This window comes from Aquabacterium sp. OR-4 (assembly GCF_025290835.2).
In the GTDB taxonomy this organism is placed as follows: Bacteria; Pseudomonadota; Gammaproteobacteria; order Burkholderiales; family Burkholderiaceae_C; genus Pseudaquabacterium.
In genome coordinates this window covers 57,672-115,342 of the sequence record NZ_JAOCQD020000001.1, presented here as the reverse complement: position 1 = coordinate 115,342, position 57,671 = coordinate 57,672, and the positions used below count along the sequence as shown (strand labels likewise).

The window sequence follows — 57,671 nt, the reverse complement described above, 5'->3', positions numbered from 1 at the left end:
CGAGTTTGCGCACTGGGCGCTGGCCCTGCTGGCGCCGCTGGACGCCGCGCTGCAGCGCGCCGACGACAAGCCCGGCAAGGGCCGGCGGGCTGCCGCGGGCCTGGGGGCCGACGCATGACCACGCCCATCCTGCAACCGCTGAGCTTTGCGCTGCGCGGCAGCCGCCTCATCGAGGCCAGCGCCGGCACCGGCAAGACCTTCACCATTGCCGCGCTGTACCTGCGCCTGGTGCTGGGCCATGGCGGCGCCGGGCCCGGCGGCTGCGGCTTCACGCGGCCGCTGGTGCCGCCCGAGATCCTGGTGGTGACCTTCACCGAGGCCGCCACGCAGGAGCTGCGCGACCGCATCCGCGCCCGGCTGGCCGAGGCCGCGGTGGCCTTTCTGGCCGATCCGGTCACGGTGCCCGATCAGCCCGCCGGCCGCGACCTGCTGCACGACCTGCGCGCCAGCTACCCCGCTGACCAATGGCCGGCCTGCGCGCGCACGCTGCGCCTGGCGGCCGAGTGGATGGACGAGGCGGCGGTGTCCACCATCCACGGCTGGTGCTACCGCATGCTGCGCGAGCATGCCTTCGACAGCGGCAGCCTGTTCACCCAGACGCTCGAGACCGACCAGCGCGAGCTGCTGGCCGAGGCGCTGCGCGACTACTGGCGCAGCTTCTTCACGCCGCTGCCGGCCGACGATGCCGCCCAGGTGCGGGCCTGGTGGCCCACGCCCGATGCGCTGCGCGCCGAGGTGGCGCCGCTGCTGGCCCGCAGTGCGGCGCTGGGCCCGGGCCAGGCACCGGCCCAGGCGCTGGGCCAGGCCCGCGCGGCGCAGCAGCAGGCGCTGGCCGAGCTGAAGGCGCCGTGGCCGGCCTGGGTGGCCGAGCTGCGCGCCCTGCTCGATGCCGCCGTGGCCGCCAAGCAGGTGGACGGCCGCAAGCTGCAGGCCCGCTACTACGGCCCCTGGCTCGACGCGTTGGCCGCATGGGCCGGCAGCGAGCTGCCCCGCCCCGATCTGGACAGCAGCAGCAGCGCCTGGACCCGCCTCACCCCCGAAGGCCTGGCCGATGCCTGGAAGCTGGGCGCCGCGCCCGAGCATCCCGCCCTGCGGGCCCTGCCCGCGCTGCGCGGCCAGCTCGAGGCCCTGCCCACCGGGCGCGAAGACCTGCTGCGCCACGCCGCCGACTGGACCGCCCGGCGCCTGCAGCGCGAGCAGGCCCAGCGCGCGCTGATGGGCTTTGACGAACTGCTCACCCGGCTGGACGCCGCGCTGCAGGGCCCCAACGGCGCCCGCCTGGCGCAGCGCATCCGCACGCAGTTTCCGGTGGCCCTGATCGACGAGTTCCAGGACACCGACCCGGTGCAGTACCGCATCGTCGACACCATCTACCGCGTGGCCGACAACGATGCGGCCACCGCGCTGGTGCTGATCGGCGACCCCAAGCAGGCCATCTACGCCTTTCGCGGGGCCGACATCCACACCTACCTGGCGGCGCGGCGCGACACCGGCGATCGCCACGCCACGCTGGGCACCAACTTCCGCTCCAGCCAGGCCATGGTGGCGGCGGTGAACCAGGTGTTCCAGCAGGCCGAGGCGCGCGCCGAGGGCGCCGGCGCGTTCCTGTTCCGGCACGGCGGGCACAACCCGCTGCCCTTCCAGCCGGTGGATGCGCGCGGCCGCGGCGAGCAATGGTGGCGTGGCGACGCCCCGGCCCCGGCCCTGGTGCTGTGGCAGCTGCCGGCGGGGCCCGGTGGCGCGGCGCTCAGCGCCACCGCCGCGCTGCAGCAGGCGGCGCAGGCCAGCGCCAGCGAGATCGTGCGCCTGCTGGCCGAGGGCCAGGCCGGCCGCGCCGGCTTTGCCGAGCACGATGCGCTGCAGGGCGTGCAGCCGGGTGATATGGCGGTGCTGGTCAACAACGGCCGCGAAGCCGCCGCGGTGCAGGCCGCGCTGCGCCAGCGCGGTGTGCGCAGCGTGTACCTGTCGGACAAGGGCTCGGTGTTCGACAGCGCGGTGGCCGCCGACCTGCAGCGCTGGCTGGCCGCCTGCGCCGCGCCCGACGACGACCGCACCCTGCGCGCCGCACTCGGCAGCGCCACGCTGGGCCTGGACTGGGCCGCGCTCGACCGCCTCAACCACGACGAGCTGGCCTGGGAGGCGCGCGTGCTGCAGTTTCGCGGCTACCGCCAGATGTGGCGGCGCCAGGGCGTGTTGCCGATGCTGCGCCACCTGCTGCACGACTTTGCCGTGCCGCAGCGCCTGCTGGCCGCGCCTGACGGGCAGGGTGAGCGGCTGCTCACCGACCTGCTGCACCTGGCCGAGCTGCTGCAGCACGCCGCGGTGCAGCTCGACGGCGAACATGCGCTGATCCGCCACCTGGCCGAGCAGCGGGCCGACGCCACCGGCGATGGCGATGCGCGCAAGCTGCGGCTCGAAAGCGATGCCGCGCTGGTGAAGGTGGTCACCGTGCACAAGAGCAAGGGCCTGGAGTACCCGCTGGTGTTCCTGCCCTTCGCCTGCGCGTTCCGCGCCACCCGGCCGGACGACACGCCACTGACCTGGCACGACGACGCCGGCCAGCCGGTGGTGGCACTGCGCGCCGACGCCCAGGCCCTGGCCCGGGTTGACCAGGAGCGCCTGGGCGAAGACCTGCGCAAGCTGTATGTGGCCCTGACCCGCGCCCGCCACGCCACCTGGGTGGGCATGGCGCCCCTGAAGGAGCTGCAGCGCAGCGCCTTCGGCAGCCTGCTGAGCGGCGGCGCGGCGCTGCCGCCCGAGGCCCTGGGCCCGGCGCTGCAGGCCCTGGCCCGCGGCTGCCCCGCCATCGCCGTGCAGCCGCTGCCGCCGGCCGACGACACGCGCCACCGCGCCACCTCGGCCCGCCCTGACTGGGCGCCGCCGCCCGAGCCCCCCGGCCCGCGCGAGCGCTGGTGGATCGCCAGCTACACCGCCCTGCGCGCCGCGCCGGCACTGGCGGCCGAAGGCGGCGTGGCCGACGGTGGCGCCACCGGCGCCGCGGCCTCGGCCGACCCGCCCGCCACGCCGCCGGCCAGTGCCGCCGAGGAGACCTTTGCCGAGGCGCTGGCCGAGCAGGGGGCCACGGGTGCGACGGGCGTTGCCACCGGGCTCGCCACGGGGTTTGCCACAGGTGCTGCCACAGGTGCCGCCACCGGCAGCGCGCCGGCGGCCGTCAGCGGCGCGCTGCACGCCTTTGCGCGGGGTGCCGAGGCCGGCAGCTTTCTGCACGGCGTGCTCGAATGGGCCGGCACCCAGGGCTTTGCCCAGGCCGCGCAGCACGGCGCCACCACCGCCGACTGGCTGGCCCGCCGCTGTGCCAGCGGGCCCTGGCGCGGCTGGGCCGGGCCGCTGGCGCGCTGGCTGTCGGGCTGGCTGGCCACACCGCTCGATCTGACCCGCCTGACGCCCGGCAGCACGCCGCTGGCGCCGGCCCAGCTGGCAGCGGCGCAGATGCAGGTCGAGCTGGAGTTCTGGTTTGCCGCGCAGCGGGTGGACACGGCTGCGCTCGATGCCCTGGTCACCCGCCACACGCTGGGCGGCGCGGCGCGGCCGCCGCTGGCCGCACAGCAGCTCAACGGCATGCTCAAGGGCTTCATCGACTGGGTGTTCGAGCACGAGGGCCGCTGGTACGTGGCCGACCACAAGAGCAACTGGCTCGGCCCGCGCGATGCCGACTACACGCCCGCCGCGCTGCGCGAGGCGGTGCTGCACCACCGCTACGAGCTGCAGTACGCGCTGTACCTGCTGGCCCTGCACCGCCTGCTCAAGTGCCGCCTGCCGGGCTACGACTATGAGCAGCACATCGGTGGCGCGGTCTACCTGTTCCTGCGCGGCCATGCCGCAGCGGGCCAGGGCCTGCACCTCGAGCGGCCGCCGCGGGCGCTGATCGAGGCCCTGGATGCACTGTTCGACGGCGGCGAGGCCTTGGCATGAGCAACACCCTGCACCACCGCGACAGCGCCACCGGCGGTCTGGCGGCCGATCCGGCCACTGATCCGGCCGCTGAGCTGGCCGCTGAGCTGGCCGCTGACATGGCCATCGACGTGGCCGCCCGCGTTCTGGCGCCGCCCCCACCCCGGCATGCCGCGCTGCTGGCCACGCTGGACGCCTGGGTGGCGCAGGGCTGGCTGCGTGCGCTCGACCGCGTGTTTGCCGGCTTTCTGGCCCGGCAGGCGCCCGACGCCGACGAGCTGCTGATCCTGGCCGCCGCGCTGGCCAGCCACCAGCTCGGCCGCGGCCATGCCTGTCTCGACCTGGCGGCCACGCTGGCCGATGCCGCGCTGGCCCTGGCCCTGCCGCCCGATGATCGCGCCGAGCGTGCGCCGTCGGGCGCCGACGATGACCGCGAGGACAGCGCCACCGACAGCGCGCCGGTGGCGCCATCGCCGGCCCGGCTGCTGGCCGACGTGGACCTGCCGCGCTGGCTGGCCACGCTCGCGCACCCGCTGTTGGTGGCGGCCGGCCCCGGCGCCACGCCGCTGGTGCGCGAGGGCCAGCGCCTGTACCTGCGCCGCTACTGGCAGCACGAGCAGGACGTGCGAGCCGCCATCGCGCAGCGCCTGGCCGCGCCCACCGAGGCCGCGCGCCCCGAGCGCCTGGCCGAGCTGCGCCGCGCCATCGAGGTGGTGTTCACGCCGGCCGATGGCGACCCAGGCGCCGCGGCATCCGCCGCCACCCCCACCGCCACGCCCACCGTCACGCCCACCGTCACGCCCGACTGGCAGCGCCTGGCCTGCGCGCTGGCGGCACGCCAGGGTTTTGCCATCGTCACCGGCGGCCCCGGCACCGGCAAGACGACCACCGTGGTGCGCCTGCTGGCCGTGCTGCAGCACCTGGCGCTGGGCGTGCCGGCGGCCGATGGCGGCGCGCCGCGCCCGCTGCGCATCCGCCTGGCCGCACCCACCGGCAAGGCGGCGGCGCGGCTCAATGAGTCCATCGCCAAGGCGGTGGGCGGGCTCAACCTGGCCGGCCTGGGGCCGCCGCGCCACGATCACAGCCACAGCCACGGCCACGGCCACGGCCAGGGCGATGCCGAGGCGCTGCGCGCGGCCATCCCCACTGCGGTGAGCACGGTGCACCGCCTGCTGGGCAGCCGCCCCGACACGCGCCACTTCCGCCACGATGCGCGCCACCCGCTGCCGCTGGATGTGCTGGTGATCGACGAGGCCTCGATGCTCGACCTCGAGATGATGGCCGCCGTGCTGGCCGCGCTGCCGCCGCAGGCCCGCCTGGTGCTGCTGGGCGACAAGGACCAGCTGGCCTCGGTGGAAGCCGGCGCCGTGCTGGGCGACCTGTGCCGCCGTGCCGACGACGGGCACTACCTGCCCGACACCGCCGCCTGGCTGCAGGCCGCCACCGGCCAGGCCATCGAAGACAAGCTGATCGACGCGCAGGGCCATGCGCTCGACCAGGCCGTGGCCCGGCTGCGCCACAGCCACCGCTTCAGCGCCGGCAGCGGCATCGGCCGGCTGGCCGAGGCGGTGAACCGCGGCGACGCCGACGGCGTGCGCCAGGTGCTGGCCGAGCGCCCGGCCGATCTGGCCTGCCTGCCGGCGGGCGACGAGGCGGCCTTTCGCGCCCTGGTGGTGCACGGGGCGCCGGCGGCCTTCGGTCAGACGGCCACGCCCGCCGCGCCAATTGCAGGTTATGCGCGTTTTCTGCGCCTGATGCAGGCGCAGCAGCCGCCGGCCGATGCGCCGGCCGGGGCTTTTGACGACTGGGCGCGGGCGGTGCTGGCCGCGCAGGCCGGCTTTCAGCTGCTGTGCGCGCTGCGCAGCGGGCCGCAGGGCGTGGCCGGGCTCAATGCGCGCATCGTGGCGCTGCTGCGCGACGAGGGCCTGCTGCCGCCCGCCGCCATGGCGCAGCCGGGTGTGCCAGGTGCGGCCGGTGCGCCTGGTGCCGGCGGCGAGTGGTATGCCGGCCGGCCGGTGCTGGTGACGCGCAACGACTACGGCCTGGGCCTGATGAACGGCGACGTGGGCGTCACGCTGGCGCGGCCCGATGCCGCCGGCGGCCGGCCGCGGCTGCGGGTGGCCTTTGCCGCGGGCGATGGCTCGGGCGCCATCCGCTGGGTGCTGCCCAGCCGGCTGCGTGCGGTGGAAACCGTGTTCGCGATGACGGTGCACAAGTCCCAGGGCAGCGAATTTGCGCACGCCGCGTTGGTGCTGCCGGCGCGGCTGAGCCCGGTGCTCACGCGCGAGCTGGTCTACACCGGCATCACGCGGGCGCGCCAGTGGTTCACGCTGGTGCCCGCTGTGCCGGCCGGGCCGGTGGATGTGCTGCGGGCAGCGGTGCAGCGGCGGGTGGAGCGGGTGAGCGGTCTGGTGGATTGAGCGCCGGCGCGGCCGTGGCGGCGTCGCCGGCCGACGCGTCGGCCACGCCGGGCGGCAGCGTCCGCGGCAGATCCACCACCAGCGTGGTGCCCTGGCCGGGGGCCGATTGCACGCCGATGCGCCCGCCCATGGCCTCCACCAGGCCGCGGCACAGGGCCAGGCCCAGGCCGCTGCCCTCGATGCCGCGGCGCTCGGCGCCCAGGCGCGCAAAGGGCACGAACAGCTGGGCCAGCTGCGCCGCGTCCATGCCCGGGCCGCTGTCGTGCACGGCCAGCGTGGCATGGCTGGCGCCGGCCGACAGCTGCAGCCGCACCTGGCCACCGGCCGGCGTGAACTTGAAGGCATTGCCCAGCAGGTTCAGCAGCACCTGGCGCAGGCGCAGCGCGTCGGCCAGCACCCAGCAGGGGCCCTCGGTGTGCACGGTCAGCACCAGCTGCCGCTGCACGGCCACGGCCTGCATCAGGCCATGCGCCTCGTGGGCCGCGGCGGCCAGGTCGAGCGGGGCGCAGTGCACCGCCAGGTGGCCGCCTTCCAGCGCGCCCAGGTCGCCCAGGTCGCGCACCAGGGTCTGCATGTGCTGGCCGGCGCCCAGCACGCGCTCGAGGCGCTCGCGGATGTGGCGCGCCAGCAGCTCGCCATGCTGCAGCAGCAGCTGCACCAGGCCGATCACCGCCACCAGCGGCGTGGCCAGCTCGTGCGCCAGGCGCTGCAGGCTGCCGGCCAGGCCCTGGTGCGCGGCCTGCAGGCGCTGCAGGCGCTGGCTCAGCTCGGCGTGGTCCAGGCGCTCGGTGACATCGTCGATGTAGCCGTACCAGACGGCGCTGCCATCGGTCTGCCGCTCCACCTGCGATTGGCCTTCGTGCCAGCGCCAGTGGCCGTCGTCGCTGTGCACCCGGAAGCGGCCGTGCCACGGCGCGCCGGTGCGGGCCGAGTGGCGCGCGGCGTCGGCCAGCGCCGGCAGATCGTGCGGATGCACGCGTTGCAGCAGCAGCCGGGCATCCTGGCGCACGGTGTCGGGGGCCAGGCCGTAGAGCCGCTGCACGCTGTCGCTCACATAAGGCATGTGCAGGCGGCCGTCGGCCTCCAGCACGCAGGCGTACATCATCCCGGGCACGCGGGCCGACAGGCGGGCCAGCAGCGGATCGGGGCCGAACAGGGCGCGGGTCATGGCAACGGCAGACAGACGGTGGTGCGGCGCGTCACCGGCCGCTCGGGGCTGACGCTGGGCGTGGGCCATGGCACGGCACGCTGCGGCAGCTGGGTGGGGGGGCATCGGTGGCGCCAACCCGGGTCGGTTGGGCCGCCATCAAGGCCGCAGGGGCATCACCTGAAGACAGGGCGGCGACCCGGGGTGGCCGCTGATGATGCGGGTAAACCCGCATTCTGCAATCGATTGACGGCGGCGGCTGTGAGTAAATGTATCGGCCACGCCACGCTTCCCGTGTTTGTCTTGATGTGCCAACGCCGTCTGGACCTGCCGGCCTCCTAGAGTGCGGGGATGTTCGTCCCGCTGGCCCTGACCCTGGCGACGCTGCCCGCCCCAACGTCCGCGTCTCCGTCCGCCTCTCCGTCCGACTCGCCGTCCGACTCTCCGTCCACCCGACCGTCCGCCCGACCCTCCGCCCCATCGCCCGCCCACCCGGCGGCGGCGGCCAGCGGCCGGTGCTGGCCTTTGGTGCCGGGCCGGCGCGCCGCCGTGCCGGGCAGCGTCGCCGCCGTGGCAGCGGCCTGACGCATCGCTGTGGCACAGTCGCCCGCCGTCCATCCCTTGTCTGCCGCCCCGTCCGTGTCTTCGCCACCCATCGTCACGCTGGCCATCGTGCAAGAGCCGCAGTCGCTGGGATTCCTGGCCAGCGATGGCCGCAGCTTCGGCGTGTTCGAGCGCCTGGCGCTGCCCGATGCCGGGCTGGCCGCGGCGCTGGCCCGCTGGGCGCTCGACTGCGCCGAGCTGCCCGACCCGGCCGAACGCGGCGCGCGCTTCAGCCATGCCTGGCTGCCCTTGCCGGTGCAGCACTGGCTGGCGCGCCAGCCCGAGGCGGTGCTGCAGCTGCAGATCACCGAGCCGCTGGCCGCGCTGCCGTGGGAGCTGGCGGTGGTGGCCGGCCGGCCGCTGGACGCCGGCTTCACCGTGGTGCGCCAGCTGATGGGCAGCGCCGGTGCCGCGGCGCCGCCCGGCCAGCGCCCGGCCGGGCCGCGCCTGGCCGTGCTGCGGGTGGATGCCGCCGAGGGCAGCGTCGACGCCCTGCCCGCACCGCCGCGGCCCGCCGCGGTGCAGCTGCAGCGGGTGCCCCGCCCGGCGGCAGCGGCCGGCACCGACGACAGCGCCGCACTGGCCACGCTGGCCGCGCTGGCCGGCCAGGCCGATGTGCTGTGGTGGGCCGCGCCGCTGCCCGACGCGCCGTCCCTGCCCGGCTGGCTGGCGGCGCTGGGCGCCCAGCCGGCCGCGCCGCGCCTGCTGCTGGCCAGCCTGGCGCCGGGCCACGAGGGCCACGCCGCGGCGCAGGCCTGGGTGGCGGCGGCCTGCCGCGCCGGCTTCAGCGCCATGCTGGTGCCGGTGGCGGCGCCGCTGGCCGAGGTGGCGCTGGCGCCGTTCTGGCAGGCCCTGGCCGAGGGCCTGTGCTTTGGCGAGGCGGCGCGCCGGCTGCGCTGCGCGGCCGTCGGCACGCCGGCGCTGGCCAGCGCCGCGCAGGCCTGGTTTCATGGCGACGGCCTGCATGCGCCCTGCGTGCCCGAGGCGCCGCAGGCGCCCGACGACGACGTGCGCCAGTGCACCATGCTCAAGTGCGATCTGGTCGACAGCACGCGCCAGATGGGCCAGCTGGGCGACGAGGCTTACGCCGAGCGCCTGGCCCAGTACCACGCCCGGGTGGCGGCCATCGTGCGCGAGCACGGCGGCCAGGCCGACGACCCGCAGGGCGACGACGGCTTCATGTGCTACTTCGGCCACCCGGTGGCGCGCGAGGACGCGCCGGCCCAGGCCCTGCGCGCCGGCCTGGCGCTGGTGCAGGCGGTGGCCGCGCTGGCCTGGCAGGTGCGCATCGGCATCTCCACCGGCCGCGTGGTGGTCAAGGACGGCCAGCCGGTGGGCAGCGCCATCCACCATGCCGCGCGGCTGCAGGCCCTGGCCGCGCCGGGCACGGTGCTGGTGGCCGCGTCCACCCAGGGCCTCACCACCGAGGGCTACGAGTTCACCCTGGTCGACCCCGACGCGCAGCTCAAGGGCTTCGAGCAGGGCGGCGCGGTGTGGCGGCTCGAGCGCGAGCGCCCGGCCCAGGGCACCGAGCGCTTCGATGCGCGCAGCCAGCTGACGCGCTTTGTCGGCCGCGAAGACGAGCTGGCGCTGCTGCAGCGCAGCTGGCAGGCCACCTCGGCCGGCCGGCCGCAGGCGTTGATGCTCACCGGCGAGGCCGGCATCGGCAAGTCGCGCCTGGTGCGCGAGTTCCGCCGCCAGCTGGCCGAGCGCGGCGTGCCGGTGCTGGAATGCCGCTGCGCGCCCGAACACCGCGGCAGCGCGCTGCAGCCGGTGATCGAGCTGCTGCGCCGCCAGCTGCACCTGGCCGGCGCCGAGAACCCGTCGGCCGCGCTGGAGCGCCTGCGCCGCAGCGGCCTGGCCACGCTGGGCGGTGACGAGGCCCTGGCGCTGGCCGCCGATCTGCTGTCGCTGCCGGCCGACGGCCTGCCGCCGGTGCCGGCCGATGCCGCGCTGCGCCGCCAGCGCACCATGGCGCTGCTGGTGCAGTGGCTGCGCGCCGGCGCCGCCAACCGGCCGATGGTGCTGATCGTCGAGGACGTGCACTGGATCGACCCCTCCACGCGCGAGCTGGTGGCCAGCCTGCTCGATGGCCGCGCCGCCACGCCGCTGCTGCTGCTGCTCACGCTGCGCAGCGGCAGCAGCGGCGGGGTTGACGCCGACGAAAGCGCCGGCTTCGGCCAGGCCGTGCCGCGGCTGGCGCTGGGCGGCCTGCCGCCCGGCCTGGCCTTCGAGCTGATGCGCGATGCCTGCGGCGCCGCGCTGCTCGACGCCGAGGCCGAGCGCTGGCTGGCCATGCGCGCCGATGGCGTGCCGCTGTTCATCGAAGAATCGGCGCGCATGGCCGCGGCGCTGGTCAAGGGCCTGTCGGCGGGCGCGCCGGGCAGCGCCGGCCACGGCCCCGACATCGCGATGACCCTGCGCGAGGCCGTGCCGGCCACGCTGGAAGGCCTGCTCACCGCGCGGCTGGACCAGCTGCCCTCGGCGCGCCGTGCGGCGCAGCTGGGCAGCGCCATCGGCCGCAGCTTCTCGCGCGCGCTGGCCGAGGCGGTGAACGCGCATGCCGAGTCGCCGATCCGCCAGCCCGATCTGGCCCACGAGCTGGGCGTGCTGGTGCAGGCCGGCCTGGTGAGCGTGCAGCAGGACGACGGCCTGGCGATCTACACCTTCAAGCATGCGCTGGTGCGCGACGCGGCGCACCAGTCGCTGCTCGAGCGCGACCGCCGCCGCCTGCACGCGGCCATCGCCGACGTGCTGGCCACGCAGTTCACGGCCCAGGTGGGGGCCCAGCCCGAGCTGCTGGCCCACCACCACGAGCTGGCCGGCCAGGTGACGCCGGCGCTGGCCGGCTGGGAGCGTGCGGCGCGCCATGCCGCCGGGCGCTCGGCGCACGACGAGGCCATCGGCCACCTGCGCCACGCGCTGGCCCTGCTGCTGCGCCAGCCCGACGATGCCGGCCGCAGCCGCACCGAGCTGCGCCTGCAGCTGCTGCTGGCCGGCCGCCTGATCGCCACCGCCGGCTACGGCGCCGATGCGGTGGAGGCGGTCTACGGCCGCGCGCTGGCGCTGTGCGCGGCCACCGGCGACGTGGCCGCGCTGGCCAAGGTGCGCCTGGGCCTGGAGGGCTGGCACTTCATGCGCGGCGATTTCACGCAGGCGCTGGCCATTGCCCAGCAGGTGGACGACGACCTCGGCCCGCCGGTGCCCGGGCAGGACGACCGGCTGGCGCGCATCCAGTCGCGCTGGGCCACCGCCAACATCGTGTTCCACCAGGGCGATCTGCGCCGCGCCGTGGCCATGATGGACGCGTGCCTGGCCGATTACCGCCAGCTTGGCCACCGCGCCATGGCGGTGCAGGACCCCGGCGTGATGTGCCTGTGCTACTCGGCCTGGGGCCTGTGGGAGCTGGGCCGCGCCGACGAGGCGCTGGCCCGCGCGCGCGCCGTGGTCGACCTGGCCGAAGGCCTGAACCACCGCTTCAGCATGGGCGAGGCCTACGGCTTCCTGGCCGTGGTGCACTGGTTTCGCGGCGAGATCACGCCGGGCCTGGTGGCCGCGCGGCGGGCCATCGAGATCTGCGAATCGGGCGGCTTCGCGGTGTGGCTGGCCCATGCCCGCGTGGTGCATGGCCGCCTGGTGGCCGAGCGCGGCGGCGAGGGCGACATCGAGGCCGGCATTGAGGAGATGCGCCAGGGCGATGCCATGTGGGCCGCCACCGGCGCGGTGGTGACGCGGGCCTTCTACCTGAGCCTGCGCGCCGAAGGCCTGGCCCAGGCCGGCCGCCAGGCCGAGGCCCTGGCCCTGCTGCGCGACGCCTGGGCGCTGGTCGAGCGCAGCGGCGAGCGCTACTGGGCGCCCGAACTGGCGCGCGCCATCGGCCAGCTGCTGCTGCAGCGTGCCGATGGGGTGGACGGCGACGACGGTGCCGAGGCCGACAGCGTGGCCGCGTCAGACCCCCAGCGCGCCGCCGACCGCGCCGAAGGCGAGCGCTGGCTGGCCCAGGCCCTGGACGAGGCGCGCGCCAAGGGCCTGGACGCCCTGGCCCTGCGCGCCGCCATGGCGCAGGGCCGCCGGCTGGCGGCGCAGGGCTGCGGCGCGCAGGCCCGCGCCCTGCTGCAGCCGGCGCTGGCCGCACTGGCCGAGGGCCAGGCCACGCGCGACCTGCGCACCGCGCGTGCGCTGCTGGCCAGCTGCTGAGCAGCCGCGCGGGCGGCCAGCGGCGGCCCGGGGCGGCCGGGCGCGCCGCTGGTTGCGCATGCCGCAGCGCCGCAGCAGACGCCTACGCAATGTGGGGGAGGGCCCAGAGGCGCGGGGTTCACGCCGGGCCGGTGGCCACGGCACCATCGCCGCTCCGGTTCGCCGGCCGCCCCGGTTTCTGCCAACGCCAACGCCAACGCCAACGCCAACGCCAACGCCAACGTCCCAGCCACGATGCTCGACCTCGACGCGCCCGGCACGCTCACGCCGTTCCAGTTCAACCAGCGCCTGCTGCAGGTGCTGTCGTGTGACGAGGCGCGCGCCGGGCTGTATGCCCAGCTGCTGCGCGAGCCACGGCTGCTGCAGTTTCAAAGCATGGCCCAGGCCGCGCCCGACCCCGCCGCGCCGGGCGCCGTGCCGGCCTTCCACCAGACGGTCACGCTGCTCACCGCGCGCGAGCACATCGACCAGGCCATGCGCGACGACCGCCACTTCAGCAATGCGCCCTATGCGGCCCTGGGCAGCGGCACCTTCATGCTGGGGCTCGACGGCATGGCCCACGCCATGCAGCGCGGCTTTGCGCAGCGCCTGCTGAAGTACCAGCCGGCCGAGCTGGCCGCGCTGATCGACATTGCCTGGCGCGCTGCCGCGGTGCTGCCGCTCAAGCAACGCCGGTTCGACGCGGCCGCGCTGGCCGAGCAGGTGGGCCTGCGCTTTGCGGCGCTGCTGTTCGGCTTTCCGCTGCACGAGCATCCGTACCTCGAAGCCGCCATGCGCTACGGCTACCAGCATCTGGTCTACCAGATCATCGGCCGGCACTTCAGCTACGACCCCGCGGTGCCGGTGGCGGCGCAGCGGTCGGGCGCGCTGTTTCTGCAGCGCTGCGTGGCGGTGCTGGGCGACTACGCACGCGGCGAGGTGCCCGACGACGTGCGCGAGCTGCAGCACAACCTGGCGGCCATCGGCCAGGCGCGTGGCATCGAGGCGCTCAAGAACTTCCAGCCGGTGTGCGCGCGCCTGGTGGCCGAGCCCAGCGAGCTGTCGGGCACCGAGCAGGCCTCGCTGGTGGGCGGGCTGATCGCCGGCACCATCGGCAATCTGCAGGCCTGCGTCAGCATCGCGCTGCAGGCCCTGATGTCGGCACCGCAGGGCGCGCTCACCGAGGCCATCGCCGAGGCCCATGCCGCGCAGCCCGGCACGCCGCAGCGCAGCCGGCTGCAGCGCCGCATCGTCGACGCGCTGGCCGACAACCCGCCGGCCGCGTTTCTGCCGCGCCAGGTCATCAGCGACCTGCCCCTCAGCCAGGCCGGCCAGCCGCTGGGCACGCTGAAGGCCGGCAGCCTGGTGTTGCTGGCCATCGGCGCCGGCACCCGCGAGGCGCGGCCGCGCGCGGCCGAGTTTGGCGACCGCGGCGATCCGCTGATCTTCGGCGCCGCGGCCAGCGGCGATGCCGGCGCCCAGCATGTGCACGACTGCATCGGCGCCTACCTGGCGCTGCCGCTGGTGCTCGAGACCGTGCGCCGCGTGCTGATGCTGCCCGGCATCACCCGCAGCCTCGACACCGACAGCGGCGAGCCGGCCGCGCTGCAAAAGACCTGGGGCTTTCGCTGCGACAAGCTGATGCTGGAGTACAGCCGCGACCGCGCCATCACCCAGCAGCCGCTGGCCGTGATCATGAAGATCAAGGCGCCGGTGGCCGAAAACGCCGAGAAGCTCAAGGCCACCATCGCCGTGGCCGCGCCGCGCATCGAGATGAAGCTCGACGAAGCCCGGCATGTGCACTTCGCCTGGTTCATGCTGCTCGACAACGACACCCGCCTGGGCCTGTTCACCGCCTTCGACGGCGCCTTCGACGAGTACCTCAAGCACTTCTCGCGCACCGTGGGCCCGCTGTTCGACTCGATCTACCAGTACCTGGAAGATGCGCCACCGCTGCCGGTGGCCGACCATCCCGAGGCCTTCGTGGCCAAGGCGCGGCAGTACAACACCGCGCCGGTGGGTGGCTACTTCTACAGCGCCTACCCGGCCGCGCCGGTGGTCGACATCCACCACGCCCTGAAAGAGAGGGCGCGGTGAACGCGCCGTCCAGGCCGGCGGCGCTGCAGCCGGGCTGGCTGCCGCTGCCGGCCGAGGCCGGCGTGCAGCAGCTGGCGGTGTATGGCTACGGCTACCGCCGCGGCCGCCAGCTGCTGCTGCAGATCAGCGACGGCGCTGCCGCCCGCCGCTGGCTGCAGGCGCTGCTGGCCCAGGGCTGGCTGGGCATCGAGGCGCTGCGCGAGATCGCCTACGCCCCGCGCGAGGCGCAGGGCTTTGCGCTGAACATCGGCCTGAGCTTTGCCGGCCTGCAGGCGCTGGGCCTGCCGGCGCCGCTGCAGACCCTGCTGCGCCAGTACGCGCCGGCCTTCAGCGAAGGCGCCGTGCCGCGCGCCGCGCGCCGCCTGGGCGATACCGGCGACAACGCACCGCCGCACTGGGAGCCGGCCTTCGGCCACCGCACGGCCCACCTGCTGGTGTCGCTGCAGGCCGACACCCTGCACGCGCTGGACGAACGCACCCAGGCGCTGCGCGCGCTCGACGGCGCCGACGGCCTGGGCGGCTGGGACAGCGGCCGCAGCGACGGCCAGCACCTGTTCGACGAGGCCGGCCAGCGCATCGTGCACTTCGGCTATGTGGACGGCATCTCCAACCCGCGCTTCGTGGGCCTGCACCGCGAGAAGCCGCAACAGCCGGCGCGCCATGCACCCGGCGAGCTGCTGCTGGGCCATGCCAACGACGATGGCGCCAACCCCTGGCGCCTGCCCGAGGCGCCCGCGGCAGCGGCCTTCTTCCGCCACGCCAGCTTTGGTGCCTACCGCAAGCTGGCGCAGGACGAAGACGCCTTCCACGCCCAGGCGCAGCAGTTGGCGCAGCAGTTGGGTGAATCGCCCGAGTGGGTGATGGCCAAGTGGTGCGGCCGCTGGCGCGACGGGCGGCTGATGCGCCCGCCTGGCGCGGACGCTGCCGAAGCGAGCCAGCCGGGCGCCCGGCCGTCCGAAGCCGGCTGGCCAACCCGCCCGGCGGGTGGTGCCGGTATCCCGGCGCCGGGTGCCCTGTACAACGGCTTCGACTTCAAGGACGATGCGCGCGGCGAAGGCTGCCCCATGGGCAGCCACCTGCGGCGCATGAACCCGCGCAGCGATCCGCTGGTGCAGAACAAGCGCCGCCCGCTGATGCGCCGCGGCATGCCCTACGGCCCGCGCTGGACGCCCGACGCCGCGCTCACGCCCAGCCCGCGCGACGACCGGCGCAACACCGAGCCGCGCGGCCTGCTGGGCCTGTTCTTCTGCGCCAGCCTCGAAGACCAGTTCGAGCACCTGCTGGGCGCCTGGGCCGACCGCAAGCCGCTGGGCCCCAACGACCGCGGCACCGCCAAAGACCCGCTGATCGGCCAGCACGACGACCCGAACGCCTGGCTCGAAGTGCCCGGCGCGCCGGGCACGCCGGCGCGGCGCATGGCCGGCCTGCGGCCCATGGTGAGCACCCGCGGCACGGTCTACCTGCTGTACCTCACGCAGCCGGCGCTGCAGGCGCTGGCGGCAGGCGACATCAGCGGCGTTTGACCGGCACCGACCGGGCGCCACCAGCGGCCCGCCCGTGTTGCGCGGCCCGCGTGCCGCGGCTCAAAGCCGCTCGCTCTCGCCGCCCCGCGGCTGCCACTTCAGCAGGCGCCGCTCCAGCCGGCCCACGGCGCCGTCGAGCGCCAGCGCAAAGCCGGTGAGCACCACGATGCCGGCCATCACGGTGTTGATGTCGAACACGCCCTCGGCCTGGTGGATCAGGTAGCCCACGCCGCTGGCCGAGCCCAGGTACTCGCCCACCACCGCGCCCACGAAGGCCAGGCCCACGCTGGTGTGCAGGCTCGAGAACACCCAGCTGGTGGCGCTGGGCAGGTACACGCTGCGCAGCAGCTGGCGCGGGCTGGCGCCCAGCATGCGGGCGTTGGCCAGGATCACCGGGCTGACCTCCTTCACGCCCTGGTAGACGTTGAAGAAGACGATGAAGAACACCAGCGTGACGCCCAACGCCACCTTGCTGGCGATGCCCAGCCCGAACCACACCGCGAAGATCGGCGCCAGGATGATGCGCGGCATCGAGTTGGCGGCCTTGATGTAGGGCTCGAGCAGCGCGCTGGCCATGGGCTGCAGCGCCAGCCACAGGCCGCCGCCCAGGCCGGCGGCGGCGCCGATGGCAAAGGCCAGCACGGTCTCGATCAGGGTCACGCCGAGGTGGCCGTAGATGTCGCCATCGGCCACGAACCAGCGCCAGATGCGTTGCGCCACCTTCACCGGCTCGCCGAAGAAGAAGGCCGCCTGCTGGTCGTTGCTGAAGAACAGCGGCGGCAGCAGGCCCGGCGTGGTGAGCACGTGCCAGGCGCCGACGATGGCCAGCAGCAGGGCCACCTGCCAGGCGCGCAGGTTGCGGGGGTTGGGTTTGATCGCGTCCCACATGCTGCGGCTCACTTCACTTGCAATTGCTGCTGGTAGCCCTTGAGCACTTCGTCCCTCAGCACGGCCCAGATGGCCTGGTGCAGGGCGATGAAGGCCGGCGTGGTGCGCACCTCGGCGACATCGCGTGGACGCGCGAGATCGATGGCGAACTCGCCGATCGGCCGGCTGGCCGGGCCGGCGCTCATCACCACCACGCGGTCGCTCATGGCGATGGCTTCGTCCAGGTCATGCGTGATGAAGAGAATGGCTTTCTTCTTCGCCTGCCACAGCGCCAGCACCTCGTTTTCCATCAGCTGCCGGGTCTGCACGTCCAGCGCCGAGAAGGGCTCGTCCATCAGGATGATGTCGGGGTCGAGCACCAGGGTCTGGGCCAGGCTGGCGCGCTTGCGCATGCCGCCGCTCATCTGGTGCGGGTAGCGGTCGCCAAAGGCGCCCAGGCCCACGCGGCGCAGCCAGTCTTCGGCCTGCACGCGGGCCTGATCGGCCGGCACGCCGCGGAACTCGAGCCCCGCCATCACATTGCCCAGGGCGCTGCGCCAGGGCATCAGGCTCTCGGCCTGGAACATGTAGCCGGCGCGCGCGTTGATGCCCGCGAGCGGCTGGCCGAACACCTGCACCGTGCCGGTGGACGGCGCCAGCAGCCCGGCGGCCAGGTTCAGCAGCGTGCTCTTGCCGCAGCCGGTGGGGCCCACCACCGAGACGAACTCGCCCGCGCCCACGGCCAGCGAGACGCCCTGCACCGCGGTGTAGCGCTGGCCGGGTTGCTCGCGCGAGACGAAGGTGACGCTGGCGTCGGCCAGCTGCAGGGCCGGCGGTGTGGAGGCTTCGGTCAAGGCAGGCCGCTCACTTGGGCGGGTACTTGGCCAGCGCGGCCTTCACGAAATCATTGGTGTAGACGGCCTTCAGGTCGATCGTGGCCTTGCCGATCTCGGGGTCGATGCTGGCCAGTGCGCGCAGCGCCGTCTCGGGGCCCTTGTCGGGAAACAGGCCGTCGGGCGACAGCGCGCCCTTGGCGGCCAGGAAGGCGTCGAGGTAGACCGCGCGGTCGCCCAGCAGATAGCTCTCGGGCACGGCCTTGATGATGTCGCCGGGGCCGGCCTTCTGGATCCACTGGTTGGCGCGCACGATGGCATTGGCCAGCGCCTGCACGGTGCGCGGGTTCTTGTCGACGAAGGCCTGCGGCACGTACAGGCAGCCGGCCGGCATCGGGCCGCCGAACACGCGCTCGGCCTCGGCCACGATGCGCGTGTCGCTGACGATGCGGATGTCGTTGCCGCGGCTGAGCAGCGAGATCACCGGGTCGAGGTTGGCAATCGCGTCGACCTGGCCGCTGCGCACCGCCGCCACCGCGCCGTTGCCGGCACCCACGCCGATGATGCTCACGTCGCCGGGCTTCAGGCCCGCCTTGGCGAGCACGAAGTTGGTCATCACGTTGGTGCTGCTGCCCGGCGCGGTGACGCCGATCTTCTTGCCCTTCAGGTCGGCCACGGTCTTGAAGCCGGGCAGGCTCTTGGGGTTGATGGCCAGCACGATCTGCGGCGCGCGGCCCATCAGTGCGATGGCGCGCAGCTTCTGCCCCTTGGGCTGCATGTTGACCGTGTGCTCGAAGGCACCGCTCACCACATCGGCACTGCCGCCCACCAGCGCCCGCAGCGCCTGGCTGCCGCCGGCGAAGTCGACGATCTTGATCTCCAGGCCCTCGGCCTTGAAGTAGCCCAGCTGCTCGGCGATGGTCAGCGGCAGGTAGTACAGCAGGTTCTTGCCGCCCACGGCCAGCGTGAGCTGGGGCTTCTCGAGCGCCGGTCCGGGCGCCTGGGCCCGGGCGGCGGGCACGGCGCCCAGCAGCGGCGCCGCGGCCAGCGGCAGGGCGAGGACATGGCGGCGCAGGATCTTGGACATCGGCTCTCGGGGGATGGGGTGACGGGGGCCGCCCACTGTAACCAGTGGGCGCCGGGCGGCCGGGTGCCCGCCTAAGATCGGTGATGCGGGCTTTCCCCAGCGCCACCGCCGGAGCCTCCATGACCCCTGCCCCTGTTCTGCTGATCACCGGCGCCAGCCGCGGCATCGGCGCCGCCACCGCCCGCCTGGCCGCGCAGCGCGGCTGGGACGTGGTGATCAACTACGCCCGCGACGCCGCCGCCGCCCAGGCCGTGGCCGCCGAGGTGCGTGCCGCCGGGCAGCGCGCGCTGGTGCTGCAGGCCGATGTGGCCCACGAGGACCAGGTGCTGGCGATGTATGCCCGCATCGACGCCGAGTGGGGCCGGCTGGGCGGCCTGGTCAACAACGCCGGCATCGTGGACCGCCAGGCCCGGCTCGACGAGATGGGCAGCGCGCGCCTGCAGCGCATGATGGCCGTCAACGTGGTGGGTGCGCTGGTGGTGGCGCGCGAGGCGGTGCGCCGCATGAGCACGCGCCATGGCGGCGCGGGCGGCGCCATCGTCAATGTGTCCAGCGCCGCGGCCCGCCTGGGCTCGCCGGCCATGTATGTGGACTATGCCGCCAGCAAGGGCGCCATCGACACCTTCACCCACGGCCTGGCCATCGAGCTGGCGGCCGAGGGCGTGCGCGTGAACGCCGTGCGCCCCGGCATCACCGACACCGACATCCACGCCGACAGCGGCGACGCCGAACGCGCGTTCAAGCTGGCCGGCATCATCCCGATGCAGCGCCCCGGCCGGGCCGACGAGGTGGCCGCAGCCATCGTCTGGCTGCTGTCGGCCGAGGCCAGCTACACCACCGGCGCCATCGTCGACGTGGCCGGCGGGCGCTGAGCGGCCGGTCGCCTCTGGGCGCCTCAGGGCGCCCGCACCGGGCGGTTGCCGTTGGCCTTGTGGGCGGCGATGGCCTGGCGCAACTCGGCCTGCTCGGGGCAGGGCTGGGTGCACAGCTGATCCAGCGTGGCCAGGCGCGCCTCGGCCAGCGGCAGCCGGCCGGTCATCAGGTACAGCTCGCCCGAGTACTCCAGCGCGCCGCGGTGGCGCGGGTCGATGCGCAGGGCCTCGTTGTAGTGGCGCTCGGCGGCGGCGTGGTCGGGCTGCCTGGCCTTGCGGTGGCTGTAGCCCATCAGGTTGTGCCAGTCGGCACTGGCGCGCTCGTCCACGCGCGTCAGCTCGGCAATGGCCGCGGCCCAGCGGCCATCGGCGATCAGCGTGCGGGCCACGGCCAGCTTGTCGGCCGGGCTGGCGTGCACCGGCGCGACGGCCGGCGTGTCGGCGGCAAAGCTGTCGGCCGCGGCGGCCAGCAGCAGCCCTGACAGCAGGGATGGCAGCAGGGACAGCAGCCAGGGCGATGTGGTGCGCGGAAGTCGGGTGTTCATGGCAGGCGGGCGCGGCAGCGGCGGCAGGGTGACTCGGGCCGCCAGTGTGCGCCGCCGCGCCCGCGGTGGCCATGGGACAGCGGTCCCGGTGCGGCCTGCCGGCGCCGCGTCGCCATGGGCCCGCGCAGCAGGGTCATTCACACCGTGTCAGGTGATGCGGTAGACATCCAGCAGCACCGCGTCGGCCTCGCGCTGGCCCACCGCCAGCGCCAGCAGGCCGTTCAGGTGGGCCCAGGCCGGCGCGCCGGTCTGAAAACGCATGATGGTGCGGAAGTAGTAGGCCTCGCGCGGCACCGCCTCGCCACGCGCCAGCCGCGCCATCACCTCGGGCGGGCCGTGGCGGTAGCCCTCGCTGCGCACCTCGATCAGCGCGCCGTCCTCGGCCTGCAGCACATAGTGCGCGGCGATCTCCAGCACCTCGTCGGCGCGGCGCACCTGCCAGTCGACGCCGCCTTCCACCACGCGCCCGTTCAGGCCCGGGCCACGCACCGTGCCGCCGCCCAGCGGCACGTAGCGGCGCTCGCCGTGGTGGCCGGCGCCCAGCGTGACCAGCGCGCCCACCTCGCAGCGGATGCGGGTGAAGGGCAGCAGCGCCGGGGCGGCCGCAAAGGACGGGTCGTGCGGCTGTTGCGGATCGTGCAGATCGTGCGGGGGGGCGGGCGGGGTCATGGGCATGGCGCGGCGGTGTGGATGTTGGGCCTGGCTTGGCGGCCGGGCCTGGCGGTGTGGGGCAGGGACAGTCTGGATGCCGGGCACCGGCGGCGCCGCCTAGCATCGGCGCGCCGTGCGCAGGCCGACAGCCTGCCGCCTGCGGCCGCCGCGGGCTGTCATCCCAGAGGCGGACAGGCCGGCGCCGCCACCGCGCACGCCCGCCCCGAATCCACCGCCCTCACCCAGCCTGCCTGCCGATGCTCACCTGGCCTCTCGCGCCCACCGCCGCCGCCACCGCGCTCGACCGCCCCGAGCAGGCCTGCCTGGGCACGCTGATCGGCCAGCTGGGCGAGCCCGGCTTTGCACACGGCGCGCTGGAGGGGCTGAACCACGCGCTGCGCGCCGGCTCGTGGTCGGTGTACCGGCTGCGCACCGGCCAGCCGCCGGTGCTGCACTGCTCGGCCGCGCGCGGCGTGCCCGACACCACGCGCGACTGCTTTGCCGCCTATCTGGATGGCCTGTACCGCCGCGATGCGAGCTTTGACGCCGTGCGCCGCCAGCGTGGCGCCGCCGCGCCGCTGGTGCTGAAGATGGCCGCCGACGAGGCGCCCAGCCGCGCCCACCGCGAGGCCATCTACCAGCGCCATGGCGTGCTCGAGCGCCTGAGCGTGGCCGCGCTCGAGGACGACGGCAGCCTGCTGGCCGTCAACCTCTACCGCCACGAGCGCCAGGGCGTGTTCGAGCCGGTGGAGCAGGAGCGTTTTGCCCGCCTGGCGCCGCTGCTGCTGGCCGGCGTGCGCCAGCACCTGCGCCTGCAGGCGCGCCTGGTCGATCCGGCGCCGGGCCACGCGCTGGCGGCCGACGCGGCCGCGGCCGCCGCCCGCGCCCGGCTGCAGGCCCGCTGTCCGGCGCTCACCGTGCGCGAGCTCGATGTGTGCGAGCGCCTGCTGCGCGGCTGGAGCTACGACGGCATCGCCGCCGACCTGGGCCTCACCGTGGCCACGGTCAAGACCTACCGCGCGCGGGCCTTTGGCCGCCTGGGCCTGCACTTTCGCAGCGAGCTGTTTGCCTGGGCCAGCGGGCAGCGCCACTGACCGCGCACGGCCGGCCCCGCCGCGGCCCGGCTGTCGCCCTCTCGGATGACAGGCCGCCGGCGCGCGGCCGGCCAGACTGGCGGCCGATCGTTGCCCCGTCCTGCCTGCCGAGGAGCCCTGCCATGCCCGCCCCCCTGTCCACTCCCCTGAACACCGACCTGGCCGCCGACCTGAGCACGGCCGTGACCACCGCCTGCCCGGCCAGCCACCCCCGCCGCCTGCTGCTGCGCGCCGGCCTGGCCGCGGCGGCCGCGCTGGGCCTGGCGCCGGCCGCGATGGCCCAGGCACTCACCGGGCCGGTGAAGCTGGTGGTGGGCTTTCCGCCCGGTTCAGGCCCCGATGTGGTGGCGCGCACGCTGGGCCAGCGCCTGGGTGATGAGCTGAAGCTCACGCTGGCGATCGACAACCGCGCCGGCGCCGGCGGCCAGATCGCCGCGCAGGCGGTGGCCAAGGGCGCGGCCGATGGCGCCACGCTGCTGCTGGGCGAGGTGGGCTCGATCAGCATCGCGCCGGCGGCCTTCGGCAAGCTGCCCTACCAGCCGCTGAAGGAGTTTGCGGCCATCAGCGAGGTGGTGCGCTCCGACTTCGTGCTGGTGGTGCCCGTCACCTCGCCGCAGCGCAGCGTGGCCGATTTCGTCAAGGCGGCCAAGGCCGAGAAGGACAAGGTCAACTTCGGCACCTTTGGCGCCGGCACGCCGGGGCACTTCGGGGCCGAGGTGTTCGGCAGCCTGGCCGGTTTTGGCGTCGAGAGCATCCACTACCGCAGCACCGGCGACGCGGTCACCGCCATCATCGCCGGCGACGTGAAGGGCGCCTTCGTGTCCACCGCGCTGGCCATGGCCCAGGTCAAGGGCGGCAAGATGCGCGCGCTGGCCACTACCGCGCCCGAGCGCTCGGCGCTGCTGCCCGAGGTGCCCACCTTCACCGAGGCCGGCTACCCCAAGGCCGATTTCGCCGCCTGGTTTGCGCTGCTGGTGCCGGCCGCCACGCCGGCGGCCGTGCAAGACCAGCTGCAGCGCGCCACCGTGGCCGCGCTGCGCGACCCCGAGGTGGCGAAGAAGCTGGGCGATGCCGGATTCAGCGTCACCCCCAGCAGCCGCGCCGATGCCCAGGCCATGCTGCAGCGCGAGGCCGCGCGCTGGGCGGCGGTGGTCAAGAGCACCGGCTTCAAGGGCGATTGACCCGGCGCGGCCGCGCTACGGCGCGCCACGCCGCGCCAGCCGCCGCGTCTCGCCGATGGCGGTGACAAAAAACGCCGTGTCGGCCAGGCCCTTGTCGGCGCGGGCGCGGGCCAGCGCGCGCGGTGCCTCGTCGAGCGGTTCGTCGGTCAGCTCGAAGGTGCCCCAGTGCATGCCCAGCGACTGGCGCGCCGCCAGGTCGAGGTGGATCTGCACCGATTCGCCGGGGTTCACATGCTGCGTGGCCATGAACCAGCGCGGCTCGTAGCCGCCGATGGGCAGCACCGCCAGGTCGAAGCCCACCGCCCCCTGGCGCGCCGCCAAGTGCTGGCGGATGCGCGAGAAGTCCTTCGAGTAGGCCGTGTCGCCGGCAAAAAACAGGTGGAAGTCGGGCGCCAGCAGCGCATAGCCGCCCCACAGCGTGGCCAGCTGGTCGCCCAGGCCGCGCGCCGTCCAGTGGTGCACGGGGGTCAGCACCACCTCCACGGCGCCCAGGCGGTGGCTTTGCCACCAGTCGAGCTCGACCACGTGGGTCAGGCCCAGCGCGGTGAACCAGGCCTTGTTGCCCAGTGGCACCACAAACAGCGGTGAGCCGCCGGGCTGCGCGGCCAGCGCGCGCAGGCTGGGTTCGTCCTGGTGGTCGTAGTGGTTGTGCGACACCACCACCAGGTGCACATGCGGCAGCTGCGCCAGGCTGAGGCCCGGCGCCACATGGCGCTTCGGGCCGGCAAAGCCCAGCGGCGAGGCGCGCTCCGAGAAGATCGGGTCGGTCAGCACGTTCAGCCCGCCCAGCTGGGCCAGCACCGTGGCATGGCCGATCCAGGTCACGGCCGGTTGCATGGCGGCGCCGGCCTTCGCGTTGGCGTGGATGAAGTCCAGGTCGGGCGCCACCTGCGGCGTGGGCGCACTCGGCGGGCGCGGCAGGCCCTCGCGCAGGGCCTGCCACTTCCAGGCGATCAGGTCGCGCAGGCTCTTGGGCGCGAACTCGACATCGTTGTTCTGGAAGCCTTGCGCGCGGTGGTGGCTGGGTGCCGGCGCGGCGGCCGCGGCGCGGGCCTCGCCGGCGGCCGCCGCCGTGGCCACGAGGCCGGTCTGGGCCAGCAGCGCCGCCAGCAGCGCTGCCAGCGGGCGTTGCGCGCCGCGGGCCAGGTTCAGGGTCAGGTGGCGGGCCGCGCGGCAGGCAGGAGCAAGGTGCATGGCGCGATGATGCCAGCGCCGCCTGCGCGCACCGGGCCCGGCCGCCGGGGCGCCCGATACAGTGCCTGCCCACGCCGCGGGCCGATGCCCGACGCCGCACGCCCCGCCCCAGGAGACCCGCTTGAAAACCCGCCGCATCTTCGTCAGCCTGCCCGCCGACGACTGGCTCACCGACGCCGAGAACGCCACCAAGTGGGGCATCGTGGCGCGCATCGAGGCGCTGGGCTACACCACCGAAATCTTCACCGACCCGCGCGGCGCGCGCTCGGTGGCCGCCTCGCAGGCCTGGAGCGCGACCGAATGCGAAAACGTGATGCGCCGCTGCGACGGCTGCGTGCTGCTCGGCTTTGCCCGCTGGCGCCTGCATGACGGCGCCCGGCCGCTGTGGCTGGCCACCGACTTCAACCATTACGAAGGGGCCCTGGCCCACACGCTGGGCCTGCCGCTGCTGGCGCTGGTGCAGGACGGCGTGCAGCGCCGCGTGGTCTTCGATGCCAGCTTCAAGGGCTATGTCGGCACCATTCCGCAGCAGCCCGGCCCCGACTGGCTGGACGGCCAGGGCTTCGAGGTGCCGTTCGGCTACTGGCGCGAGCGCCTGGCCGCGCGCTGCGACGTGTTTCTGGGCTACTGCAGCAGCGCGGCCGCACCGGCCGCGGCGATCAAGGCCCATCTGGTGGCGGGGCTGGGCCTGCGCGTGCTGGACTGGGCCGAAGACTTCGATCCGGCCACCAGCATCCTGCAGCAGATCCAGCAGGCCTCGCAGCGCTGCGGCGCCGGCATCTTTCTGTTCACCAAGGACGACCTGCTGTCGGGCAAGGGCGGCAAGGGCCATGCGGCGCCGCGCGACAACGTGGTCTTCGAGGCCGGTTTTTTCAGCGCCCACAAGGGCAAGAGCCGGGTGCTGGTGGTGCTGGAGCAAGGCGCCAAGCTGCCGGCCGACCTGGGCGGCGACATCTACGCGGCGCTGGTCGACAAGACCGACATCGGGCCGATCGAGCCGGTGCTGCGCCGCTTTGCGCTGGCGCTGTGAGTGGCAGCCGCGGCGCGCAGGGCAGCCGCAGGGCAGCGCTCGGGGCGTTGCTCAAGGCCTCGCGCCGGCCGCGCCGTGCCGGCGGCCTGTCACACCGCTGTCACGGCAGCTCACGAGCCTCGGGGTTTTCCCAAACTCCCCGTTGCACCGTGGCCAAAGACCATTCCCTGATGGAAGACAGCAATACCAGCGCCAACCCCAGCATCCATGCGCTGAGTGATCCCGCACGCCGCACGCTGCTGCGTGGCGGTGCCGCCGCCGCCTTTCTGGCGCCGCTGGCCGGCATCGGCTCGCTGGGCGCCCTGAGCGGCTGCGCCAGCACCGGTGAGGCCGCCGGCAGCGCGGCCGCGCCGCTGCTGGGCTTCAAGAGCGTGCCGGTGGGCACGGCCGACACCGTGGTGGTGCCCGAGGGCTACAGCGTGCAGGTCATCGCACCCTGGGGCGCGCCGGTGGGCCTGTCGGGCGAGATGCCGGCGTTCAAGCCCGATGCCAGCAACAGCGCCGCCGAGCAGGAGGCGCAGTTCGGCATGCACCACGACGGCATCCACTTTTTTGCCCAGAACGGCTCCACCTCGGGCCTGCTGGCCATGAACCACGAGTACGTGGACTCGGGCCTGCTGTTCAAGGACGGCATGGCCAACTGGTCGGCCGAGAAGGTGCGCAAGGCCCAGGCCGCGCATGGCGTGAGCATCTGCGAGGTCGAGCAGAAGAACGGCCAGTGGGCGGTGGTGCTGCCCTCGCCGTGGGCACGCCGCATCACCGCGCGCACGCCGATGCGGGTGAGCGGCCCGGCCGCCGGCCATGCGCTGATGAGGACCGCCGCCGATGCCGCGGGCCGCCAGGTGCTGGGCACGCTGAACAACTGCGCCAGCGGCATCACGCCCTGGGGCACCTACCTCACCTGCGAAGAGAACTTCATCAACTACTTCAAGGGCCCCGACACGCCCGACGCGCACCAGAAGCGCTGGGGCCTGAAGAAGGGCGACGGCGGCTACCGCTGGGCCGAACACGACGCCCGCTTCGACGCCGCGCAGCACCCCAACGAGATCAACCGCTTCGGCTGGGTGGTCGAGATCGACCCGGCCAACCCCAGCAGCGTGCCGGTCAAGCGCAGCGCGCTGGGCCGCGCCGCGCACGAGGGCGCCACGGTGGCCCTCACCCGCGACCAGCGCGCGGTGGTGTACATGGGCGAGGACTCGCGCTTCGAGTACATCTACAAGTTCGTCAGCCGCGACGCCATGCGCCCGGGCGGCGCCAGCGCCAACGCCGAGCTGCTGGACCACGGCACGCTGTACGTGGCGCGTTTTGACGCCGACGGCCGCGGCCAGTGGCTGCCGCTGCTGCACGGCCAGGGCCCGCTGGGCGCGGCCAACGGCTTTGCCGACCAGGGCGAGGTGGTGATCAAGAGCCGCCAGGCCAGCGATCTGCTGGGCGCTACCAAGATGGACCGGCCCGAGTGGATTGCGGTGGATGCCGCCGGCTGGGTGTACTGCACGCTCACCAACAACAGCAGCCGCGGCGCGGCCGGCCTGCCCGGCGTGGACGCGGCCAACCCGCGGGCCAACAACACCATGGGCCACATCATCCGCTGGAAGGAAGAGGGCGACCACGACGGCCTGCGCTTCGCCTGGAACCACTTCGTGCTGGCCGGCGACCCGGCCAACGAGCGCGCCGAGGCCCAGGGCCAGGTGAAGGGCGATGCGCTGGGCTGCCCCGACGGCCTGTGGGTCGACCGCCGCGGTGTGCTGTGGGTCCAGACCGACATGTCGACCAGCGCCATGGGCAAGGGCGACCTGAAGGGCCTGGGCAACAACCAGATGCTGGCCGCCGATGTGCGCAGCGGCGAGCTGCGCCGCTTTCTGGTGGGCCCGGTGGGCTGCGAGATCACCGGCGCCACCGCCACGCCCGACGGCCGCACGATGTTCATCAACATCCAGCACCCGGGCGAAAGCGCCAGCGAGCTGAGCGACCCGGCCGCGCCCACCAAAAACTCGAGCTGGCCCGACCGCGATCCGGCCGGCCGGCCGCGCTCGGCCACGGTGGTGATCCGCAAGAACGATGGCGGCGTGATCGGCAGCTGAGCGCCACAAGCGCCACAGGCGCTGCCCGCCAGCAGCGCCATGAATGACACAGGCGCCGGCCCGGGTGAACGGGCAGGCGCCTGCGGCGGGGGGAGGCTGGCCGGGGCCGTCAGCCGGCGGGCCGGCCGGCCGCGGCGGTGCTCAGCGCTGCAGCGCCACGCCGTCGTGGCCCAGCTTGAACACGCCCACCACCTCGGCCAGGCGGCCGGCCTGGTGCTTCAGGCTCTCGGCGGCGGCGGCGCTTTCTTCCACCAGTGCGGCATTCTGCTGCGTCACCTGGTCGAGCTGCGACACCGCGTCGCAGACCTGGCCGATGCCGCTGGTCTGCTCGATGGTGGCCGAGCTGATCTCGCCGATCAGGTCGGCCACGCGCTTGACCTGGGCCACGATCTCGTCCATGTTGGTGCCGGCCTCGCCCACCAGGCGCGAGCCGGTCTCCACCCGCTCGACGCTGGCGCTGATCAGCGCCTTGATCTCCTTGGCGGCTTCGGCGCTGCGCTGGGCCAGGCTGCGCACCTCGGCGGCCACCACCGCGAAGCCGCGGCCCTGCTCGCCGGCACGGGCGGCTTCCACCGCCGCGTTCAGCGCCAGGATGTTGGTCTGGAAGGCGATGCCGTCGATGGTGCCGATGATGTCGGCGATCTTCTTCGAGCTGGTGGAGATGTCGTCCATCGTGGCCACCACCTGGCCCACCACCTGGCCGCCGGTCACCGCCGCGGCACTGGCCGAGCTGGCCAGCTGGGTGGCCTGGCGCGCGGTGTCGGCGTTGTTCTTCACCGTGGCGTTCATCTCCTCCATCGACGAGGCGGTCTGCTGCAGGTTCGACGCCTGCTCCTCGGTGCGCTGGCTGAGGTCGGCATTGCCGGTGGCGATCTGCGCCGAACCGGTGGCAATCGAGTCGGAGGCGGTGCGCACCTGGCCCACCACGCGGGCCAGGCTGGCCTGCATCTCGCCCAGGCTGGCCAGCACGCTGCCGGCCGGGGCGCCGCTGGCGCCATGGACCTCGCCCAGGTCACCCTGCGCCACGCGCTGCGCGGCGTGGCCCAGCTCGGCCGGCTCGGCACCCAGCGCACGGGTCAGGCTGCGCGTGATCACCAGTGCCAGGGCCACGGCCAGGCCACCGGCCAGCACGATGGCCAGCAGCATCAGGTTGCGGTTGGTGGCATAGGCCGACTCGGCCTCCTTGACCTCGGCGTTGCCTTGCGCATTGGCATTGGCGATGTAGGCATTGGCTGCCTTGATCAGGGCCGCCAGCAGCGGGCGGCACTCGGCGTTCATCTTCTGGATGGCCGCCTCGCGCTTGTTTTCGACCGCCATGCCCACGATGGTCACCGCCAGCGGGCCGTAGCGCGATTCCACGCTTTCAATCTCGGCCATCAGCTTGCGCTCGCGCTCGGTGGCGTCGGGCGCCTTGGCCACCGCGTCCTTGAGCTTGGCCACCGCGGCGCCCACCTTCTCGTGGGCCTTGACCACCACCACCTTCTCGGCCGCGAGGTCGGCTTCGCTGCCGGAGATGACCAGGTTGCGCGCACTGATCGCGCGCTCGTTGGTGGCATCGAGGATGTCGTTGGCCAGGGCCATGCGGCTGGCCGTCTGGCCGAGGTAGCCGGCAAACTGGTCGTGCCCTTGCGACAGTGCCCGCAAGGCCAGCACCGACACGGCAATGACGATGAAGGCCAGACAGCCGAACGCGAGCGTCAATCGGGCCTTGACGGAGAGGTTTTCAATACTGCTCATGGGGGGTTTCCTTGCGACACGGCGCGGCTGCGCGTCCGCTGGGTTGCGACGACGACGATCCCGTGGTTCCGTCTGGGTTCCTGCCTGGGCCGGCTGTTGCCTGACCACCGCCTGCGTTCCGCGGGTGCCTCACTATCGACAAGATCTCCCCACACAAAAGATCAGAAGTGATGCCCCGATGCGGTGCAAACCGCTGCCAACGATTGCGTCGCAGCAATAGTTCACACTTGGCTGCACAACGGCAGCGCATTGATCAGATGTTGGCGGCGGCGTGGCCGGCGCCGGGCAGACCGGGCGCTGCCCGGCCCGCGGCGGCGGTCAGAACTTCATTTCGGCGCGCAGATTGAGCTGGGTGGTGCTGCGCGTCGAGGTCTGCACCGTCTGCACGCGGCCGTCGCTGCCCACGGTGGTGACGCCGGTGTCGAAGTGGCGGGCATCGGCGTTGTTGACCGACAGCCGGGTGCTGAAGTCGGGGCCGAAGCGCCACAGGCCGTAGAAATCGAGCTGCGCGCGGCGGCCCTGGCTGCTGCTCTGGTTGTCGATCTGCTGGATGCTGAAGCCCGGCGTCAGGTTCCAGTTGCCGCCCACGGTGAGCGGCGTGCCGCGGATCGGCCAGTCCAGCCCCAGGTTCAGCGTGGCCGAGGGCTGGCCTTCGAGCCGGTTGTTGGGGCCCTTCACGCCGCTCACGCGCGACCACATCAGCGTGGTGTTGGCACGCAGGCTGATCGGCAGCTCGGTGTCCCACAGGTCGGCGGCGCGCATCTTGGCCTCGAGCTCCAGCCCGGCCGAATCGGCCTGGCCGATGTTGCGCGGGCGGGACACGTAGCGCTGGGCGCTGGCGTAGTCCACCGTCTCGAGCACGGTGAGATTGCGGATCAGGTCGTCGATGCGGCGGTAGAAGACATTGGCGCTGACCACGCCGCCAGCCTCGAGGTAGCGCTCGTAGCCCGCCTCCAGGCCCCAGGCCAGCTCGGGTTTCAGGTCGGGGTTGCCGGCGCGGTCGGGCGAGGTGGACTCATTGGTCTTGCCCAGGTCGGGCTCCTGGCCCGAGATGCCGATGCGCCCGACGATCTGGTTGGTGTTGGGCGAGCGGTAGCTGCGCGTCAGGCTGGCGCGGATCTGGTCCTTGCTGTCGGGCAGGCGGTAGACCATGTGCGCCAGCGGCGTGAACACGCCCGAGCGGTTGCGCACGCTGCGCGGCGTGCCGTTGGCGCCGCTGGTGCCGTCGCTGCCGGTGAGGATGCTCTCCCAGCGCGCGCCCACGTAGAACGAGAGCTGCTTGTCCCACTCCCACTCGTCCTGCCCGTACAGGGCCAGGCGGCGGATGCGGGCGTCGACATCCTGCACCAGGCTGTTGACCAGGCTGCCGGTGGTCTCGGTGCTGCCGCTGTCGTTGCGCTGGTTGCTCTGCAGCTCCCAGCCGGTGCTCATCGAGTGGCTTTCGCCCAGCAGCTGCGAGAACTTGCCGTTCAGGTCGATGGCCAGGTCGCGGCTGTGGCTGCTGCTGCTGCGGGTGCGGCCGCCGGCGGCCTGGCCGCCGGTCTCCAGGCGCGTGCTGTCGCTGTTTGACTCGTTGAGCATGGTGGTGAAACGCAGCTGCAGCTTGCCGCCCGAGCCGGTGGCGGTGTTCCAGGTGCCGCCCAGGCGCGCCATGCTGTTGTCGTTGCGGCCCTCGCTGCCGGCCTGCAGGTACGACAGCTGGGCCAGGTCACCCAGCGGCTGGGTGACGCTGGCGCGGCTGTTGAACTTGCCGCGCGAGACATTCAGCGAGGGCTGCAGCTCCAGCGTCTCGCCCTGGCCCAGCCGCCACTGCAGCCGGCCGTTGAGAAACACCGACTCGCGCGTGCCGTAGCCCGCGCTGCGCACGGTGCGGTCGAGGTCGGGCGTGCCATCGGGCGCGCTGCCGGTGGTGCGCGAGACGCTGTCGTTGCTGCGCCCGCCGCCGAACAGCGAGGCCGCGGCCGACCAGGTGAGCGCCTCGCTCTGGCCGTTGCGCGTCCAGTTGCCGCCGTACTGGGTGCGGCTGCCGTCCACGCCGCCGCCAAAGCGCAGCTCGTTCTCGCGGCGCTTGTAGCCGTTGCGCATCACCACGTTGATGGTGCCGGCGATGGCGCGCGTGCCGAACTCGGCCACCGGCGCCCGCATGATCTCGATGCGCTCGATCTGCTCGGGCGGCAGGTCGTCGAGCGAGAAGCCCGGCGGCATGCGCTGCCCATCCACCAGCAGCTGGGTGTAGCCGCCGCCCATGCCGCGCATGCGCGGGCCGCCACCGCGGCCGGCCGGGCCGCCCATGGTGACGCCGGGCAGGCGCTTGAGCACCTCGGAGACCGAGCCATCGCCCATGCGGTCGAGCTCTTCGCGGCCGATCACCAGGCGGCTGGCGGTGGACTGGCGGCGCTCGTCCATCGTGGGGTCGCTGGCCTGGCGGCCGGTGATCTCGACCTGCTGCGGCGCAGTGCGCTGGGCGTCGGCCGGGCGGGCCGGCCGCGGCGCCGAGGCCGCGCGCTGCGGCGCCGAGGCGGCAGCCGCTGCGGCGGCGGGCGTGGCAGGCGGTGCAGGTGTTGCGGCTGCCGCGGCGGGTGCTGCCGGCGCGGCCGTGGCCGGTGGCGGCGTCTGGGCCCGGGCCGGCAGCGCCAGCCAGGGCGCGGCCAGCGCCGCGGCCAGGGCCAGCGGCGCGCCGGTGCAGACCTGGGCCAGGGCCGACGACAAGGCCGGCGATGCCGGGCGGCGCAGCGCGCGTGGCAGACGCGACGCGCGAGAAAACGGGCGGTTCATGGGTGTGGGCGGTCTGCTGGAGCCGGGACGGCGGTGGGGCACCGCGTCAGGCGGCGGCTCGGAATGGACAGGTAGCGCTGGCAGCAGGCGGGCGCAGTCCGACTTTGTGAGGCGTTTGTATCTGAATTGCGAAGCAGCCGCTGTCACCACCGAAGTCATGCGACGGGTGGTGGATTGGCGTGGACGGACGGCTTGACGCCACCGCCGGGGTGCTGGCGCCGTCTACCGCCGTTCGACGATGGCCGGCACCAGGGCCAGCGTGGCGCGCAGGCGGTCGGCGGCCAGGGCGGCATCGTGCCGGCTGGCGTAGGGGCCGGCCTGCAGGCGGTGCAGGTCGCGCTCGCGAAAGATGGCCAGCAGCGGCCCCAGGCCGTCCACCGCCTGGGCCACCCGCTGGCGAAAGCCCACCGCGCCGTCGTGGTCGCGAAACGCGCCCAGCTGCAGCCACCAGCCGCGCGCCGCATGGGTGGCGGCGCCGGGCTCGCTGTGGCTGCCGGCCAGCGGCTGGCCGGGCGCCGGCGGCGGCGGCAGCGAGGGCATGGCGGCGGGGTTGTGCCGGCCCGGCCGGCTGGCAAAGGCGGCAATCGGGTCATCGGCATAGGCGCCGCCGGCGGCCGGCCGCGCGCCGGCCGGGGCCTCGGACGGCTCGCGCGCGAGGGTGGCCACGGCGGTGTCGTCCAGCACCAGGCCCGGCACCGGCGGCAGCCGCGGGTTGCGCCAGCTGCCGGTGCGGATGGCCTCGTGGGTGATGCGCTGCACCTCCACCGGCGCCACGCCGCCCAGCAGACCCAGCTTGAGCGCGGCGGTGTAGCTGAGGTCGATCACGCGCTCGGCATGGAAGGGGCCGCGGTCGTTGATGCGCACCACCACCTCATGGCCGTTGCGCGGGTTGCGCACGCGGGCATAGCTGGGCAGCGGCATGGTCTTGTGCGCCGCGGTCATGGCGTACATGTCGTAGGTTTCGCCATTGGCCGTGGGCCGGCCGTGGAACTTGCGGCCGTACCACGAGGCCAGGCCGCGCTCGGCCAGCGCCACATCGGTGGTGGCGGGCTCGTAGCGCGTGCCCAGCACCTCGTAGGGCTTGTTGGGCCCGCCCACGCGCAGCGGCTCGATGCGCGGCTCGGCGTCGGGCACCTCGACCAGGTTGGGCGGCGGGTTGGCGTCGGGGCCGTCACGCGTGCTGTCAGGCGCCGGTTGGCGCACCGGCTCGTCGCGGCGTGCCGGCGTGGCCGGGCGCACGGCAGCGCCGGGGCGCACGCCGGCCTCGCTGGCGGGGCGCGGCGGCGTGCTGCCGCAGCCGGCCAGCAGCAGCACCAGCCCGGCCAGGGCGGCAGCGCAGCCGGCCCGCCCCCGGCCGGCCGGCCGCAGGGCGTGGCGCCGGGCGCGGCGGCTGGTGGGGCTGTTGGCGCTGGGCGAACGGGTGCGGCTGATGCGGGCGGCGCGGGCGTGGCGGGTCTTGGGGCGGCAAATCACGGCCCGCACCCTAACCCATGCCCGGCGCCGCACCCGCCGCTGTCACACGCGGACACCGCACCGCAGGCCCGGCTGTGTGCCACAGGCCACACCCTGGCGAGCAGGCGCTCACTTGCCGCGACGGCCGCGTGGGCTCTTGACAGCCGGGGCCGCAGCCGGCGTAGCAGTGCGCGGGCGGCTGGCCTTGCCGGCCGGCTTGGCACTGGCGCTGTTGGCTCGCGAGCTGGCTTGCGAGCTGCCTTGCGTGGTGGCCTGGACGGCGGTCGGATTGGCGGACTTGGCGGGCTTGGCGGACGTGGATGGCTTGGCTGCCTTTGCCGGCCTGGCTGCCTTGGCGCCGGGCGGTGCAGGTGCGTCCACCGCGGCCACACCGCCTGCCGTGGCCACCACCGGCGCGCTACGGGTGCTGCCGGGCAGCAGGCGCTCGCCCAGCGTGTGCAGGGCCGTGGCGGTGCGCAGGTCGGTGGCGGCGGTGGGGCCGGCCAGCGCGCCGCGTGCGGCAAAGCACTGGGCCAGCAGGTGCATTTGCTGCACCACCGAGTCCATGCCGCGCAGCGGCAGCAGCAGGCCGGTCAGGCTGTCCAGGTACCGGGCCTGCAGCCGGTTCACGGCCTGGTCGGCGGCGGCGCCGCCCAGCTCGCCGCGCAGCAGTGCCAGCGTGAGGTGGGCATCGGCGGCCATCACCGCGTCCCAGAAGTCGTTGGACAGCCGGAAGCGCCCACTGGCCGCGTCGGCGCAGCGCTGCGCCAGGGCCAGGCCGGTGCTGGCGTCGATGTCGGCGGCCAGCGCCGGCTCCCACGCCGCCAGGGCCAGCCAGTTGAGCACCGAGTAGGGATGCTGCTCGGGGCCCTGCGCCAGCGGCGCGGCGGCGCGGTACCAGGCCAGGCTCTGGCCCAGGTCGGCGCGCATGGCCGCCACCTGGCCGGCGCGGGCGTGCAGGCCGGCGCGGCGCTTGTGGGCGCTGCCCAGCAGGCTGGCGCGCTCGGCATTGAGGCCCGGCGCACCGGCCCTGGCCTCGGCCGGCCCGCCGGCCACCATGGCCAGCAGATCGGTCAGGCGGGTGATGGCGCGGTTGACCAGTGCCAGGTCGCCACTGGCCTCGCCGTGGCGGGCCTCGAGGTTGGCCATCTGCTGCACCGCGTCGAGATCGACCCGGCCGAGCAGGCGCGCGTCGGCCAGCGCCTGCTGAAACAGCGCGAGCGCCGGCGCAAACCAGTCGGGGCCCAGATCGGTGAGCAGGCGGGCCGCGGCGCCGGCCACGTCGGGCAGGGTGGCCCAGTCGGCATGGGCGCGCAGCCGATCCTGCACCCACTGCGCGCTGGCCTGCTGCTGCGAGGGCGTGAGCGGCGTGCCCTGGCGCCGCAGGTCGCGGCAGCGCTGCTGCAGCTCGGCCACCAGTTCGCGTGGCGAGACCAGCACCGTGGGCGCGGCCGGTGCCTTGGCCGTGGCCGCGCTGGCCGCGGCGGCACCGGCCTCGGCCACATCGCCGCCAAAGCGCCAGCCGGGGTCGCCATAGGCCTGGTAGGCGCCCCAGGTGGTGCCCTGGCGGTGCGCCGCGTAGGCCGCGCGGCGCGCCTCGTGCACGGCGTCGCCGAAGTTCTGGCGGCCCAGCAGCAGGCGCTCGTAGAAGGTGCGGGCAAACAGCTCGGCGGCGCGGTCGTCCACCGCCCAGCCGGCCACCACCACGGCGCGCACGCCGGCCTGGATCAGCTCGCGCGCCAGGCTGGCGGCCAGGCGGTTGCGGTGGCCCAGGTGCGGCGCGTCGGCGTCCAGGTCGAGCTGGCCCAGATGGCAGCAGTTCAGAAACACCAGCTCGGGCACCGCCGGCATGGCGGCCACCTCGGCGGCGGTGATCAGCAGGCCGTCGGACAGCACCACGCCGCTGCGCGCGTTGCCGTCGGGGTGCGGCAGGTCGACCACGCCATGCGCGGCAATGTGCAGCAGCCGCCAGGGCTGGCCCAGCAGGGTGTTGATGATGGGCAGCGCGCGCTGCTGCTGGCCGATCAGCGCGGTGGGCTCCCACAGCGCCTGGCGCAGCACCTGCACCACGGCCTCGGCCTCGGTCTCGGCGCCGCTCAGCGAGTCGGGGTCGGGCCAGGGCGCGGTGCCGGGCAGCGTGAAGGCGCGGCCGAAACCGGCGTAGGACGGGTTGCCGATGACCAGCGCGCGGCGGCCGGCGGCCTGGTGCACCTGGGTGGCGTACTGCAGCGTGGCCAGCTGGCGCACCAGCGCGGCGCGGCAGGCCAGCGGCTCGTCGTCCACGCGCATCATTTCCCAGGGCAGGTTGGCGGTGGCGCCGTCGAGCACCAGCACCGCGCGGTCGAGCTGACGCACCACATCCTTCAGCGCATTGGGCACCATCAGCTGGAACAGCGTGCGGCCGAAGGCCAGGTCGATGGTGGGCTGGCGCAGCTGCTGCTCGACCAGGCGCTCGACCAGGCCGGGCTGGCGCTGCTGCACCTGGGCCTCGACCCGCGCGCGGCCCGAGCCCAGGTACAGAAAGCGCAGCCGGCCGGCCATGCCGCGGCGCATGCGGGCGGCCGCCGCGGCCGGTGCCGGCGCAGCGGCCGCCGGCTCGGCCTCGGTGTCGGTGTCGAGGTCGGGGCTGCCAGGCGTCACCGAGGCCTCGTCGCCGGCGCACGACACCATCAGCCGCGACCAGTACGAGGCGCCACGCGCATCGAGCAGGCGCTCGCGCGCGCCGCCGCCTTCGAGCAGCGGCTGCACCGCGATGCGGCAGCGCAGCGCCCGGCCGGCCGACAGCTGCGCGGCCACGCGCTCGAGCTGGCGCGCGGCGCTGATCGCGGTGTCGCGGTAGAGCTCGACGATGTCCAGCGCATCGACATGCCAGGGGCTGCCGGTGGCCTCGTGGAAGCGGTGGTTGGCCTCGGCGGTGCCGCGAATCAGCGCGGTCATCACGTCGCCCAGGCCCAGGTTGGCGGCGGTGTTGTAGCCGATCAGCAGCGTGGCCAGCGCGATGCCGGCGGCGGCCGGATCGGCCGGCGCGGGCTCGCCGCTGTCGAGCAGCTGCAGCAGCAGCCGCGTGACCGCATTGCGCACCGCGCCGGTGAGGGCCGGTGCGCCCAGCGAGCCGTCAAAGACGCCCAGGCCGGCCACCACCGCGCCGCGGCGGCTGCCTCGCGCGCGTTCCATCGCATTGGGCGCCGGCAGCACCACGGTGGCGGTGCCGGCGGCGCCGGCGTACAGGCCCAGGTCGTAGCGCTGGCGCAGCGCGCCGTGCACCAGGTCGCGATCGATCAGGGCCTCGGCGCCGGAGATCGCGTCCTGCGCGTAGTGGCCCACCAGGATCGGCCGGTCGAGCGCGCGCAGGTCGTCGTTGCGCACCCGCACGCTGAGCTGGCGCTGGCCGCGGCCCGCGGCATCGCGCACCGGCGCCCGCGGTTCGCGGCGCAGCAGGCTGGCGGCCAGCTCTTCGGCGCTGGGCACCTGTGGCGGGCCGGCGTCGTAGGCCTGCAGTTCAACGACTTCGGCGCCACTGGCGTCGCGCACGCGCGGCGGGCTGCTGAGCAGGCGGCCGGGCTGGCCCTCGGCCAGCAGCAGCGCCAGCGAGTCGAAGTACTCCGGCGTGTCGGCCAGCGCGCCGTGGCCGGCCGGCATGTAGAAGTGGTGCGCGGCGGCAATGCCCTCGAGCCGGCCCGACACCCAGGTGACGGTGCCGTCGCCGCGCGGCGTGGCCAGCATCTGCCAGCGGCCGTTGCGCTGCACCATGCCGCAGGGCGTGCTGGCGGCCACGCCGTGCACATAGAAGCATCGCTCGGCATGCGCCGCGGGCAGGCCGGCGGCCGGCCCCGGCTGGCGCCACAGCCAGCTGGCGGCCGACAGCGCCGCGGGCTGCAGCCGTGCCACCACGCCGTTGCCGAACCACAGGTCGGTCATCTCGGCGCGCAGGCGCTCCCACAGTGCCGGGGCAAAGTAGTCGGGCTGCTGGCGGTCGGCGCCCTGCAGCATGGCGGCCTCGTCCAGGAAGCCCGGGCGCGGCAGCAGGGCCAGCGCACCGCGGAAGCCGCCCACCAGGTCGAGCAGTTGCTGCAGGCTGTGGCGCAGGTCGGCGCGGGCCAGCAGGCGCACCGTGTCGCCCTTGCCGATCAGCATCTCCACCATCTGGTGCGAGCCGTGGTTGGGCGTGCCCAGCATCACCAGGCGTGCGCCGGGGCGCTGCATCAAGGCCTCCCACAGCGCGGGGTGGCGTGCCGCCATCGCGCGCACCACCAGGCCGCCCATGCTGTGCGCCAGCAGGCGCACCGGGCGCGGCGCGGCGCCGGCGGGCGCGCTGGCCTCGAGCACGCGGCGCACGCGTTCGGCCAGGGCATCGCCCAGGGCGTCGAGCGGCAGGCGCCAGTCGTAGGCGAAGCGCTCGACCTGGTGGCTCGCGGCCAGGTGCTCGCACAGCTCGCCGTAGGAGGGGTCGAACAGCTTCTCGGGGCTGACGCCGGGCAGGCCGAAGGCCAGCTTGCGCAGCCCGCCGGCCAGCAGGTCGAGCGGGTCCATCCACACCCGGTCGCGGCCGTTGACCCACAGGTGCGAGCCCATCACGCCGGGCAGCACGATGACCACCGGCAGGCTGGCCGGCTCGAGGCCGCGCTGGCTGGCGCGGACGGTGTCGCGGCGTTGGGTCTCGGCCAGGCTGCGCTCGGGCGCCAGCGCCGGCAGCGGGCTGAACTGCGCCAGCGCGCCGGGGTCGGCCTCGGTGAGCCACTGGCGCAGGGCCTCGCGCGTGCTGCTGTTGGTGAAGTAGCGGAAGTGGTTGACCTCGGGGCCCTGGTCGAACAGGCGCCGCGTGGTGGCCGGCCGGGCCACGCCGGCGCTCATCGAGTCGCTGTCGACGACCAGGTCGTTGTCGACGCCGTCGAAGAACATGTGGTCGGTGAACAGCACGCCCAGGCGCTTGAGCAGGCCGCCGCCCTCGATGTCGCCGGCGATCACCGCCATCGCCGTGCCGGCCTGGGCCGGCAGCCGGGCCAGCAGCCGCGCCATCGGCGCGCCGGGCAGCATGGCCTCGATGCCCGGCACACGCTGCGGCCGGGTGCGGTTCCTGGCGATCTCGAGCACCACGCGCTTGAAGGCCATGTACCAGGGGTTGCCGGCCAGGCCCGGCACCAGGCCGACCAGCGACAGCAGGCCCGACAGAAAGACGTCGAAGTTGCCGCTGGCCAGGCGCGTGCCGCGCGCCGGGCAGGCCACGCGCACATAACGCTCGACCTTGAAGCGCCGCGTGCGCAGCAGCGTGGCCAGCTCGCGCAGCGCGGCACGCTGGCGCTCGTAGGCGGTGGCCAGCTCGGCGCGCAGGCGCGCGCGGTCGGTCTCGTCGTCCACGCCGCCCAGCGCCACCTCGTCGACGGCATAGGCCTCCAGCAGCGCGTCGAGCTCGGCGCCGTCGTGGGTGGCCATGCACAGCAGATCGCCCACCTGGCCGCCGCGCGAATGGCTGACCAGGTGCAGGCGGGCGCCCTCGGGCAGTGCGCGCGCCAGCTGCAGCGCGTTCTCGATCGGGCTTTCGGACAGCGAGCGGTGCTCGAAGCCGTAGATGCGCTCGCCGTACTGCAGCTCGAGCAGGCGCCAGGTGTCGGGCGCGCCGGCCTGCAGGTCGCCAAAGCTGCCGCCCACGCTGGACGCGGTGCCGTGGATGAACACCAGCACCGGGCCCTGCGCCGCCTCCTTGGCCAGGCGCGGGTCGTGCTCGGGGGCGAACAGCGCCGCCGGCTGGGTTTCACCGCCCACCCAGCGGTACAGGCCGTGGGTGCGGCCATGGCGATCCTCGATGGCCCACATCAGCGCCTTGGTGCCCCACCAGGTGATGCCCAGCTGCTCGGCGGCCTCGCCCACCAGGCGGTCGCCCAGCCACTCGCGCAGCTTGCTGCCGGCCAGCTGGGTGATGGCGTCGCCGGCCTGGCCGACCTCGAGCGTGGTGACGCGGGCCACCAGCCGTGCCGCACCGCCGGTGGCGCGGATGGCGCGGGTGCTGGCGGCGCGGGTTTCCAGGGCCTCGAGCAGCACGCGGCCATCGGCCGTCACCGCCTCGGGCGCCACCTGGGCCAGCGTGCGCTGCAGGTTCTCGGGGCTGGTGTAGAGGGTGATGCCCTCGTCCAGCTCGATGGCCAGCACCTGGCTGGCACCGGGCGACAGCGCCTGCCCGGCACCGCCGGCCAGGTCGCGTGCGCCGGCCGACAGATCGACCGCGTCGACCGCCCGCACAAAGCCGGGGGGCAGAAAGCGTGCATCGCTGTCGGTGCCGCGCTGATCCTGGCGCAGGCCGCGCGGCAGCTCGGGCTGGGCGATGCGTCGACCGGGTGGCGTGACGATGGTCACCGGCGCGCGGTGGGTCGGCTGGGTCATCTCGCCTCCTGCTGTTCTGGCGACCTGCGTGCGGGCGGCGCCGCAGCCCTGCCGCGCCTGGCCTCGCCGGGCCGTGCAAATCAGTGTAGCCAGCGGCCTGGTCGGGCGTCGTCGTCGTCGTTGGGGATGGTCAAGCGCTTTGCGATGCGGGCGCCTGACTGCAAGCGCGCTTGCCAGTGCGCCGGCCGGGCTGTCGGGTGATCTCGACCCGGCTTGTACTTAATCAAATGATTTCAAGCACTTGGCGCGGCCTCTCGGGACTTTCCCGGGCCCTGACGCGGCATGGCATGCAACTTGTGACAAGACATCACGCGCCGCCTGGCGTGCCTGCGGTTGAGCTGGCCTTGCACAAGGTTGCCGCCGTTCCTGTAGTCAGCGTGGAAGCGCAAACGGAGAACACGACCCCATGGAGACCTTCTACGACGTGATGCGCCGGCAGGGCATTTCGCGGCGCAGCCTGATGAAGTACTGCTCGCTCACCGCCACCTCGCTGGGCCTGGGGCCGGCCTTCGTGCCGCAGATCGCACATGCCATGGAGACCAAGCCGCGCACGCCGGTGCTGTGGCTGCATGGCCTGGAGTGCACCTGCTGCTCCGAGAGCTTCATCCGCAGCGCGCACCCGCTGGCCAAGGACGTGGTGCTGTCGATGATCAGCCTGGACTACGACGACACGCTGATGGCCGCCGCCGGCCACCAGGCCGAGGCCATCCTCGAAGAGATCATGGCCAAGTACAAGGGCAACTACATCCTGGCCGTGGAGGGCAACCCGCCGCTCAACGAGGACGGCATGTTCTGCATCCAGTCGGGCAAGCCCTTCGTCGAGAAGCTCAAGCGCGTGGCCAAGGACAGCAAGGCCATCATCGCCTGGGGCTCGTGCGCCAGCTGGGGCTGCGTGCAGGCCGCCAAGCCCAACCCCACGCAGGCCACGCCGATCCACAAGGTGATCACCGACAAGCCGATCATCAAGGTGCCCGGCTGTCCGCCGATCGCCGAGGTGATGACCGGCGTGATCACCTACATGCTCACCTTCGACCGCATGCCCGAGCTCGACCGCCAGGGCCGGCCGAAGATGTTCTACAGCCAGCGCATCCACGACAAGTGCTATCGCCGGCCGCATTTCGACGCCGGCCAGTTCGTCGAGTCCTTCGACGACGAGGCCGCGCGCAAGGGCTACTGCCTCTACAAGGTGGGCTGCAAGGGCCCGACCAGCTACAACGCCTGCTCCACGGTGCAGTGGAACGAGGGCACCAGCTTCCCGATCAAGGCCGGCCACGGCTGCATCGGCTGCTCGGAAGACGGTTTCTGGGACAAGGGCTCGTTCTACGACCGACTGACCGACATCCACCAGTTCGGCATCGAGGCCAACGCCGACCAGGTGGGCGGCACGGCCGCCGGCGTGGTGGGCGCCGCGGTGGCGGCGCATGCCGCGGTCAGCGCGCTCAAGCGTGTGGCCTCCAAGGACACCGCCGACACCGGCGCCAAGTAGGCGCACCGGCCCCCCGGCTCGAACAGCACTCCCCGGAACCTCCAGGAACATCCAAATGGGCGCGTACGAAACGCAAGGCTTCAAGCTCGACGACAGCGGCAAGCGCATCGTCGTCGATCCCGTCACCCGCATCGAAGGCCACATGCGCTGCGAGGTGAACGTCGACTCCAACAACGTCATCCGCAACGCGGTGAGCACCGGCACGATGTGGCGCGGGCTCGAGGTCATCCTGAAGGGCCGCGATCCGCGCGATGCCTGGGCCTTCGTCGAGCGCATCTGCGGCGTGTGCACCGGCTGCCATGCGCTGACCAGCGTGCGTGCGGTGGAAGACGCGCTGGGCATCAAGATCCCGAAAAACGCGCACCTGATCCGCGAGATCATGGCCAAGACGCTGCAGGTGCATGACCACGCGGTGCACTTCTATCACCTGCATGCGCTCGACTGGGTCGACGTGGTCTCGGCGCTGAAGGCCGATCCCAAGAAGACCAGCGAGCTGCAGCAGATGGTTTCACCGAGTCACCCGATGAGCTCGCCGGGTTACTTCCGCGACATTCAGAACCGGCTGAAGAAGTTCGTGGAAAGTGGACAGCTCGGTCCTTTCATGAACGGCTACTGGGGCAGCAAGGCCTATGTGCTGCCGCCCGAGGCCAACCTGATGGCCGTGACCCACTACCTGGAGGCCCTCGACCTGCAGAAGGAATGGGTCAAGGTGCACACCATCTTCGGTGGCAAGAACCCGCACCCCAACTACCTGGTGGGCGGCGTGCCGTGCGCCATCAACATCGACGGCGATGGCGCTGCCGGTGCCCCGATCAACATGGAGCGGCTGAACTTCGTCGAGGCCCGCATCCGGGAAATGATCGAGTTCAACAACAACGTCTACGTCCCCGACGTGCTGGCCATCGGCACGATCTACAAGCAGGCCGGCTGGCTGCACGGCGGCGGCCTCTCCGCGCTGAACGTGGCCGACTACGGCACCTACGAGAAGGTGTCCTACGACCCCAGCACCCAGCAGCTGCCCGGCGGCGTGATCCTGGGCGGCAACTGGGACAAGATCGAACCGATCGACCCGCGCGACCCCGAGCAGGTGCAGGAGTTCGTCACCCACAGCTGGTACAAGTACGGCGACGAGACCAAGGGCCTGCACCCGTGGGACGGCGTGACCGAGCCGAACTACCAGCTCGGCCCCAAGACCAAGGGCACGCGCACCAACATCCAGCAGCTCGACGAGAGCGCCAAGTACTCGTGGATCAAGAGCCCGCGCTGGCGCGGCCACGCGCTGGAGGTGGGGCCGCTGTCGCGCTACATCCTGGGCTATGCCCATGCGCTCAAGGGCAACAAGTACTGCCAGCGCGTGAAGGAGCAGATCGACAGCTCGGCGGTGGCCATCAACAGCGGCATTCCCAAGGCGCTGGGCCTGCCCGAGACCCAGTACTCGGCCAAGCAGCTGCTGCCCACCACCATCGGCCGCACGCTGGCCCGTGCCCTTGAAAGCCAGTACGCCGCCGAGATGATGCTCGACGACTACAAGGAGCTGGTGGCCAACCTCAAGGCCGGCGACCGCGCCACCGCCAACGTGGAGAAGTGGGATCCCAAGACCTGGCCCAAGGAGGCCAAGGGCGTGGGCACGGTGGCCGCGCCGCGCGGCATGCTGGGCCACTGGATCCGCATCAAGGACGGCCGCATCGAGAACTACCAGTGCGTGGTGCCCACCACCTGGAACGGCAGCCCGCGCGACCACAAGGGCCAGATCGGCGCCTTCGAGGCCAGCCTGATGAACACGCCCATGGTCAACCCCGAGCAGCCGGTGGAGATCCTGCGCACGCTGCACTCGTTTGACCCCTGCCTGGCCTGCTCGACCCACGTGATGAGCGAAGACGGCCGCGAACTCACCACGGTGAAGGTGCGCTGAGCACCGCGCCGCAGGAGACCCCGAACATGAACAACGCCCTTTCCTCCCTGGCCCGCCGGGCCGCGCTGGCGGCCACCGGCCTGGCCGCCAGCGGCGCGGCCCTGGCCCACCCCGGCCACGACGCGCCACCGCTGCATGCCCATGCCGACTGGCTGCTGGGCCTGCTGGCCCTGGCCGGCGTGGGCTGGCTGCTGTGGCGCCTGATCCGCGACCACGACGACACCCCCGCCGCTGACACCCCGGCCCCCGCCCCCGTCGACAGGAGACACACGCGCATGAGCACTTCCGCAACGCCGGATCTGGCATCGGCCACGGGGGTCGACGACGACGCCGTGGCGCATGGCAGCCCCCTCCGCTCGGTCTATGTGTACGAGGCGCCGGTGCGCCTGTGGCACTGGATCAACGCCCTGTGCATCACCGTGCTGGCCATCACCGGCTACTTCATCGGCCAGCCGCTGCCCACCCAGCCGGGCGAGGCCAGCGCCAACTACCTGATGGGCTACATCCGCTTTGCGCACTTTGCCGCCGCCTACCTGTTCGTCGTGGGGCTGCTGGGCCGCATCTACTGGGCCCTGGTGGGCAACCACCATGCGCGCGAGCTGTTCACGCTGCCGATCTTCACGCCGGCCTACTGGCGCGAGGTGCGCACCATGCTCAAGTGGTATGCGTTCCTGATTCCGCAGCCCAGCCAGTATGTGGGCCACAACCCGCTGGCGCGCATGGCCATGTTCTTCGGCTTCTTCCTGTTCTCGGTGTTCATGGTGTTCACCGGCTTCGCGCTGTACGGCGAAGGCGCGCAGGCCGGCTCGTGGCAGGAGCGCCTGTTCGGCTGGGTGATCCCTCTGATGGGCCAGAGCCAGGACGTGCACACCTGGCACCGCATGGGCATGTGGGGCATGCTGATCTTCATCACCGTGCATGTCTACGCCGCCGTCCGCGAAGACATCATGGGCCGCCAGAGCATCGTCAGCACGATGGTCTCGGGCCACCGCACCTTCAAGCGCTGAGCCGGCACCCGGACAGCGCCTGACTTGACCGGACGCTGAAGATGCGCGCCTCGATGCTTCACCCCAGCGGTGTGCCGCGCCGCGCGCCGGTGCATCCGGGGCGCTTTCTGCAGCGCTATGTGCTGGCGCCGATGGCCATCAGCCAGAGCGAGGCCGCGCGGCGCCTGGGCATCAGCCGGCGCCGCGTCAACGAGATCGTGATGGGCCACCGCGCGATGTCGCCCGACACCGCCATCCGCTGCGCCCTGGCGTTCGGCCTGGCCGCCGACGAGTGGCTGGCGCTGCAGGCGCAGTGGGACAGCTACCACGCCTGGAAGCAGCTGCGCCGCCGCCTGGCCCCGGCCACGGCAGCCCACCCGGCACGGCCCGCGGCGCCGTCGCGGCGCCAGGCCCCCGCCCGCTGCGCGGCCTGAGCCGCGCAGCGGGCACTCCCCCCTTCCTCTCCTTTCGCCGACACGTTCACCGCCATGCCTGCCGCCGCCTCTGAAACCGCCTGCCACCCCACCCGTAACACGCCCGCGGCGCGTGCCGACGACAGCATCGTGGTGCTGGGCATCGGCAACGTGCTGTGGGCCGACGAAGGTTTCGGCGTGCGCGCCGTCGAGGCGCTGGACGCGCGCTGGCGCTTTGCCCCGAACGTGCAGCTGGTCGACGGCGGCACCCAGGGCCTGTACCTGATCCAGCATGTGCAGGCCGCGCGCCGGCTGCTGATCCTCGACGCCATCGACTACGGCCTGCCGCCCGGCACGCTCAAGCGGGTGGAGAACGACGAGGTGCCGCGCTTTCTCGGCGCCAAGAAGATGAGCCTGCACCAGACCGGCTTCCAGGAGGTGCTGGCGCTGGCCCGCCTGACCGGCAACTACCCCGACGAGGTGCTGCTGATCGGCTGCCAGCCCGAGGAGCTGGACGACTATGGCGGCAGCCTGCGCCCGGTGGTCAAGGCCGCGCTCGACGAGGCCTTGCAGCAGGCCGTGCAGCGCCTGCGCGAGTGGGGCGCCGAGCCGCAGCCGCGCGAGACCCCGCCGGCCGCCGACGACGCGGTGTGCGTGCCCACGCTGGCGCTGGGCGCCTACGAGGCCGGCCGCCCGGCCGAGGCCCAGGCCTGCCGCATCGGCGACGAGCGTTTCATGGTCAGCGCCGCGGCGGCGGCGGCCCTGATCGCCAGCCAGGGCTGAGCGGCCATGTGCATCGGCATGCCCATGCAGGTGCTGGCCACGCGCGAAGGCTTTGCGCAGGTGGCCGGCCGTGGCGAGCAGCGCGAGGTGAACACCGCGCTGGTCGGCCCGGTGCAGCCGGGCGACTGGCTGCTGGTGTTTCTGGACACCGCACGCGAGTGCATCGACGCCGCACGCGCCGCCGAGGTGGACGCCACGCTCGACCTGGTGCAGGCCGCGATGGCCGGCGTCGCACCCGATCCGCTGCGCGAGCCCGGCTTCAGCCTGCCCTCGGCGATGACCGCCGAGCAGCTGGCGGCGCTGGCCGGTGGCTGAGCCCGGCGCCCACCCACAACCGCCACCCACGCCGGCCATCCGCACCCGTCATCTGCACCCGTCATCCGCAGCGCCACCCACCCACCCACCCACCACCCATCCACCCACCGCCACCATGAGCACCGACACCCTGGACACCCCCACCACCGCCGACGACCCCACCCAAGGCGCCGCGCCACTGGTGCAGCGCCTGGTCAGCCAGCATGGCGCGCGCTGGGTTGGTCGCGGCCAGCTCGAGGCCTTTCTGGCCGAGCCCGGCGACCGCGTGCTGTTTTTCCACGGCGACCCGGTGCGCTTTCCCGAGGTGGTCGATGTGGCCGTGGTGCTGCCCGAGCTGCAGCGCGCGGTGAACGACGGCCGGCCCGGTGGCCGCTTCCAGGTGGGCGTCGTGCCGCGTGCCGACGAAGACGCGCTGGCCGCCCGCTTCGACGTGCAGCGCTGGCCGTCGCTGCTGTTCCTGCGCGACGGGCGCTACGTCACCGTGGTGGCCGGCATGCTCGACTGGACCGACTACGTGGCCCGCGTGCGCGAGGCCCTGGCCCTGCCCACCACGCGCACGCCGGGCGTCGGCATCCGCGTGGCGCGGGCCGATGCGCCGGCCGATGCCGGCGGCTGCCACTGAGCGCCCGCCTGCCCACCTTCAACCGGAGAAGCCGAATGAAACCGCAAGTGCCGAGCAACGCCCAGCGCGCCGGGGGCCAGCCATGAAGCCCTTTCCGATCCCGGTGATCGCCGACCTGCCGCTGGGCATCGGCAGCCACACCGAAGACGAGACGCTCGACTACATCAGCATGCCGCAGGGCATGTCCACCTACCGCGCGCCGCCCCTGCCCGAGCCCGAAGACCTGGCGGGCCACCAGGGTGCGCTGGTGGCGCTGCGCGCGGTGCTGGCCGCGCTGGACCTGCGCCAGGCCGGCGGCACGCCCGCGCCGGTGCTGCTGGCCGGGCTGGCGCCGGCCGACCTGACCCTGATCAACCAGGTGCTCGGCGAAGGCGAGGTCAGCGCCCAGGTGCTGGCCGATCCGGCGCGGCCGGGGCTGGGCCATGCGCGCATCCAGGAGTCGGTGTTTGCCGGCGTGTGGCGCGTGGTCGAGGTCAGCGGCGATGGCCGCGTATTCGACCGCATCGAGGTTGGCGATGCCCCGGCGCTGCTGCGCGAGGCGGCCCGCGCCGACGCCAGCGGCACCGCCGCCGACATGCTGGCCGCGCCCCCCGGCGTGCTGAACGCCCAGCCCATCCTGGTGGAGCTGGAAGACCGCCGCCAGACCTGGCGCCTGGGCCAGCCGGCCCAGGTGGTCAACCTCACGCTGCTGCCGGTGGGCGCCGAGGACATCGCCTTCATCGACCATGTGCTGGGCACCGGCCGGGTGCTGATCCTGTCGCGCGGCTACGGCAACTGCCGCATCACCAACTGCCGCGTGGCCAACACCTGGCGGGTGGTGTACTACAACTCGCAGGACACGGTGATCCTGAACTCGGTGGAGGTGGTCGACCTGCCCGAGGTGGCCTGCGCTGCGCGCGAGGATCTGGAAGACTCGCGCGAGCGCCTGCTCGAGGTGCTCGAGTGGGTGGCGCAATGACCGGCGCCCGAAGCGCCTTCGGCACGCCCCGCCCGGGCGGGCGCCGCCAGCCACCCGGCCAAGCCGGCTGCGCGGCGGCGGCTGGCCTGGCGCCGGCCCGCGCCTGCGGTGGCGCGCAGGGTGGCATGCCATGAGCAACACCTTCGAGGGCAGCTACCTCGGCGACCGCACCCGCCTGCCGGCCGATGCGCGGCTGGAGTGCAAGATCTGCTGGTGGGTGTACGACCCCGCCGAGGGCGATGCGCAATGGCAGATCGCGCCGGGCCTGGCCTTTGCCGATCTGCCCGCGCACTGGCGCTGCCCGCAATGCGATGGCGATGCCGACCAGTTCATGGTGCTCGATCCCCACCCCGACGCGGCTGCGCCGCCTCCCCCCCAGGGGGGCGCCCCCAGTGGCCCGGCAGAGCCGGAGCCACGGCGGCCGCTGGGTTTCGACTGAGCCGGACCGAGTTTTTCTCTGATGGACCCGCAACTGCTCACCCGCCGCGTCGAGGCGCTGGAAAGCGCCTTTCGCCACATTGCGCGCTCGCGCATGGCCGGCGTGCCGATCCTGCACCCCTCGCTGGCGGTGCAGGCGGTGGGCTTTGCGCCGGCCGCGGCGGGGGGCCACAGTGTGGCGCCCGGCCTGGCGCTGGGGGTGCTGATCACGCCCTGGTTCATGAACCTGGTGCAGCTGCCGCTGCACGACGAGGCGGCGCTGGAGCTGCCGCCGCCCGGCCTGAGCCAGGCGCTCGAGATCGGCGCCTGGCGCTTCGACTTCTTTGGCGGCGAGGAGGACGGCCTGGGCCGCTACGCCGCCGCCTCGCTGTTCTCGCCGATGGCCGAGTTTGTCGACCAGGCCGCCGCGGTGGCCACCGCCCGCGAGGTGCTGCTGCAGCTGCGCCCGGTGGCCGCCGCCCCTGGCCGGGTGGCGCCCCAGCCGCGCAGCGCGGCGGCGCCGGCCAGCGCTGCGGTGGCCACCACCGCCACCACCGCCGCCACCGCCGCCACTGCCGCGGAAGCCGCGGCCATGGCCGTGCCCCCCGCAGGCCCACAGGCCGAGCCGGTGCCGGCGCGGCGCGGTTTTCTGTTCGGTCGCCCGGCGGCGGGTGGGGGGCGGCGATGACGCCGGGCCTCGATCTGGCCGGCCGGCTGCTGCTGTGCCCCGGGCCTTGCGCCGCGCCCATCCGCAGCACCCGGCCGCAGGGCCTGCAGCGGGTGGCGCTGGGCCAGCGCGCCGAGCAGCTGCCCACGCTGATGGCCGCCCTGCATGCGCTGTGCGCCCATGCCCACCGCCTGGCCGCGCGCCTGGCGGTGCGCGCCGCGCGCGGCGAGCCCGGCACGCCCACCACCGCCGAGCGCCTGGCGCTGCAGGCCGGCACGGCCCGCGACCAGCTGCTGCGCCTGGCCCACGACTGGCCGCGCCTGCTGCCCGGCGCCGAGCCCTTTGCGCCGGCGCTGGCCGAAGCCTTGCGCAGCTGCCCGCTGTGGCGGCCCGGCACCGCGCCGGCCGCGGCGCTGGCCACGCTGCCCGACTGGCTGGCGCAGCACTGGCTGGGCCAGTCGCCAGCCCGCTGGCTGGCCGCCTGGGCCGACGATCCGCTGGCCTGGCCGGCGCGCTGGGCGCAGCGCCAGCACACGCCACTGGCCCGCCTGCTGGCTGCGCAGCAGGCCGCCACCCAGGCCCTGGCCACCCCGCCGCGGCCCTGGCAGCCGCTGGCCGCGGCCGAAGGCGCCGCGGCCGCGGTGGGCGCGGCGCTGGCCGGCTGGCCGGCCGCGGGCGGCCCTGCTGCGGCGGGCGCGTCTGCCGAGGCTGGCGCATCTGGCGCGGTGGACGCCGCGGGCGCCGACCCCGGCGCCGAGGCCCTGCCCGACACCGGCCCCTGGAGCCGCCACCACGACAGGCTGGCGCCGGCGGCCCACAATGCCTGGATGCGCCTGGTGAGCCGACTCGTCGACCTGCTGCAACTGGCCAGCCCGGCCGGCGCGCCGCATGCGCCCGGCGGGGCCGACTGGCTGGCCGCCGGTGCCGCATCGCCGGCGCCCGGCGAGGGCCTGGCCTGGGTGGAGACGGCGCGCGGCCTGCTGGCCTACCGCGTGGCCCTGGCCGCCGACGACGGCAGCCCGGCCGGCCCGCGCCTGCAGGCCTTGCAGGTGCTGGCGCCCACCGACTGGAACTTCCATCCGCAGGGCGTGCTGGCCCGGGCGCTGCAGGCCCAGGCGGCGGGCGACGCGCCGGCCGCCACGCGCCTGGCCGTGGCCTTCGACCCCTGCGTGGCCTTCACCGTGGCCGCCGCCGCGCTGCCCGCCCACCCGCACGAGGCCCAGCATGCATGAGATGAGCCTGGCCGGCGGTGTGCTGAAGGTGGTGGAAGACGCCGCCGCGCGCGAGCACTTCGCGCGCGTCAAGCGGCTCACGCTGGCGGCGGGCGCGCTGTCGGGCGTGGAGGTGCGGGCGCTGCGTTTTGCGCTCGACGCCATCGCCCCGGGCACCTGCCTGGACGGCGCCGAGATCGAGATCCTCGAGCCGCCGGCCCAGGCCTGGTGCCTGCCCTGCGCGGCCAGCGTGCCCATCCGCTCGCGCCTGGACGCCTGCCCGCACTGCGGCAGCCACCAGATCCAGCCCACCAGCGGCACCGATCTCACGGTGCACGAGCTGATCGTGCACGACGAGCCACTTTCCACCGCAGCCCCAGCGCGGCTGCCACAGCAGGAGACCTGAAGCATGTGTGTCGTTTGCGGATGCGCCGCCACCGGCCAGGCCGGCCATGATCACGATCACGATCACGATCACGGTCATGGTCATGGTCACAGCCATGACCACCCCGCCGGCCACGCGGCCGCCCCGGCCCACGGCCCGGCGGTGGCCGCCAACGGCGATCTGCACTACGGCGCCGGCCAGGCCCGGGTGTCGGTGCCGGGCATGAGCCAGACCCGCGCGATCCAGCTCGAGACCCATGTGCTGGGCGAGAACAACCGCCTGGCGGCGCTCAACCGCGCGCACTTCGCCGGCCATGGCATCGCGGCCTACAACCTGGTGTCCAGCCCCGGCTCGGGCAAGACCACGCTGCTGTGCGCCACCATCCAGGCGCTGCAGCAGCGCGCACCGCAGCTGCCGGTGGCGGTGATCGAGGGCGACCAGCAGACCAGCCACGATGCCGACCGCATCCGCGCCACCGGCGCGCCGGCGATCCAGGTCAACACCGGCAAGGGCTGCCACCTCGACGCGCAGATGGTGGCCGAAGCCTTCGGGCGGCTGCCGCTGCATGACCACGCGCACGGTCACGCACACGGGCGCGCCCATGAACATGCGCACGACCACGGCCACGGCCACGCGCCGGCCATCCTGTTCATCGAGAACGTCGGCAACCTGGTGTGCCCCGCGATGTGGGATCTGGGCGAGCGCGCCAAGGTGGCCATCCTGTCGGTCACCGAGGGCGAGGACAAGCCGCTCAAGTACCCCGACATGTTTGCCGCCGCGCGCCTGATGGTGCTCAACAAGGTGGATCTGCTGCCGCACCTGGATTTCGATGTGGCGCGCTGCATCGCGTATGCCCGCCGCGTGAACCCCGGCATCGAGGTGCTGCTGGTCTCTGCCACGAGCGGTGCCGGCATGGACGCCTGGCTCGACTGGCTGCTCGACGCCGACGGCAGCGCCCCGTCCGCTGCACCGCCGACCGATGCCGACACCAAGGCCGGCACCGAGGCCGCACTGCGCCAGCGCATCGCCGAGCTGGAAGCCCGGCTGGCCACGCTGGACGCTGCGGGCAGCGCGCGCTGAAGCGCGCGCCCCTGCCGCCACCTCGCCGCCGCAACGCCGCCACCATGACCGCGCCGCTCACCCAGACCACGCTGCCCGCGCCCACCCCGGCACGGGTGCTGGCCTGCGGCGCCTTTCTCAAGAACACCGCCTGCCTGATCGAGCCCGACGGCAACGGCGGCACGCGGGTGTGGTGGTCGCCGCTGCACGACGACCTGGGCACGCCCGCGGCCTGTGCGGCGCTGCAGGCCTCGGTGGCCGCGCTGGTGGCGGCCGCCGGTGGCCCCATCGCCGCCGTGGCCCACGACCTGCACCCCGATTTCCACAGCACCCAGGTGGCGGCCGCCTGGGCCCAGCGCCTGGGCGTGCCGGCGCTGGCGGTGCAGCACCACCATGCCCACATCGCCGTGGTGCAGGCCGAGCTGGGCCTGGGCGATCACACGCCGCTGATCGGCCTGGCCCTCGATGGCGTGGGCCATGGCAGCGATGGCACGGCCTGGGGCGGTGAGCTGCTGCGCGTGCAGCACGGCCGCATGTGGCGCCTGGCCCACCTGCCGCTGCTGCCGCTGCCCGGCGGTGATGCCGCGGCGCGCGAGCCCTGGCGCCTGGCCGCCGCGGTGTGGCACCGCGCCGGCCGCGCGGCCGAGATCGTGCCGCGCCTGGGCGCCGCGGTGGGCGAGGCCGCCGCCCGCGGCGTGGCCCAGCTGCTGGCGCGTGACCTGCGCTGCCCGCGCAGCAGCGGTGCCGGCCGCTGGTTCGACGCCGCGGCCGGCGTGCTGGGCCTGAGCCTGCACCAGGCCCACGAGGCCGAGGCCGCCATCGCGCTGGAGCAGGCCGCCACGGCCTGGCTGCAGGGGCATGCCGACCCGGTGCTGCCGGCGCCTTCGCTCGACCTGTGGCCGCTGCTGATCGCGCTGCTCGACGAGGCCGACGCCGGCCGCGGCGCCGCGCGCTTTCACCTGGCCCTGGCCGAGGGCCTGGTGCAGGCCGCGGCCCAGGCTGCCGCCCAGGCATCGTTGCCAGGCCAGCCGGCCCGCGTGGTGCTGGGCGGCGGCTGCTTCTTCAATCGCCTGCTGAGCCAGCGCGTCAGCGCCGGCCTGCAGGCCCACGGCCTGTCGGTGCACCGGCCGGTCCACGTGGGTTGCGGCGATGCCGGCCTGGCGCTGGGCCAGGCCTGGGCCGCGGCGCTGCAATGCGCGGCCACAGCCACGTTCGAAGGGGGCGGGCCGGGCGCCGGGCCGCTCCCCAGCCGGCCCGCCCACCCGCCCGGCGGGTGGCGGCGCGTACCCGCGACGCCGGGTCCCCCCATCTGAAAGCCTGAACCCATGTGCCTCGCCCTGCCCGCCCGTGTGCTGGCGCTGCTGTCTGCCGACGAGGCCGTCGTCGAGCTCGGTGGCGTGAAGAAGACCGTGTCGATGGCGCTCACCCCCGAGGCCACGGTGGGCGACTACGTCATCGTGCACGTGGGCCATGCCATCGGCCTGCTCGATGCGCTGGAGGCCGAGCGCACGCTGGCGCTGTTTGCCGAGATGGCGGCCGCCGGTGATGCCGCGGCGGCCGCGGCGCAGGCCCAGGCCGCTGCCCCGGGAGGCGGCGCATGAAGTACGTGGACGAGTTTCGCGACGGCGCCGTGGCCCGCGGCCTGGCCGCCGCCATCGCCGCCGAGCTGCAGCCGGATCGGCGCTACAGCTTCATGGAGTTCTGCGGCGGCCACACCCATGCCATCGCGCGTTACGGCGTGGCCGAGCTGCTGCCGCCCCAGGTGCGCATGATCCACGGCCCCGGCTGCCCGGTGTGCGTGCTGCCGATCGGCCGCATCGACCAGGCCATTCAGATGGCGCTGGACCAGGGGGCCATCGTCGCCACCTATGGCGACACGATGCGCGTGCCGGCCAGCCAGAGCCTCAGCCTGATGAAGGCCAAGGCCCGCGGCGCCGACATCCGCATGGTGTATTCGGCCGCCGATGCGCTGAAGCTCGCGCGCCAGAACCCGCAGCGCGAGGTGGTGTTTTTTGCCATCGGCTTCGAGACCACCACGCCGCCCACCGCGCTGGCCCTGCGCCAGGCGGCCAGGGAAGACCTGCCCAACTTCAGCGTGCTGTGCTGCCATGTGCTCACGCCCAGCGCCATCACCCACATCCTCGAGTCGGCCGAGGTGCGCCAGTACGGCACGGTGCCGATCGACGGCTTCGTCGGCCCGGCGCATGTCAGCATCATCATCGGCTCGGGGCCCTACGAGCACTTTGCCGAGGAGTACCGCAAGCCGGTGGTCATTGCCGGCTTCGAGCCGCTGGACGTGATGCAGGCCGTGCTGATGCTGGTGCGCCAGGTCAACCAGGGCCGCGCGGTGGTGGAAAACGAGTTCACCCGCGCCGTCACGCGCGAGGGCAACCTGGCCGCCCAGGCCGCGGTGGCCGAGGTCTTCGAGCTGCGCGAGCGCTTTGAGTGGCGTGGCCTGGGCGAGGTGCCCTACAGCGCGCTGAAGATCCGCCCGGCCTACGCCCGCTTTGATGCCGAGCTGCGTTTCGGCCTGGGCTACACCCCCGTGCCCGACCACAAGAAGTGCGAGTGCGGCGCCATCCTGCGCGGCGTCAAGCGGCCCACCGACTGCACGCTGTTCGGCACGGTGTGCACGCCCGAGAACCCGATGGGCTCGTGCATGGTGTCGTCCGAGGGCGCCTGCGCGGCGCACTACTCGTATGGCCGGTTCCGTGACATTCCCGTGGTGAGCGTGCCAGCATGAGCGCCGCCGCCCGGCCGCCCGAAGGCGGCGCGTTTCCTCCCTCGGGGAGGTGGTCACGCAGTGACCGGAGGGCAACATGAGCGTCAAGCCAAACTACATCCGCCCCATCGACTTCAAGCACGGCCGGGTGGACATGAACCACGGCGCCGGTGGCCGGGCCGGCGCGCAGCTGATCGAGGAGCTGTTCGCCCGCGCCTTCGACAACCCGGCGCTGCGCCAGGGCGACGATGGCGCGGCGCTCGACATGCCGGCCGGGCACCGCCTGGTGATGGCCACCGATGGCCACGTGATCTCGCCGCTGGAGTTTCCGGGCGGCGACATCGGCTGCCTGTCGGTGCACGGCACGCTCAACGATGTGGCGATGATGGGCGCGCAGCCGCTGTACCTGGCGGCCAGCTTCATCCTCGAAGAAGGCTTTGCGCTGGCCGAGCTGAAGCGCATCGTCGAGTCGATGGCCGCGGCCGCGCGCGATGCCGGCGTGCCCATCGTCACCGGCGACACCAAGGTGGTCGAGCGCGGCAAGGGCGACGGCGTGTTCATCGCCACCACCGGGGTTGGCGCGCTGCCGGCCGGGCGGCGCATCGGCGGCGCCCAGGCGCGGGCGGGCGATGTGGTGCTGCTGTCGGGCAGCATCGGTGAGCATGGCGTGGCGGTGCTGTCGCAGCGCGAGTCGCTCGAGTTCGAAACCGCCATCGTCAGCGACACCGCGGCGCTGCACGGCCTGGTGGCGCAGTTGCTGGCGGCCGTGCCCGAGGGCGCGGTGCACACGCTGCGCGACCCCACGCGCGGCGGCCTGGCCACCACGCTCAACGAGATCGCGCGCCAGTGCGGCGCCGGCATGCTGCTGCACGAGGCCGACATCCCGGTGCAGCCGCAGGTCGAGGCGGCCTGCGAGCTGCTGGGGCTGGACCCGCTGTACATCGCCAACGAGGGCAAGCTGGTGGCCATCGTGGCGCCCGAACATGCCGCGGCCGCACTGGCCGCGCTGCAGGCCCATCCGCTGGGCCGCGCCGCCACCCGGATCGGGGTGGTGCAGGAGGATCCTCATGGCTTCGTGCAGATGTGCACTCGTTTCGGCGGTCGGCGTGTGGTCGACTGGCTCAGCGGTGAACCCCTGCCGCGCATCTGCTGAGCCATCGGCCCGTCCCATCCAGGGGAGCAAGAAAAACCCTCACCATGAGCGGCACGCTGTACCGAAAGACCGACGCCGGTGTCGACGAGATGGCCACGCGCCGCAACGGGCTCGACCCGCGTGCGCGGGCTTTGCTGATCCTGTGCAACGGCAGCAACAGCGTGGCCCTGCTCACTGAACGCATCGGCCCGCCCACCGCCGGGCTGCTGCAGCAGCTGCGCGCCATGGGCCTGATCGAGGCCCTGGTGCCGGCGGCGCCGGCCGCTGTCGATGCCGGGCCGCCGGCCGGCCGCCTGGCCACCCCCCGCGCGGCGCCGGCCGTGGCCCGCCCGGCGCTGGCCGTGCCCGCGGTGACCGGGGCCGTCGACACGCTGCGCCGCGCCTGGCGCGTATTGCCGCGCCTGGGCGAGGTGCTGGCCGCCGAGCGCGCCGCCCGCGCGCCCGCGCCGGCGCTGCAGTTCAGCGTGGCCGAGGCCGATCTGGCCGCCACGCGGCAGCGCGCGGTGGCGATGGTCGAGGCCTTGTGGGGCCCCGGCGGCGGCGACCGCGTGCTGCCAGTGCGCCGCGCCGCCCAAGCCGACGAGCTGGCCCAGGTGCTGCGCGGCCTGCACGATGCGGCGGTGGTGTTCCAGGGCCGCAAGCGCGCCGATGCGCTGATGCGGCAGGTGCTGGGCGAGCCGGCCGCGGGCCCTGGCCCAGGCGGCGAGACCGCCTGGCCCGAATCCCGGCTGCCGCCGGATTGACGGCCACCCGCCGCACCGCTGCCGCATGCTCTGGACCCCGCCCACCAATCCGGCCGCCGCCCGCCATGGCGCGGCGCCGGCTGACCTGGCCGCCGCGTCGGCCGTTGTCGATGTCGGGGCCGATGCCGGTGCCACATCCCGCCCGCTGCGCATCCTGCTGCTGGCGCATGCCTTCAACAGCCTCACCCAGCGCCTGCACGTGGCCTTGCGCGCCGCCGGGCACCAGGTGAGCGTGGAGCTCGACATCGCCGATGCCGTCACCGAAGAGGCGGTGGCCCTGGCCGACCCCGACGTGCTGATCGCGCCGTTCCTGAAGCGCCGCATCCCCGAGGCGGTGTGGCGCCAGCGGGTGTGCCTGGTGGTGCATCCGGGCCCGCCGGGCGACCGCGGCCCCTCGGCGCTGGACTGGGCGCTGCTGCGCCAGCGCCCGCCGCCGGTTGCCGGCCCGGTGGCCGCCGCGCCCGACCGGCCGCTGGGGCCGGACATGGCGGCGCCGCTGTCATGGGGCGTCACGGTGCTGCAGGCCACGGCCGATTTCGACGCCGGGCGGGTGTGGGCCTGGCAGGCCTTCGCCGTGCGGCCCGAGGCCACCAAGGCCAGCCTGTACCGGCACGAGGTGGTGCAGGCCGCCACCCGTGCCACGCTGGCCGCGCTGCAGCGCTGGCGGCCCGGCAGCCTGGCACCGGCCGCGCTGGCCCGGCCGCTGGCCGAGCCGGCGCAGCGCACCGGCTGGCAGCCGCTGGTCACGCGTGCGATGCGCCAGATCGACTGGGCACGCTGCACCGCCGATACCGTGCTGCGCCTGGTGCGCAGCGCCGATGGCGCGCCCGGCGCGGCGGCGCAGCTGCTGGGCCAGCCGGTGCGCCTGTTCGATGCCCAGGCCGCCACCATGGCCGAATGCGCCGCGGCGCGTGGCGCGGCAGCGGGCAGCGTGCTGGCCCGCCGCGGCCCGGCCCTGCTGCTGCGCTGCGCCGATGGCCCGGCCGGCCCGGGGGCGGTGTGGATCGGCCAGGTGCGGCGCGACAGCGCGGCGGCCGCCGCGTCGGCCTCGACGGTGGCGCCCCTGAAGCTGGCCGCCACGCTGGCCTTTGCCGCCGAGGCTGCTGCGCTGCCCGAGTGGCCGGTGCCGCTGATGCGCCAGGCCGCGGCAGCGGCCACGCCGCAGGGCGGCGACCTGGCCGGCGGTGCCGGCGCCTGGGACGAGCTGCACTACAGCGAGTTCGGCCCGCCACGCGCCCGCGTGGGCTGGCTCGAGTTCAACTTCCACAACGGCGCCATGGGCGAGCGCGCCTGCCGCCGGCTGGTCGAGGCGCTGCGCTGGGCGCGTGGCCGCGACACCCAGGTGCTGGTGCTGGCCGGTGGCGCCGATTTCTTCAGCAACGGCATCCACCTGCACGAGATCGAACACGCCGCCAGCGTGGCCGGCGACAGCGCTGCCGAGGCCTCGCTGCGCGCCATCGAGGCCATCGACGACGTGGCGCTCGAGATCCTCACGCTGACCGACCGGCTCAGCGTGGCCGCGCTGCGCGGCAATGCCGGTGCCGGTGGCTGCTTTCTGGCGCTGGCCGCCGACCGGGTGTGGGCGCACGAAGGCGTGGTGCTGAACCCGCACTACAAGAACATGGGCAACCTCTACGGCAGCGAATACTGGACCTACACGCTGCCGCGCCGCATCGGCGCCGAGGCGGCACGGGCGCTGATGCAGGGCCGGCTGCCGCTGGGTGCGGCGCAGGCCGCGGCACAGGGGCTGATCGACGACTGCTTCGGCGCCGACCGCGAGGCCTTCGAGCCGCAGCTGGCCGCCGCCGCGCTGGCGCTGGCCGGGGCGCCCGACTGGCCGGCCCGGGTGCAGGCCAAGCAGGCCGAGCGCGCTGCTGACGAAGCCCGGCGCCCGCTGGCCGCCTACCGCGCCGACGAGCTGGCGCAGATGCGGCGCAACTTCTTCGGCTTCGACCCCAGCTACCATGTCGCGCGCCACCACTTCGTGCACCGCAAGCCCCACGCCTGGACGCCACGCCACCTGGCCACGCACCGCCGATGAACGCCCCCGATCCGCTCGCGCCCCTTGACCAGGCCGGGCCTGCCGAGCTGACCGACCCGCAGCTGCCCTGCGTGCTGGTGGTCGACGACGAGGTGCGCTCGCAGGAGGCCATGCGCCGCACGCTGGAAGAAGACTTCCAGGTGCTC

At 73.9% G+C, this 57,671-nt stretch carries 42 protein-coding genes (2 of these 42 cut by a window edge); 31 read left to right on the top strand and 11 right to left on the bottom strand.

Features of this window, described 5'->3' with window-relative positions; translation table 11 throughout:
* The 3 genes in view from recC to recD are tightly spaced (each overlapping or abutting the next) and all read left to right on the top strand, a layout consistent with a single transcriptional unit that may run on beyond the window.
* Positions 1–118, top strand: partial view of an exodeoxyribonuclease V subunit gamma gene (gene recC / locus N4G63_RS00425; protein ID WP_260789441.1) — the end only. It extends 3,683 nt beyond the left edge of the window; only the last 118 of its 3,801 coding nucleotides appear in the window; its start codon lies off the left edge, out of view; it ends in the stop codon at positions 116–118.
* Positions 115–3,933, top strand: a complete 3,819-nt coding sequence (recB, locus tag N4G63_RS00420; protein ID WP_260789442.1) for an exodeoxyribonuclease V subunit beta — start codon at positions 115–117, stop codon at positions 3,931–3,933. The genes recC and recB overlap by 4 nt, the downstream gene beginning before the upstream one ends.
* Positions 3,930–6,332, top strand: a complete 2,403-nt coding sequence (gene recD, locus N4G63_RS00415; RefSeq protein ID WP_314599210.1) for an exodeoxyribonuclease V subunit alpha — start codon at positions 3,930–3,932, stop codon at positions 6,330–6,332. The genes recB and recD overlap by 4 nt, the downstream gene beginning before the upstream one ends.
* Here the strand turns inward: recD and N4G63_RS00410 are convergent.
* Entirely contained in the window at positions 6,238–7,500 is a 1,263-nt protein-coding gene (locus tag N4G63_RS00410; protein WP_260789444.1) for a PAS domain-containing sensor histidine kinase, read from the bottom strand. The genes recD and N4G63_RS00410 overlap by 95 nt on opposite strands.
* Before the next feature lie 618 nt (positions 7,501–8,118).
* On the opposite strand from N4G63_RS00410, the gene N4G63_RS00405 reads away from it, so the two are divergent.
* The 3 genes from N4G63_RS00405 (at position 8,119) to N4G63_RS00395 (ending at position 15,878) form a co-directional block, all read left to right on the top strand.
* Positions 8,119–12,279: an ATP-binding protein gene (locus tag N4G63_RS00405; protein WP_314599209.1), complete on the top strand. Its 4,161-nt coding sequence runs from the start codon at positions 8,119–8,121 to the stop codon at positions 12,277–12,279.
* A 234-nt stretch (positions 12,280–12,513) separates the two neighbouring features.
* Positions 12,514–14,355 (top strand): cytochrome P450 family protein, encoded by a 1,842-nt coding sequence (locus N4G63_RS00400; RefSeq protein ID WP_260789447.1) that lies wholly within the window; start codon positions 12,514–12,516, stop codon positions 14,353–14,355.
* Entirely contained in the window at positions 14,352–15,878 is a 1,527-nt protein-coding gene (locus tag N4G63_RS00395) for a hypothetical protein (protein WP_260789448.1), read from the top strand. The genes N4G63_RS00400 and N4G63_RS00395 overlap by 4 nt, the downstream gene beginning before the upstream one ends.
* Positions 15,879–15,938: 60 nt before the next feature.
* On the opposite strand, the gene N4G63_RS00390 is transcribed toward N4G63_RS00395, so the two are convergent.
* The 3 genes from N4G63_RS00390 to N4G63_RS00380 are packed head-to-tail and all read right to left on the bottom strand — an operon-like array spanning position 15,939 to position 18,665.
* Positions 15,939–16,766 (bottom strand): ABC transporter permease, encoded by an 828-nt coding sequence (locus N4G63_RS00390; RefSeq protein WP_260789449.1) that lies wholly within the window; start codon positions 16,764–16,766, stop codon positions 15,939–15,941.
* Positions 16,767–16,774: 8 nt separating this feature from the next.
* On the bottom strand, positions 16,775–17,599 hold the full coding sequence (locus N4G63_RS00385; protein ID WP_260789450.1) for an ABC transporter ATP-binding protein: 825 nt from the start codon (positions 17,597–17,599) through the stop codon (positions 16,775–16,777).
* A 10-nt stretch (positions 17,600–17,609) separates the two neighbouring features.
* Positions 17,610–18,665 (bottom strand): ABC transporter substrate-binding protein, encoded by a 1,056-nt coding sequence (locus N4G63_RS00380; RefSeq protein WP_260789451.1) that lies wholly within the window; start codon positions 18,663–18,665, stop codon positions 17,610–17,612.
* 119 nt (positions 18,666–18,784) lie between these two features.
* Here N4G63_RS00380 and N4G63_RS00375 point away from each other — a divergent pair, with 119 nt between their 5' ends.
* Positions 18,785–19,537, top strand: coding sequence for an SDR family oxidoreductase (locus tag N4G63_RS00375; protein WP_260789452.1), 753 nt, complete (start codon positions 18,785–18,787; stop codon positions 19,535–19,537).
* 23 nt (positions 19,538–19,560) lie between these two features.
* Here N4G63_RS00375 and N4G63_RS00370 read toward each other — a convergent pair whose 3' ends face one another.
* Complete coding sequence (locus N4G63_RS00370) at positions 19,561–20,082, bottom strand: tetratricopeptide repeat protein (RefSeq protein WP_260789453.1); 522 nt, start codon at positions 20,080–20,082, stop codon at positions 19,561–19,563.
* Between the two features lie 147 nt (positions 20,083–20,229).
* The gene (locus N4G63_RS00365) at positions 20,230–20,757 is read right to left on the bottom strand and encodes a DUF3237 domain-containing protein (protein WP_314599208.1); all 528 of its coding nucleotides are present in this window, start codon (positions 20,755–20,757) and stop codon (positions 20,230–20,232) included.
* A 233-nt stretch (positions 20,758–20,990) separates the two neighbouring features.
* Here N4G63_RS00365 and N4G63_RS00360 point away from each other — a divergent pair, with 233 nt between their 5' ends.
* Positions 20,991–21,827, top strand: coding sequence for a helix-turn-helix transcriptional regulator (locus N4G63_RS00360; RefSeq protein WP_260789456.1), 837 nt, complete (start codon positions 20,991–20,993; stop codon positions 21,825–21,827).
* Between the two features lie 122 nt (positions 21,828–21,949).
* A complete protein-coding gene (locus tag N4G63_RS00355) occupies positions 21,950–23,008 on the top strand; it encodes a Bug family tripartite tricarboxylate transporter substrate binding protein (protein WP_314599207.1) in 1,059 nt (352 codons plus the stop codon).
* A gap of 15 nt (positions 23,009–23,023) precedes the next feature.
* On the opposite strand, the gene N4G63_RS00350 is transcribed toward N4G63_RS00355, so the two are convergent.
* A complete protein-coding gene (locus N4G63_RS00350) occupies positions 23,024–24,202 on the bottom strand; it encodes an MBL fold metallo-hydrolase (protein ID WP_260789458.1) in 1,179 nt (392 codons plus the stop codon).
* 121 nt (positions 24,203–24,323) lie between these two features.
* Here N4G63_RS00350 and N4G63_RS00345 point away from each other — a divergent pair, with 121 nt between their 5' ends.
* Together N4G63_RS00345 and N4G63_RS00340 are read left to right on the top strand one after the other, a co-directional pair.
* Entirely contained in the window at positions 24,324–25,232 is a 909-nt protein-coding gene (locus tag N4G63_RS00345) for a TIR domain-containing protein (RefSeq protein WP_260789459.1), read from the top strand.
* 170 nt (positions 25,233–25,402) lie between these two features.
* Complete coding sequence (locus tag N4G63_RS00340) at positions 25,403–27,313, top strand: PhoX family protein (protein WP_314599206.1); 1,911 nt, start codon at positions 25,403–25,405, stop codon at positions 27,311–27,313.
* Between the two features lie 141 nt (positions 27,314–27,454).
* Here the strand turns inward: N4G63_RS00340 and N4G63_RS00335 are convergent, their stop codons facing one another.
* The 4 genes from N4G63_RS00335 to N4G63_RS00320 all read right to left on the bottom strand — a co-directional run bounded on the left by N4G63_RS00335 (position 27,455) and on the right by N4G63_RS00320 (position 39,652).
* Positions 27,455–29,050, bottom strand: a complete 1,596-nt coding sequence (locus tag N4G63_RS00335) for a methyl-accepting chemotaxis protein (protein ID WP_314599205.1) — start codon at positions 29,048–29,050, stop codon at positions 27,455–27,457.
* Positions 29,051–29,368: 318 nt separating this feature from the next.
* Positions 29,369–31,825 (bottom strand): TonB-dependent receptor plug domain-containing protein, encoded by a 2,457-nt coding sequence (locus tag N4G63_RS00330; protein ID WP_314599204.1) that lies wholly within the window; start codon positions 31,823–31,825, stop codon positions 29,369–29,371.
* Between the two features lie 222 nt (positions 31,826–32,047).
* The gene (locus N4G63_RS00325; protein WP_314599203.1) at positions 32,048–33,298 is read right to left on the bottom strand and encodes a septal ring lytic transglycosylase RlpA family protein; all 1,251 of its coding nucleotides are present in this window, start codon (positions 33,296–33,298) and stop codon (positions 32,048–32,050) included.
* A gap of 108 nt (positions 33,299–33,406) precedes the next feature.
* Entirely contained in the window at positions 33,407–39,652 is a 6,246-nt protein-coding gene (locus N4G63_RS00320) for a DUF7379 domain-containing protein (protein WP_260789462.1), read from the bottom strand.
* A 406-nt stretch (positions 39,653–40,058) separates the two neighbouring features.
* On the opposite strand from N4G63_RS00320, the gene N4G63_RS00315 reads away from it, so the two are divergent.
* The 20 genes from N4G63_RS00315 to N4G63_RS00220 form a co-directional block, all read left to right on the top strand.
* A complete protein-coding gene (locus N4G63_RS00315; RefSeq protein WP_260789463.1) occupies positions 40,059–41,138 on the top strand; it encodes a hydrogenase small subunit in 1,080 nt (359 codons plus the stop codon).
* 55 nt (positions 41,139–41,193) lie between these two features.
* The gene (locus N4G63_RS00310) at positions 41,194–43,050 is read left to right on the top strand and encodes a nickel-dependent hydrogenase large subunit (RefSeq protein WP_314599202.1); all 1,857 of its coding nucleotides are present in this window, start codon (positions 41,194–41,196) and stop codon (positions 43,048–43,050) included.
* Positions 43,051–43,325: 275 nt separating this feature from the next.
* Positions 43,326–44,057: a Ni/Fe-hydrogenase, b-type cytochrome subunit gene (gene cybH / locus N4G63_RS00305; protein ID WP_260789556.1), complete on the top strand. Its 732-nt coding sequence runs from the start codon at positions 43,326–43,328 to the stop codon at positions 44,055–44,057.
* A 41-nt stretch (positions 44,058–44,098) separates the two neighbouring features.
* Positions 44,099–44,470: a HigA family addiction module antitoxin gene (locus N4G63_RS00300; RefSeq protein WP_260789464.1), complete on the top strand. Its 372-nt coding sequence runs from the start codon at positions 44,099–44,101 to the stop codon at positions 44,468–44,470.
* A 54-nt stretch (positions 44,471–44,524) separates the two neighbouring features.
* The gene (locus tag N4G63_RS00295; RefSeq protein ID WP_314599201.1) at positions 44,525–45,232 is read left to right on the top strand and encodes a HyaD/HybD family hydrogenase maturation endopeptidase; all 708 of its coding nucleotides are present in this window, start codon (positions 44,525–44,527) and stop codon (positions 45,230–45,232) included.
* Positions 45,233–45,238: 6 nt separating this feature from the next.
* Complete coding sequence (locus N4G63_RS00290; protein WP_260789466.1) at positions 45,239–45,547, top strand: HypC/HybG/HupF family hydrogenase formation chaperone; 309 nt, start codon at positions 45,239–45,241, stop codon at positions 45,545–45,547.
* Positions 45,548–45,662: 115 nt separating this feature from the next.
* Positions 45,663–46,169: a thioredoxin domain-containing protein gene (locus tag N4G63_RS00285; protein WP_260789467.1), complete on the top strand. Its 507-nt coding sequence runs from the start codon at positions 45,663–45,665 to the stop codon at positions 46,167–46,169.
* Between the two features lie 82 nt (positions 46,170–46,251).
* On the top strand, positions 46,252–47,127 hold the full coding sequence (locus N4G63_RS00280; protein ID WP_260789468.1) for a hydrogenase expression/formation protein: 876 nt from the start codon (positions 46,252–46,254) through the stop codon (positions 47,125–47,127).
* A 130-nt stretch (positions 47,128–47,257) separates the two neighbouring features.
* Complete coding sequence (locus N4G63_RS00275) at positions 47,258–47,566, top strand: rubredoxin (RefSeq protein WP_260789469.1); 309 nt, start codon at positions 47,258–47,260, stop codon at positions 47,564–47,566.
* A gap of 21 nt (positions 47,567–47,587) precedes the next feature.
* The gene (gene hybE, locus N4G63_RS00270; protein WP_314599200.1) at positions 47,588–48,232 is read left to right on the top strand and encodes a [NiFe]-hydrogenase assembly chaperone HybE; all 645 of its coding nucleotides are present in this window, start codon (positions 47,588–47,590) and stop codon (positions 48,230–48,232) included.
* On the top strand, positions 48,229–49,443 hold the full coding sequence (locus N4G63_RS00265) for a hypothetical protein (protein WP_314599199.1): 1,215 nt from the start codon (positions 48,229–48,231) through the stop codon (positions 49,441–49,443). The genes hybE and N4G63_RS00265 overlap by 4 nt, the downstream gene beginning before the upstream one ends.
* The gene (locus tag N4G63_RS00260; RefSeq protein WP_260789471.1) at positions 49,436–49,828 is read left to right on the top strand and encodes a hydrogenase maturation nickel metallochaperone HypA/HybF; all 393 of its coding nucleotides are present in this window, start codon (positions 49,436–49,438) and stop codon (positions 49,826–49,828) included. The genes N4G63_RS00265 and N4G63_RS00260 overlap by 8 nt, the downstream gene beginning before the upstream one ends.
* Positions 49,829–49,831: 3 nt before the next feature.
* Positions 49,832–50,887 carry a hydrogenase nickel incorporation protein HypB gene (hypB, locus tag N4G63_RS00255; RefSeq protein WP_260789472.1) on the top strand — a complete coding sequence of 352 codons (1,056 nt, stop codon included), beginning with the start codon at positions 49,832–49,834 and terminating at the stop codon, positions 50,885–50,887.
* Positions 50,888–50,931: 44 nt separating this feature from the next.
* Positions 50,932–52,179, top strand: coding sequence for a Kae1-like domain-containing protein (locus tag N4G63_RS00250; RefSeq protein WP_314599198.1), 1,248 nt, complete (start codon positions 50,932–50,934; stop codon positions 52,177–52,179).
* A 12-nt stretch (positions 52,180–52,191) separates the two neighbouring features.
* Positions 52,192–52,467, top strand: coding sequence for a HypC/HybG/HupF family hydrogenase formation chaperone (locus tag N4G63_RS00245; protein WP_260789474.1), 276 nt, complete (start codon positions 52,192–52,194; stop codon positions 52,465–52,467).
* A complete protein-coding gene (gene hypD, locus N4G63_RS00240; RefSeq protein WP_260789475.1) occupies positions 52,464–53,609 on the top strand; it encodes a hydrogenase formation protein HypD in 1,146 nt (381 codons plus the stop codon). The genes N4G63_RS00245 and hypD overlap by 4 nt, the downstream gene beginning before the upstream one ends.
* Positions 53,610–53,685: 76 nt before the next feature.
* Positions 53,686–54,741, top strand: coding sequence for a hydrogenase expression/formation protein HypE (gene hypE / locus N4G63_RS00235; protein ID WP_260789476.1), 1,056 nt, complete (start codon positions 53,686–53,688; stop codon positions 54,739–54,741).
* Positions 54,742–54,785: 44 nt separating this feature from the next.
* Complete coding sequence (locus N4G63_RS00230; protein WP_260789477.1) at positions 54,786–55,484, top strand: hypothetical protein; 699 nt, start codon at positions 54,786–54,788, stop codon at positions 55,482–55,484.
* Positions 55,485–55,509: 25 nt separating this feature from the next.
* Entirely contained in the window at positions 55,510–57,525 is a 2,016-nt protein-coding gene (locus N4G63_RS00225; RefSeq protein WP_314599197.1) for an enoyl-CoA hydratase-related protein, read from the top strand.
* Positions 57,522–57,671: the start of a sigma-54-dependent transcriptional regulator gene (locus N4G63_RS00220; protein WP_260789478.1), read on the top strand. It continues 1,371 nt past the right edge of the window; only the first 150 of its 1,521 coding nucleotides appear in the window; the start codon lies at positions 57,522–57,524; the stop codon falls past the right edge of the window. The genes N4G63_RS00225 and N4G63_RS00220 overlap by 4 nt, the downstream gene beginning before the upstream one ends.

Coding starts and splice junctions, on each gene's coding strand:
- recB (WP_260789442.1), top strand. CDS start 115: ATGACCACGCCCATCCTGCAACCGCTGAGCTTTGCGCTGCGCGGCAGC.
- recD (WP_314599210.1), top strand. CDS start 3,930: ATGAGCAACACCCTGCACCACCGCGACAGCGCCACCGGCGGTCTGGCG.
- N4G63_RS00410 (WP_260789444.1), bottom strand. CDS start 7,500: ATGACCCGCGCCCTGTTCGGCCCCGATCCGCTGCTGGCCCGCCTGTCG.
- N4G63_RS00400 (WP_260789447.1), top strand. CDS start 12,514: ATGCTCGACCTCGACGCGCCCGGCACGCTCACGCCGTTCCAGTTCAAC.
- N4G63_RS00390 (WP_260789449.1), bottom strand. CDS start 16,766: ATGTGGGACGCGATCAAACCCAACCCCCGCAACCTGCGCGCCTGGCAG.
- N4G63_RS00380 (WP_260789451.1), bottom strand. CDS start 18,665: ATGTCCAAGATCCTGCGCCGCCATGTCCTCGCCCTGCCGCTGGCCGCG.
- N4G63_RS00375 (WP_260789452.1), top strand. CDS start 18,785: ATGACCCCTGCCCCTGTTCTGCTGATCACCGGCGCCAGCCGCGGCATC.
- N4G63_RS00370 (WP_260789453.1), bottom strand. CDS start 20,082: ATGAACACCCGACTTCCGCGCACCACATCGCCCTGGCTGCTGTCCCTG.
- N4G63_RS00365 (WP_314599208.1), bottom strand. CDS start 20,757: ATGCCCATGACCCCGCCCGCCCCCCCGCACGATCTGCACGATCCGCAA.
- N4G63_RS00360 (WP_260789456.1), top strand. CDS start 20,991: ATGCTCACCTGGCCTCTCGCGCCCACCGCCGCCGCCACCGCGCTCGAC.
- N4G63_RS00355 (WP_314599207.1), top strand. CDS start 21,950: ATGCCCGCCCCCCTGTCCACTCCCCTGAACACCGACCTGGCCGCCGAC.
- N4G63_RS00350 (WP_260789458.1), bottom strand. CDS start 24,202: ATGCACCTTGCTCCTGCCTGCCGCGCGGCCCGCCACCTGACCCTGAAC.
- N4G63_RS00340 (WP_314599206.1), top strand. CDS start 25,403: ATGGAAGACAGCAATACCAGCGCCAACCCCAGCATCCATGCGCTGAGT.
- N4G63_RS00335 (WP_314599205.1), bottom strand. CDS start 29,050: ATGAGCAGTATTGAAAACCTCTCCGTCAAGGCCCGATTGACGCTCGCG.
- N4G63_RS00330 (WP_314599204.1), bottom strand. CDS start 31,825: ATGAACCGCCCGTTTTCTCGCGCGTCGCGTCTGCCACGCGCGCTGCGC.
- N4G63_RS00320 (WP_260789462.1), bottom strand. CDS start 39,652: ATGACCCAGCCGACCCACCGCGCGCCGGTGACCATCGTCACGCCACCC.
- N4G63_RS00315 (WP_260789463.1), top strand. CDS start 40,059: ATGGAGACCTTCTACGACGTGATGCGCCGGCAGGGCATTTCGCGGCGC.
- N4G63_RS00310 (WP_314599202.1), top strand. CDS start 41,194: ATGGGCGCGTACGAAACGCAAGGCTTCAAGCTCGACGACAGCGGCAAG.
- cybH (WP_260789556.1), top strand. CDS start 43,326: ATGAGCACTTCCGCAACGCCGGATCTGGCATCGGCCACGGGGGTCGAC.
- N4G63_RS00300 (WP_260789464.1), top strand. CDS start 44,099: ATGCGCGCCTCGATGCTTCACCCCAGCGGTGTGCCGCGCCGCGCGCCG.
- N4G63_RS00295 (WP_314599201.1), top strand. CDS start 44,525: ATGCCTGCCGCCGCCTCTGAAACCGCCTGCCACCCCACCCGTAACACG.
- N4G63_RS00290 (WP_260789466.1), top strand. CDS start 45,239: ATGTGCATCGGCATGCCCATGCAGGTGCTGGCCACGCGCGAAGGCTTT.
- N4G63_RS00285 (WP_260789467.1), top strand. CDS start 45,663: ATGAGCACCGACACCCTGGACACCCCCACCACCGCCGACGACCCCACC.
- N4G63_RS00280 (WP_260789468.1), top strand. CDS start 46,252: ATGAAGCCCTTTCCGATCCCGGTGATCGCCGACCTGCCGCTGGGCATC.
- N4G63_RS00275 (WP_260789469.1), top strand. CDS start 47,258: ATGAGCAACACCTTCGAGGGCAGCTACCTCGGCGACCGCACCCGCCTG.
- hybE (WP_314599200.1), top strand. CDS start 47,588: ATGGACCCGCAACTGCTCACCCGCCGCGTCGAGGCGCTGGAAAGCGCC.
- N4G63_RS00265 (WP_314599199.1), top strand. CDS start 48,229: ATGACGCCGGGCCTCGATCTGGCCGGCCGGCTGCTGCTGTGCCCCGGG.
- N4G63_RS00260 (WP_260789471.1), top strand. CDS start 49,436: ATGCATGAGATGAGCCTGGCCGGCGGTGTGCTGAAGGTGGTGGAAGAC.
- hypB (WP_260789472.1), top strand. CDS start 49,832: ATGTGTGTCGTTTGCGGATGCGCCGCCACCGGCCAGGCCGGCCATGAT.
- N4G63_RS00250 (WP_314599198.1), top strand. CDS start 50,932: ATGACCGCGCCGCTCACCCAGACCACGCTGCCCGCGCCCACCCCGGCA.
- N4G63_RS00245 (WP_260789474.1), top strand. CDS start 52,192: ATGTGCCTCGCCCTGCCCGCCCGTGTGCTGGCGCTGCTGTCTGCCGAC.
- hypD (WP_260789475.1), top strand. CDS start 52,464: ATGAAGTACGTGGACGAGTTTCGCGACGGCGCCGTGGCCCGCGGCCTG.
- hypE (WP_260789476.1), top strand. CDS start 53,686: ATGAGCGTCAAGCCAAACTACATCCGCCCCATCGACTTCAAGCACGGC.
- N4G63_RS00230 (WP_260789477.1), top strand. CDS start 54,786: ATGAGCGGCACGCTGTACCGAAAGACCGACGCCGGTGTCGACGAGATG.
- N4G63_RS00225 (WP_314599197.1), top strand. CDS start 55,510: ATGCTCTGGACCCCGCCCACCAATCCGGCCGCCGCCCGCCATGGCGCG.